Raw genomic sequence first — 52,142 nt, 5'->3', positions numbered from 1 at the left:
TCCCGCAGTGCGGGAGAGGGGAATACCCAGCGGCGGCCCATCGAGGGCTGGGTGCTGAGGGCCATGCTGGCGGCCGCGCTGATGGCGCTGATCGTCATCATCCTGCTGCCGCTGATCTCGCTGCTCGCGCAGAGCGTGCTCGACGGTCACGGCCGTTTCGTCGGCGCGGCGCATTTCGTCTCCTACTTCTCAGCCGGCCGCTGGAACGCGCTGTGGAACAGCGTCGCGCTGTCGGCCGTGTCCGCGGTGGTCTGCGTCGCGCTCGCCTACGGCTACGCCTGGGCGCTGACCCACACCGCGCTGCCGGCCAAGGGCCTGTGGCGGGCGCTGGCGCTGCTGCCGCTGCTGGCGCCGTCGCTGCTGGCCGCGATCGGACTGGTCTACGCCTTCGGCAACCAGGGCCTGCTCAAGGGCCCGATGCAGGCGCTGGGCATCGCCAGCATCTACGGTCCGGCCGGCATCGTGCTGGGGTCGGTGCTGTGGACCTTCCCGCACGCGATGCTGATCCTGGTCACCACGCTGTCCAGCAGCGACGCCCGGTTGATCGAGGCCGCGCGCTGCCTCGGCGCCGGCGGCGGCCGGGTGTTCCGCACGGTCACGCTGCCGGCCAGCCGCTACGGGCTGCTGATCTCGCTGGTGGTCGTGTTCGTGCTGGTGTTGACCGACTTCGGCGTGCCCAAGGTCGTCGGCGGACAGACCGCGATGCTGGCCACCGACATCTACAAGGAAGTCGTCGGCCAGCAGCGGCTGGACCGCGGCGCCGTCGTCGCGTTGCTGCTGCTCCTGCCGGCGCTGGGCGCCTTCGCGGTCGAGCAGCGGCTGCGCGCGCGCCAGCGCGCGGTGTTGAGCCTGCGCGCCGTGCCGCACGTGCCGACGCCGCATGCGCCGCGCGACCTGGCGGCGCTGCTGTACTGCGCGGTCGTCGCCGCGGCGCTGGTCGGCGTGTTCGGCATCGCCGTGTACGCGTCGTTCGCGCAGTACTGGCCGTACCAGCTGACGCCGACGCTGGCGCACTACCAGTTCGACATGAGCGACGGCGGCGGCTGGACCAGCTACTGGAACTCGCTGCGGATGGCGCTGTGGACGGCGGCGGCCGGCGCGGGCCTGAGCTTCCTGCTGGCCTGGCTGGTGGACAAGCCGCGCGGCTTCGTGGCCGCGCGCGGCCTGCTCAACGCGCTGGCGACGCTGCCGATGGCGGTGCCAGGACTGGCGCTGGGGCTGGGCTACATCCTGTTCTTCAACGCGCCGTGGAACCCGCTGCGCGGCTGGTACGGCGGGCTCGGCATCCTGGTGCTGTGCACGGTGGCGCACTACTACTCGGTCGCGCACCTGACGCAGCTCGGCGCGCTGCGCCAGCTCGATCCGGAGTACGAGCGCGTCGCCGAGTCGCTGGGCCTGCCGTTCTGGACCCACCTGCGCAAGGTGCACCTGCCCATCGCGATCCCGACGCTGGTGCAGGTGGCAGGCTACTTCTTCGTCAGCGCGCTGACGACGGTGTCGGCGGTGGTGTTCCTGTACTCGCCGGACACGACGCTGGCCGCGATCGCGGTGCTGGCGATGGACGACGCCGGCGACACGGCGCCGGCGGCGGCGATGGCGACGCTGCTGTTCGCGACGGCGGCGCTGGGACGCGGCGCGATCGGCCTCGTCGGCCATGCGCTGGTGCAGCGCACGCAGCGGTGGCGAGCGCGGTAGCGGAGGCGCGCTCGCTGCCTGCGGCGACCCTCACCCCAACCCCTCTCCCGCAGTGCGGGAGAGGGGCCAACCGAAACCGAGCCTGCAACGAACACTCCTGAGCGGTGACAACTCCCTTTCCCATGACCTATGACCTCCTCGTGGTCGGCGCCGGCATCGTCGGCCTGGCTCATGCCTGGGCCGGCGCGAAGCGCGGCTGGCGCGTCGTCGTCGTCGAGCGCGACGCGGCCTGCATCGGCGCATCGATCCGCAACTTCGGCTTCGTGACCGTGACCGGCCAGCAGCGCGGCGCGCACTGGCGCCGCGCGCGGCGCTCGCGCGACCTGTGGGCCGAGCTGGCGCCGCGAGCCGGCCTGCGCATCGAGCACGCCGGCCTGCTGATGGCCGCGCGCTGCGAGGAATCGGAGGCCGTGCTCGACGCCTTCCTGCGCACCGAGATGGGCGAGGGCTGCGAGCGCCTGGATGCCGCGCAGGCCGCGGCCCGCCAGCCGGGACTGCGCGCCGACGGCCTGCTCGGCGGCCTGTACAGCCCGCATGAACTGCGCGTCGAGTCGCGCGAGGTGATCCCGCGCATCGCCGCCTGGCTGGCCGAGGCGCACGGTGTCGAATTCCGTTTCGGCGAAGCGGTGCTCGAGGTCGAGGCGCCCCACGTGCGCACCGCCCGCGCGACCTACCGCGCCGAACGCGTCGCGGTGTGCTCGGGCGCGGAGCTGCATGGGCTGTTCGCCGGCCGCTGGACGCCGCATGCGCTGTCGCTGTGCCAGCTGCAAATGCTGCGCGTGCGGCCGCCAGCGGGGTTCCGGCTGAACGCCGCGCTGATGGCCGACCTGAGCCTGGTGCGCTACGAGGGCTACTCGGCGCTGCCAGAGGCGCAAGCGCTGCGGGCGCGGCTGTCGGCCGAGCGGCCCGACGAGCTCGCGCATGGCATCCACCTGATCGCGGTGCAGAGCGCCGACGGCACGCTGGTGGTCGGCGACTCGCACCACTACGGGCCGGTGCTGCCGCCGTTCGCGAGCGAGGCGGTGGACCGCCTGATCCTGGACGAGCTGCACCGGCAGCTGGACCTGCCGTCGCTGGAGGTCGTCGAGCGCTGGACCGGCGTCTATCCGGTCAGCGCCGACGCACCGTGCCTCATCGAGGCGCCGGACGAGCGCACGCGGCTCGTGATGGTCACCAGCGGCACCGGCGCCAGCACCGCCTTCGGATTGGCCGAGGAGGTGCTGGCGGGCTGGTGAGGGCCGTCGGCGCGACGCCGAAGAACCGGCGTCGCCTCGGTGCGAGCGACGCCGCGACGACGACCGCGCCGCGGAGGCGGGCGAGCGGCCGTCACCGCTCCCGCAGGCTCTCGTTCGCGCGCCGCTCCAGCGGGCTCAGCAGGAAGTCGATGACGCGCCGGTCGCCGGTGCGGATCTCCGCGCCGAGCGCCATGCCGGGCCGCAGCGGCCGGCGCTGGCCGTCGACCTCGATGTCGCGCGCGTCCAGCGTCAGCGTGACCGCGTACAGCGGCCCGCGCTGCTCGTCGTCGATCGCGTCGGCGCTCACCCGCGTCACCGTCGCCGGCAGCGTGCCGTGCCGCGTGAACGGGAAGGCCTCGAGCTTGATCGCCGCCGTGTCGCCCACCCGCACGAACCCGACGTCCTTGTTCTCCAGCATCACCTCGGCGGTGACCGGCGCGTCGTCCGGCACCACCACCATCAGCGCCTGGGCCTCGGTCACGACACCGCCGCCGGTGTGCACCGCCAGCTGCTGCACCGTGCCTGTCACCGGCGCCACCAGCCGCGTCAGCTGCTCGCGCCGGTCGGTCTTGCGCAGTTCGGCGTCGATCTGCGCCAGCCGCGCCTGGGCCTGCTCGCGCGCCTCGTGCCAGCGGCGCCGCGTCTCGGCCGCCAGCGCCGCGCGCGACGCGCGCGTCTCGGCCAGCGCCGCCAGCGCCTCGCGCAGGCGGGCGTGCTGCGTCCGGAGCTCGCCCTCGACGTCCAGCCGCTCGCGTCGCCGGTCCTGCCACGCGTGCGTGGCCGCGAAGCCCTCGCGTTGCAGGTCGCGCAGGTCCTCCTCGCGCCGCGTCGCCTGGGGCAGGGCGGTCTCCAGCCGGTCGACGGCGGCGCTGGCGGTGTCGTGTTCCGCCTGTCGCCGCGCGGCCTCGGCCTCGAGCCGCGCCGCCCGCGCCCGCCACTCGGACCATTCGGCGTCCAGCGCCTCGCGCGCCTGCCGTCGATCGGCGACGGTCCACGCGGCGGGCAGGGGACCCGGTGCCGGTTCGCGGCCGGTCTCGAGCGCCGCGATCAGCGTCGCGGTCCGCCAGTGCTGCGACAGCGCCTCGCGCCACTGGCCGTCCAGCGCGTCCCGGTCGGCGGACGGCGTCGTCGCGTCGAGCTCGATCAGCGTCGCGCCGGCCTCGACGCGGTCGCCGTCGCGCACCCGCACCTGCCGCACCACGGCGCGCTCCAGCGGCTGCACGAGCTTGGCGCGGTCGCTGACGACGAGCTTGCCGCCGGCGACCGCGACGATGTCCACCCGGCCGACGATGGCCCAGGCCAGCGCGATCCCCGCCAGCACGATCAGCGCCGCCGCGGTCCGGCGCGGTGCCGGATGCATCGGCGTGTCGCGCAGCGCGAGCGCGGCGGGCAGGAAGGCCGCCTCGTCGGCCAGGCGCGCCGGGCCGGCCAGTTCGCGCCGCGCCGCCCAGGCGGCCCGCAGCACCTCGCGATAACGCCCCAGCAGCTCGCGCGCCGCGCTGCCCACCGCATCCCGGCGCCTCATGCCTGGGCTCCCACGCCGTCCTGCATCGACCACAGGTGCCGGTACAGGCCGTCGGATCGCCGCAGCAGTTCGTCGTGCGTGCCTTGCTCGGCGACGCGGCCGCGCTCCATGACGACGATGCGGTCGGCGCCGCGCACCGCGCTGAGCCGGTGGGCAATGACGATCACCGTCCGCCCGCGGCAGATCCGCGCCATGTTCCGGTGCAGCACGGCCTCGCTTTCATAGTCCAGCGCGCTGGTGGCCTCGTCGAGGATCAGGATGCGCGGGTCGCTGAACAGCGCCCGCGCGATGGCGACCCGCTGGCGCTGCCCGCCGGACAGCGAGCTGCCCTGTTCGCCGACGATCGTGTCGTAGCCCTCGGGCAGTTCGCTGATGAAGTCGTGCGCGCCGGCCAGGCGCGCCGCGCGCGCGACCGCCTCGATCGGCGCGGCCGGGTCGCCGATCGCGATGTTCTCGCGCAGCGTGCGGTGGAACAGCACGTTGTCCTGCAGCACCACGCCGATCTGGCGCCGCAGCTGCGCCGCGTCGATCAGGCCGGTGTCGATGCCGTCGATCAGCACGCGGCCTTCCTGCGGCAGGTGCAGCCGTTGCACCAGCGTCGTCAGCGTGCTCTTGCCGCTGCCGGATCGGCCGACGATGCCGATCACCTCGCCGGCGCGCACCGCCAGGTCGACGCCGCGCAGCGCGGGCGCCGCCTCGGGCCGGTAGCGGAAGGTGACGTCGCGCAGCTCGACCGCGCCCCGCAGCGCCGGCAGTTGCGCGGCGCTCGAGGGCGGGGCCTCGGTGCGGGTGTTGAGGATGTCGCCCAGGCGCGCCATCGACAGGCCGGTCTGCTGGAAGTCGGTCCACAGGTTGGCCATGCGCATCACCGGCTGCGCGACGTGCTGCGCGAACATGTTGAAGGCGACGAACTCGCCGACCGTCAGCGATCCGGCCATCACCTCCTTCGCGCCCCACCACAGCGTCGCGGCCTGGGTCAGCTTGCCGACCAGGCCGATGCCCTCATGCCCCCAGGCGGCCAGATTCTGCGTGCGGAAGCTCGCCGACACGTAGGCGGCCAGCTGCCGGTCCCAGCGGCGCGAGAACGCCGGCTCCAGCGCGCCGGCCTTGACGGTCTGGATCGCGGTGACGGACTCGACCAGCATCGCCTGGTTCTCGGCGCCGCGCGCGAACTTCTCGTCCAGCCGGCGCCGCAGCACCGGCACGATCAGCACGCTCAGCAGCGCGTACACCGGCAGGCCGGCCAGCACCACCAGCGTCAACGGCACGCTGTAGGCGAACATCACCGCGATGAAGACGACCGAGAACAGCAGGTCCAGCACCACGGTGAGCGCCTGGCCGGTCAGGAAGGCGCGGATGTGCTCGAGTTCGCGCACGCGGGCCACCGAGTCGCCGACGCGCCGCGCCTGGAAATAGGCCAGCGGCAGCGCCGCCAGGTGACGGAACAGCCGCGCGCCGAGTTCCACGTCGATGCGGCTGGTGGTGTGGCAGAGGATGTAGTGGCGCAGGCCGGAGAGCAGGCTCTCGAACAGCATCACGACCACCAGGCCGGTGACCACGACGTGCAGCGTCGACAGGCCCTGGTGCACCAGCACCTTGTCCATCACGACCTGGAAGAACAGCGGGTGGGCGAGCGCGAACGCCTGCAGCACGAACGAGATCAGCAGCACCTCGGCCAGCAGGCGCCGGTGCTTGACCAGTGCGGGGATGAACCAGCTGAAGTCGAAGCGGGCGGCGGCGCCGATCAGGCTGGCGCGGCTGGCCAGCAGCATCACCTCGCCGATCCAGCGCGCGCGGAAGGCCTCGGGCGACAGCGTGCGGGGCCGCGCGGTGTCGACGGCGGGATCGGCGACGAGCAGGCCGTGATCGCCGGCGCGGCCGAGCACGACGGGGCGCGCCGGACCGTCGCTGGCGTCGTCGTCCGCCCTCAGCCAGACCAGTGCCGGCAACGGCAACCGCGCCAGGCGCTCGAAACGCACCGGCAGCCGCCGCGCGTGCAGCCCGAGCAGCCGGGCCGCGCGCAACTGCTCGTCGGGGCCGGCGGCGTCATGCGGGCCCAGGCCGAGTTGATGGGCGAGGGCGGCGGGTTCCGCGGCGATCTCGTGGAAGGCGGCGACGAGGCAGAGCGCGTCGAAGGGATGCGCGGCCGGAGGCGAATCCGGCGCCGGGGACGGGGAAGGGGTGGTCATCGGTCACTCGCGGACGGCACCGCGCGAGGCGGAAGGCCGGTGAGTGAGCGAACCCGGGTGCTGGCGCTGGCGCGCGATGCGAGGGATCAGCGTCGATCCGGAAGAGGCCTCGACGCGGCGTCCCCCGGACGTCCGCGTCGAGCGACGCTCAGCGGCTGTGTGCCGTCAGCTTGGCCAGCGGCGAGGCCAGGCTGATGCCGGGCGCGGCGCGGCGGGCGCTGGAGCGGCCGTCCTCGTCCTGTTCGTCGAGGTCGGGATGCGCCGCGCCCAGCACCGTGCCCGCCGGGCCGGCCGGATCGCGCCGCATCGCCACGCCCACCGCCAGCATGTCGATCACCAGCAGGTGCAGGATGCGGCTGATCATCGGCAGGTGCGTCGCCACGTCCTCGACGTGGTCGACGATCAGCGCCGCGTCCGCCTTCTTGGCCAGCGGCGACTGGCTCGCGGTGATCGCCACCACGTGCGCGCCGCGCTCGCGCGCCGCGTCGGCCACCGCGATCAGCTCGGGCAGCTTGCCGCTGCTGCTGATCAGCACCGCCACGTCGCCCGGCTTGAGCGTCTGCGCCGCCAGCAGCTGCAGCCGCGGCTCCACGTACGCGTTGCACGCGATGCCCAGCCGCAGGAACTTGAACTGCGCGTCCTGCGCCACCACCCCGTAATGGCCGATCGCGAAGAACTCGATCCGCGGCGCCTGCAGCAGCAGCTCGATGCTGCGGTCGATCATGTCGCGGTTGAGCTGGCTGCGCACCTGCAGGATCGCCGAGGCGGTGTTGCCCAGCACCTTCTCGCCCAACTCCACCATCGAGTCGTCCTGCGTCACCTGCGTGTGGCTCACCGGCACCGTGCCGGTCAGCCCCGAGGCCAGCCGCAGCTTGAAGTCGGACAGCCCCTCGCAGCCCAGCGAGCGGCAGAAGCGGATCACCGTGGGCTGGCTGACGTTGGCCGCCTTGGCGATCTCCGCGATCGGGTCGTTGAGCACCTTGCGCGAATGCGCCAGCACGTGGTCCGCCACCCGCTGCTCGGCCGGCGACAGGCTGTCGCGCGCGCGCCGGATCTGGCCCACGATGGCCGAGGCGCCGCCGCCGCTGTTGTGCAGGCTGCGCAACTGCGCCTCCAGGATCGCCGACGCGCCCTTGAACGTCGCATGCTCGGCCGTGATCACGTAGGTCGGGATCGCGGCGACGTAGTCGGAGAAGCGGCCCTTGTCCTCGAAGCGCTCGCGGAAGCGCGAGCGGTCGAAGTACTCGCCCAGCCGGGGCACGATGCCGCCGCCGATGTACAGGCCGCCCAGCGCCCCCAGCGTCACCGCCAGGTTGGCCGCCGCCGTGCCCAGCAGCGTGCAGAACAGGTCCAGCGTGGCCTCGCACACCGGATCGGCGGCCTCGAGCGCCCGCGCGGTGATCTCCGGCGCGCTCAGCGGCTCGGACGGCCGCTTCAGGTAGTCCGCCATCGCCCGGTGCATCAGCTCCAGGCCGGGGCCGGACAGCAGCCGCTCGAAGGACACGTGTTCGTACTCGTTCCAGGCGAACCGCAGCAGCGCGATCTCGCGCTCGTCGCGCGGCGCGAAGTTCGTGTGGCCGCCTTCGGAACCCAGCGAGATCCAGCCCTCGCCGGCGGGGATCAGCCCCGAGACGCCCAGGCCGGAACCCGAGCCCAGCAGGCCGATCACGCTGTTGGCGCGCGGCTCGCCGCCGCCGATCTGGCGGATCTCGCTGCCGCGCAGCCGCGGCAGCGCCATCGCCAGCGCCGTGAAGTCGTTGACCACCACCAGCGTGTCCAGGCCCAGGCGCTGTCGCGCTTCCTCGATCGAGAACTGCCAGTGGTAATTGGTCATCCGCACCTGGTCGCCCTCGACCGGGTTGGCGATCGCGATCGCCGCGTGCGAGATCCGCAGCTGGCGCGGCAGCCGGTCCATGAAGGCGCGCACGGCGGCGTGGAAGTCGGCGTGTTCGGCGCAGCGCAGCAGCGCGATGTGCTCGAACTCCCCCGGCGAGGTTTCCAGGGCGAAGCGGGCGAAGGTGCCGCCGATGTCGGCGATCAGCCGGGGACTGTCGAATTCACGCATGAAGCAGGGGTGATGACCGCGTCGGGCGCCCGGAAGCGGGTGTGTTCCGGGACGAGGCGGCAGGCAAGCGATGATTATGGCCCGTCGCCCCCTCTCATCCGAAAGGGTTCGCCCTAGCGGGAAAACAGGCGCCGAAGGCATGCCGATTGCCGCATTGTCGATTCTCTGGTTGTAGTGTGACTACAGCATCGAGGCGGCCTCTCCGATGCATCGCTCCGGGACAAAAGTTCATTGACGACAAGCGTTTGGAGAAGACTCGCGATCCCGCGTCGCATGCGCTGAAGCCGCTTCGCGACGACCGGGGGACTCTGCCCTTGTGCGATTGCTGTAGTTTTGCTACCTTGCGCCCATTCCGCCTTCGTGGCGGCCTTTGGCGCACCCGGATGGGGCGTCCCCAAGCCGATAAGCAGGACAAGAAACAGTGCAAGTAGAACAGGGTGTGGCCGTGGGCCGGAACGAGACGACCGGCCGGGCAACGAGCGCCGCGGGGTATCCGTGGCTGGTGGCGGACATCGGCGGCAGCAATGCCCGCTTCGCCTGGGTCGACGGTCCCGGCCAGCCGGTGCAGCACGTGCGCAAGCTGCCGGTGGCGCAATACGAATCGCTGCGCGCCGCGGCCGAGGCCTATCTGAAGGAACTCGCCGGCCTGGGGCTCTCGGCGCGTCCGCGCCGGGCCTCGCTGGCGCTGGCCACCGCGATCAACGAGGACCGGATCGAGCTCACCAACAGCCACTGGACCTTCTCGCGCAGCCAACTGCAGGCGGCGCTGGGCCTGGACGAGCTGCGCCTGCTCAACGACTTCGAGGCGCTGGCGCTGTCGCTGCCGCGCCTGCGGCCGGACCAGGTCGCGGCCGTGCCCGGCCCGGCGCAGTCGGCGACGCCGCGCGGCACGCTGGCGGTGATCGGCCCGGGCACCGGGCTGGGGGTCGGCGGCGTGATCGAGACCTCCGGCGGCTGGATCGCCTTGCCGGGCGAGGGCGGTCACATGACGCTGGCGCCGACCAACGACTATGAAAGCGAACTGCTCGCCGCCGCCCGCCACGAGTTCCCTCATGTGTCGGCCGAGCGTTTCCTGTCGGGCATCGGCCTGCCGACGCTGCATGCGGCGGTCGCGGCCGTGGCGGGGCAGCCGTCGACGCAGCGGCTGAGCGCGGAGCAGATCCTCGAGCGGGCCCAGGCCGGCGACGCGATCTGCGCCAAGACCGTGGAGCAGTTCTGCGCCTTCCTCGGCAGCTTCGCCGGCAGCGTCGCCCTGGCGCTGGGCGCGCGGGGCGGCGTCTACATCGGAGGCGGCATCGTGCCGCGCTTGGGCGAGGGTTTCTTCAGCTCGCCGTTCCGTGCCCGCTTCGAGGCCAAGGGGCGGTTCGCGCCTTATCTGGCGTCGGTCCCCTGCGTGCTGATCACCGACACCTTGACCGCGCTGGACGGCGCCGCCTTCGCGCTGGAGCAATCGGTGCGATGAGGTGGTGATGTAGTTGTAGTCCAGCTACATCACCAGATGCTAACGGCGGCCCGCGAGGCCGCCGTTTTGCATTTCTCACCCCTAATTTGCAGGTTTGTCCGTAGAAACCCGAGGTAACTTCGTCGTTTTTAGGCCATGAAGAGGCGATCAAACGGCTTCCAGGGTTTGCGAGGACTTGGTTCGTGATCTAGTTTTAGTACAGAATTCTTCCAGAACGTTGGGTTCCGCCGTTCATACAGGAGACAAACAAATGAAGACATCGCACGCCTCGCGCGAGTTGTTCCGTGTGCAGCCGGTGGCTGCCGGCTGCCTGGTGACGCTGGCCCTGCTGGCCGCGGGCGCCGCGCACGCGCAAGCCCAGACCGAAGCCGACAAGGACGCCGCGGCCAAGGCCGCCGCCGACAAGACGCTGGAGACGGTGACCGTCACCGGCATCCGCCGCGGCATCGAGGCCGCGATCTCGGTCAAGAAGAACTCCGACTCGATCGTCGAGGCGGTCTCCGCCGAGGACATCGGCAAGCTGCCCGACGTGTCGATCGCCGAATCGATCGCGCGCCTGCCGGGGCTGTCGGCCCAGCGCGTCGCGGGTCGCGCGCAGGTGATCTCGGTCCGCGGCCTGTCGCCGGACTTCGCCACCACGCTGCTCAATGGCCGCGAGCTGGTCTCCACCGGCGACAACCGCAGCGTCGAGTTCGACCAATACCCGTCCGAGTTGCTCAGCGGCGTCGTCATCTACAAGACGCCGGACGCCGGCCTGGTGGGCCAGGGCCTGTCGGGCACGATCGACATGCAGACGGTGCGTCCGCTGAACTTCAGCAGCCGCCTGGTCACGCTGAACGCGCGCGGCCAGCGCAACTCGCTGGGCTCGGCGGCCAACGCCACCGGCAACGGCAACCGGCTGAGCGCCAGCTACATCGACCAATTCGCCGACCGCACCATCGGCGTGTCGCTGGGCTACGCGCACCAGCAGACGCCGGTGCAGGAAGAGCAGGTCGGCCTGTACGAGCCCTGGGACCAGTCGGCCCGCACCGGGCTGCCGGCGGGCACCTACAACTCGGGCGGCATCAAGGCGCTGCGCCGCACCGGCAAGCTCGAGCGCGACGCGCTGATGGGCACGATCGAGTTCCGCCCGACCAAGAACTGGACCAGCGTCGTCGACGGCTTCTGGACCAAGGCCAAGCAGGAAGACACGGCCAACCAGTTCGAGATGAGCATGACCTGGAACGGCAACAACGCGCCGCTGGACTGGTCCAACCCGACGGTCAACAACAACGGCACGCAGACCGGCGGCACGCTGCTGAACGCCTATCCGCTGGTGCGCGGCATGTACAACAAGCGCGACGACAAGATCGTCGCCGCCGGCTGGAACAACAAGCTCAAGTTCGAGAGCGGCCTGACGGTCACGGCCGACGTGAACTACTCCAAGGCCACCCGCAAGGAGCTGAGCCTGGAGAACAACACGCAGCTGCTGGCCGTGCCGGGCGCGATCCCGCTGGACAACGTCAAGCTGGCGTTCAACTCGGGCGACTTCTCGCAGTTCACGACCGGGCTGAAGTATTCGGATCCGTCGCAGCTGTACCTGCAGAACACCATCTACGGTTCAGGCTACGGCAAGCTGCCCAGCGTCAAGGACGACCTGACCGGCTTCAAGCTGGTGGGCAACCTGCCGGCGCCGGCGGCCGTGTCGGCCTGGTTCTCCGACTTCGAGGCGGGCCTGAACTACGCCGACCGTTCCAAGAAGAAGCGCCAGCCCGAGGGCAACATCAATGTCGGCGCGCAGGGCAACACGGCGATCGGTTCCGAGTTCCAGTACAGCCCGGTCGACCTGAGCTTCGCCGGACTGGGCACGATCCCCGCGTGGAACGTGCCGGGCGCGGTCGGCCGCTACATGACCTTCGAGCCGACCGAGTCGCTCAACTACCTGATCCCCAAGGCCTGGCAGGTCAAGGAGAAGGCCACGACGGTGTTCCTGAAGGGCAACATCGATTCGACGACCTTCGGCATCCCGGTGCGCGGCAACCTCGGGCTGCAGGTGGTGCACACGGACCAGTCCTCGCAGTCCAACTATTGGGACGCCACGCTCAACAACGGCGCGGGCGGCGTCAAGCCGATCGACGGCGGCAAGACCTACACGGACTACCTGCCGTCGCTGAACCTGGTGTGGTCGCTGCCGGGCGAGCAGACGGTGCGCTTCGCGCTGGCCAAGCAGATGGCGCGTCCGCGCGTCGAGCAGATGAATGCGGGCCTGGAGTTCGGCGTGGACGGCAACACCGGCAAGCCGGGCGCGTCGGGCGGCAACCCGCAGCTCAATCCGTGGCGCGCCAACGCGGTCGACCTGTCGTGGGAGAAGTACTTCGGCAACAAGGCCTACGTGGCGGCGGCGGCCTATTACAAGGACCTGCGCAGCTACATCTACAAGCAGACCGTCGACAACTACGACTTCTCGCGCTTCGTCGCGGACTACGTGCCGCGTCCGGGCCAGCCGCCGGCGCTGCTGGTGGGCAACTTCACCGCCCCGTACAACGGCCAGGGCGGCCAGCTGAAGGGCCTGGAGCTGACGGCGTCGCTGCCGCTGAACCTGATCAGCTCGTCGCTGAACGGCTTCGGCCTCACGGCCAGCGCGACGTTCAACGACAGCAACATCTCGATCAAGGATCCGGACAGCGCGAGCAGCGTGGGCAGCGGCCCGATCTCGCTGCCGGGCCTGTCCAAGCGGGTCTACAACCTGACCGCGTACTACGAGGCCAACGGCTTCGAGTTCCGCGTCAGCCAACGCCGGCGGTCGGACTTCATCGGCGAGATCGGCAACTTCAACGGCGCGCGCACGCTGCGCTACGTGGTGGGCGAGAGCATCACCGACGCGCAGATCGGCTACACGTTCAACGACGGTCCGCTGAAGGGACTGGGCCTGCTGGCACAGGTCAACAACCTGACCAACGAGGCCTATCGCACCTACGCCGGCACGAAGGACCGCCCGCTCGAGTACATCAAGTGGGGCCGGACCTTCCTGGTCGGCGCGACCTACAAGTTCTGAACCCGGCTTCCGAGGACTGGCCCGGGCCGGTCTGACGAGCGACGCAGCCCCGTCCGGCGAAAGCCGGGCGGGGCTGTGTTCATCCGGGGCGGCGGTGGAGGAAGGCCGGGCTGGTCGGGCGAGCGGCCGGGGAGGTTTCCGGCTGATCCGCCATCGCCGATCAGCGCGTCACGCCGGGCGATCCCGCCGTCCTGCCGGCGCCGAGCTGATCGGTCCAGTACGCATGCAGCGCCGGCCAGCGCCGGTCGCCCACGAGGAACATCGCCAGGCTCTCGACGTGGGTCTCCTCCTTGGGATCGTTGTCGAGTCCCGGGAGCGACCGCAGGTAGTACTCGTCGTGTCCGGGGCGAAGGTGGCCTTGCGCCACGTCCCGCTCGCGGGCGGCGAGGAACCGCGCCTCCCGATGCGAGAGGGGACCGCCTGCGTGCACGTAGGCGTGTGCCGCCTCATGCAGCGGCGTGACGACGTCCTCGACGCGGACCGCGCCGGTCCGCGGATCTCGCACGGTGGGAATGACGAGCGAGCGGCCCGCGGGGTCGAAGAACGCCTCCGAGAGCTCGCCGACCGGACGTCCGTGCGTCCACGGCGCCGCTTCGGAAAGGCCACCGGGCGACGGCAGGATCTTGATGCCGTTCTGCGCCAGGCGCTCGGTCAGCGCGGCGGGCAATCGCATCATCGGACGCAGGACGGCGATGCCGTCGGCGACGTCCGCCGTGCCCGTGAAGCGCAGCATGCGGACCAGCGGGTCGACCAGGCCGGCCGGGTACTTGTCGAGCGCGCGCCGCACCTGCTCGTTCAGGAGCGCCGAGGTCTCGGGGCACCGGGCTTCCACCGCGGCGCCGACCCGGCGCGCCATCGCCATCGCTTCCCGCGGATCGCAGCCGGTCGCCGTCATGAGGCGCGCCGCGCGGAAGGCGCGTTGTTCCGCCCGCTGCCGCGAGACCGGGTCCAGGGCGCGGCGATCGATGTCCAGCGACCGCCAGCCGCCAGGAAAGGCGTCGAGCTTGGCGAGGTCGCCTTCCAGCCTGGCCAGCCACGTCTTGGCACCTTGGAGCATGAGGGCCGCCTGTGGCCAGTCGGCGCCGCGCTCGTGACCGACACGCTGGCTCTGGCCGAGTTGCGCGTGGATCGCGGCGCGCTCGCTCGAGGTGTAGCGCGCGTCGTCGCGGCGCTCGAGGGCGTCCAGGCGATGCCGGATGACGCCGATGTCCGCGAGCACCCGCGCCTGCGTCGCGGCACCGAGCTGACGGGGATCGCTCGAGGCGGCCGCCGGTGGGCGTTGGGCGATGGGCGCCTGGTGGGGCGCACGGAAGCGGGGGCGAGCCGGATCAGGCACCGGGGAAGCCGCGGATGGACGCGGCGCGACCACGGCGGCCAGCGCCTCGGCCTCGGCGCCGAGGACCATCAGCCGATGCGCGGTCCGCGGCCCGTCCGGCGATTTCGCAAGAAAGGCCATCTCGCGTTCGAGCCGGCCGTGCCGCTCCTCAAGGACAGGCAGTTCGGCGCGCGTCAGGTGAGCCGGCGGCGGCCAGCTCTGCAGCGCTGTCTTGATGTGGCGCAAGCGGTCGTGGAGGGCGGCTTGATGCTCGCCAACGATCGATGCGAGGGACGGCGGGGTCGGCGCGGCCGCGTGGCGGGGCCAGGACTTGATCGGCATGTCGGCAGGGGACGGTAAAGGGATGTCGAGCTAGTACCCGTTCCCCCACTTGGGTTCGCCATTCGTCCACCGGCCGCGCATGTCCGTGCGCGCCCGGGTCAGTCGCCGATCAACGCCCGCCCCGACAGCGGCGCGATCTCCACGATCAGCTTCCCGTTGTCCGCCGCCTTCATCGGCGCGCCGGGCGCCATCGCGTCGATGAAGGCTTCGCCGCGCAACGCGGCGGGCAGCGCGATCTCCACGCGCATCGGCTCGGTCGCGTTGTTCATCGCGACGATCGCATTGCGCTTCCCGTCCTGGCGCAGCAGCACGATCACGTGCTCGTCCAGCCACAGCGGCGCCGTCAGGCTGCCGTGCCGCAACACCGGCTGCGATCGCCGCAGCGCCACCAGCCGCTGCACCTGCCCGCGCAACGCCAGGTCCGGCTGGCCACCCTCGTCGGCCCAGGGATACGGCGCGCGGTTGTACGGGTCCTCGCCGCCACCCACGCCCACCTCGTCGCCGTAGTAGATCGTCGGCGCGCCGGGGTAGGTCATCTGGAAGAACATCGCCAGCAGCAGGCGCCGCTTGCCGTCCGCCACCTTTCCCGGCGGGCTGTCGTCGCGCACGCCGAAGTGGAACAGCGCGCGCGGCTGGTCGTGCGAGGACAGCAGCGTCATCGACGCGAACAGCGCCTGCGGCGGATACGACTCGCGCAGCAGCTCCAGGTTGGCGTACGCGCGCTGCGCATCGCCGCCGGCCGCGTAGTCCAGCACCGCGTTGCGGAAGATGTAGTTCATCGTCCCGTCAAAGGTGTCGCCGAGGAAGAACTTGCTCGCGTCGAACCAGGTCTCGGCGATGGTCAGCGCGTCGGGACGGTGCTTCTTGACCGCGACGCGCCAGGCGCGCCAGAAGTCGTCCGGCACCCAGGGTGCGACATCCATGCGCCAGCCCGCGGCGCCGCGGTCGAGCCAGTACTGCATCACGCCCTCCTTGCCGAAGGCGTAGTCGCGGAAGGCCTTGCTCGACTTGTCGAGCTCCGGCAGGTCCTTGATGCCGATCCACGCGGCGTACTGGTCGTCGGGCTTGGCCTTGGACAGGTCGAACTTGAACCAGCTCGCATACGGCGACGCCGGGTTGGGCTTGCCGTTGTCGAAGGCGCCGCCGGCGGGGAAGTTGCCGAAGCGGTTGAAGTAGGGCGAGTCCGCGCCGACATGGTTCAGCGAGGTGTCCGGGATCACGCGGATGCCGCGCCGGGCGGCCTCGCGCGTGAGGCGCTCGAAGTCGGCGTTGGTGCCGAAGGCCGGGTCGACGCGCCGGTAGTCGCCGGTGTCGTACTTGTGGTTGCTGGCGGCCTGGAACACCGGCGTCAGGTACAGCGCGTTGGCGCCGAGCTCGCGCAGGTCGTCGAGCTTGTCGATGAGGCCGGCGAGATCGCCGCCGAAGAAGTCGTTGTTGTAGACCGCGTCGGAGCCGTCGCCGCTGCCCGGCTTGTAAGGCCGGTCCAGCCAGCGCGGGTGGCGCTCGATGCCGTGGTCCTGGTACTTCGCCTGGCCGACCTGCGGGTCGTTCGACTTGTCGCCGTTGCGGAAGCGCTCGGGGAAGACGTAGTAGTAGACGAGGTCGCGGGCGTAGTCCGGCACGATGAAGTCCGACGCGAAGATCGTCTGCCGGAAGCGCCGGATCGCGAATGGGTCCTTGGCGTCGAGGCCGGCGGGCATCGCGGCGACGGTGGCCGGGCCCATCGAGCCCTTTTCCTTCGTCCAGTGGATGGGATCGGCGTTGTTCTGGACGAGGTACCGCTGGCCGCCGATCGTCGCGACGAAGTAGTAGCCGTAGACGCCGGGGCCGCCGAAGCGGTGCCGCGCCTTCCAGCGCTCGCGGCCCGCGGCGCCGGCGGTCTTGTGCAGCGGCACGCGGGCTTCCTCGGCATAGGCGACGACGTCCTCGTTGCCCTCGACGCGGCGGCGCTCGATGACGAGCTCCAGCTTGTCGACGCCGGGCAGGGCGCTGATCTGGAACTCGACCCAGGTCTTGGCCGGCTGCGCGCCGAAAGGCTGCTTGAACTCGGCCAGGCGCGAGTCGTAGCGCAGGCTGGCGGCGATGGGGGTGAGGGCTGGGGTGGCGTCCGATGCGGAAAGGGGCGGCACGGTGGCAGCGTTCACCGCTTGTGGGGCGCAGTACGCGTCGAGGCGCCAAGCAAGCAGGATCAAGCTCGCGGCGATGTTCATCATTTTGGACAAAATCGTTCTCCGATGTCTAGAATGGTGAACATGCCGAGCAAGCCGCCCATCGTGTTCCCCCAGGAGCAGAGGATGCTGACCCAACTGGGGGAGCGCATTCGCCTGGCGCGTCTGAGACGCAAGTTGAGCAGCGCGACAGTATCGAGTCGCGCCGGCATTTCTCGTACCACCCTCTACAAGGTGGAAGTCGGCGATGCCGGCGTCACCCTCGGCACCTACCTGCGTGTGCTGGCCGCGTTGGGGTTGGACAAGGACTTCAACGGCCTCGCCGCCGACGACCATGTCGGGCGGCGTTTGCAGGATCTGGCGATGGCGCCGGCGCCTGCAGCAAGGCGAACTCGAACCGCGGGAGTCAAGCCGGCTCACTCCGATCCTCCCGACGCGGAGGACACATGAAGGATCGACCTGGGAGGCTGGAGGTGTGGCTGGACTGCGATCTGGGTCCGGCGACGCTGGTGGGGACGCTGTCGCACGACCGCGGACAGGTCCGATTCAGGTACGAGCGGCAATGGCTCGAGGATCCCCGCGCGTTCGCGCTGGACCCCGAGTTGAACCTGGACGCGCAACCGTTCTTCCCGAAGCCGGACACCGGCAACTTCGGCATCTTCCTGGACTCGTCGCCGGACCGCTGGGGCCAGACGCTCATGAAGCGGCGGGAAGCGCTGCAGGCCAAGGCATCGCGTCGGGTCGCCCGAGCCTTGTATGCCTGGGACTTCCTCATCGGCGTGCAGGACCTCACCCGGCAAGGCGCGTTGCGCTTCCGCTTCGAAGGGGCCCCGGGGTTCCTGGACGACGACGGCCTGGCGGCGCCGCCGGTGACCACGCTGCGCGAGCTCGAGGCCGTCGCATACGAACTGACCAATCGCCGGATCGACGATCTGGCGGCATTGCGACGTTGGCTGGCGGTGCTGGTGGCTCCCGGCGCCTCGTTGGGCGGCGCGAGGCCCAAGGCCAACTTCACCGAAGCCGATGGCGCGCTGTGGATCGGCAAGTTCCCCGCGCGCGATGACGACCGGGATGTCGGCGCGTGGGAGCATGTCGCTCATGCCCTCGCGCAGCAGGCCGGCATCGCGGTGCCGCAAGCCAGGCTGCTGCGGCTCAACAACGAGTTCCACACCTTCTGCGTGCAGCGTTTCGATCGTTCCGGAGGGCGGCGGCGCTTCTACGCGTCGGCGATGACGCTCCTCGGCAAGGCTCAGAGCGAGGGCACGAGCTACCTGGAGCTGGCGCAGTTCATCCGGCGCAGCGGGGCGAACGCGCATGTGGATGAAGACCTGGAGCAGCTCTTCCGGCGCGTGGTCTTCAACGTCGCCATCGGCAATCGCGACGATCACCTGCGCAACCATGGCTTCGTGCTCGACAAGACAGGGTGGCGACTGGCGCCGGCCTTCGACGTCAATCCAAACGTCGACAAGGCCGAGCATGTGCTGAACCTCGACGACGTCGACAACCGCCCCAGTCTGGAGACCGTGCGGAGCACCCACGCGTTCTATGGATTGACCAAGGACGACAGCGATGGCGTCATCGAGGACGTCCTGTCGGCCGTCGATGGATGGCGGGCGCTGGCACGGCGTCACCGCATCCCGGCGGCGGACATCGAGGCCACCGCCGCCGCGTTCTCGGCCCATGCGGAGCATCGAGGCGGCGCCTGAGCGGCGCGCCGGGCACCACTTCCGTTCAGCCCTTCACCCCACCCGCCGTCAGCCCCGACACGATCCAGCGCTGCGCCAGCAGGAACACCGCCGTGATCGGCAGCCCCGACAGCACCGCCGCCGCCGCGAAGTCGCCCCACAGGAAACGCTGGTCGTGCAGGTAGTACTTCGACCCCACCGCCAGCGTCAGGTTGGACTCCTCGCGCAGCAGCACCGACGCCACCGGGTACTCGATGATGCAGCCGATGAAGGCCAGCACGAACACCACCATCAGGATCGGCACCGCCATCGGCAGCAGCACCAGCCGGAACGCCTGCCAGTGCGTCGCGCCGTCGACCTTGGCGTTCTCCTCGATCTCCACCGGGATCGTCTCGAAGTAGCCCTTGATGGTCCAGATGTGCGTCGCCACGCCGCCCAGGTAGGCCACGATCACCCCCGCGTGCGTCTCGATGCCGAGCCACGGCACGAAGGCCCCGATCGTCTCGAAGATCGCGTAGATCGCCACCAGCGCCAGCACCGGCGGGAACATCTGCAGCAGCAGCATGCTGTTCAGGATCCCGCCCTTGAACGGGAAACGCAGCCGCGCGAAGCCGTAGGCCGCCGTCGTCGAGATCGCCACGATCAGCACCGCCGAGATCGTCGCCACCTTGATCGAGTTCCACAGCCAGGTCAGCACCGGGAACGGCGGCTGCACCAGCGAGCCGTCCGCCGCCTGGTACGGAATGCCCAGCGCCAGCTGCCAGTGCTCCAGGCTGATCGTCGTCGGGATCAGGCTGCCGGTGGCGAAGTTGCCCGGCCGCAGCGAGATCGACACCACCGCCAGCAGCGGGAACAGCGTCACCGCCAGGAACACCCACAGCAGCGCATGCGCCGCCACGACGCGCCAGCGCGCCTGCTTGCCTCGAACGATGGCCATGGTCCCGGCGTCCTTATTGGTTGGCTTTGCGCATGAGCCGCAAGTTGAGGAGCGACATCGCCGCCACCAGGATGAAGATCAGCGTCGAGATCGCCGCCGCGAGCCCGAAGTCCGTGCCCGAGTCGCGGAACGCGATCCGGTAGGTGTAGCTGACCAGGATGTCGGTCTGCCCCGCCGGGATCTTGGTCGACAGGTAGTCCGGCCGGCCATCGGTCAGCAGCGCGATCAGCACGAAGTTGTTGAAGTTGAACGCGAAGGCCGACACCAGCAGCGGCGACAGCGGCTTGATGATCAGCGGCGCCGTGATCTTGAAGAAGTTGGTCAGCGGCCCCGCGCCGGCCAGCGCCGAGGCCTCGTACAGGTCCGAGGGGATCGCCTTCAGCAACCCCGTGCACAGGATCATGATGTACGGGTAGCCCAGCCACACGTTGACGATCAGCAGCATCGTCCGCGCCAGCGACGGGTCCGCGAACCACGCCGGCCGCACGCCGAAGAGCGCATCCAGGATCGCGTTGATCTCGCCGAAGTTCTGGTTGAACAGGCCCTTGAACACCAGGATCGAGATGAAGCCCGGCACCGCGTAGGGCAGGAACAGCAGCGTCCGGTAGGTGGTGCGGAACCGCAGGTCCTCCCAGTTCAGCAGCACCGCCAGCATCATCCCGATCGCCGTGGCGAAGACCACCGTCAGCAGCGAGAACACGACCGTCCAGCCGAAGATCGACAGGAAGGGGCCGCGGAACTCCGCGTCGAACAGCATGCGCTGGTAGTTGCGCGCGCCGACCTGCACCTTGTAGCCCGGCGCCAGGTGCGTGCCCGCGGCCGCGCCCTGGCCCTCGTAGTAGCCGGTGCCCGCGTCCGGCCGGAAGAGGGCGCCGTCGGCGACGCGCTTCATCGCGCCGTCGGACTGTTCCTCGAAGTGGGGCCGGATCGGGCCGAACTCGCGCAGGCCCAGGTAGCGCAGCGTCGACGTGTCCCCCACGCCGCCGGTGGCCCCGGTGCCGCCCGCCTGGCCCGGCAGGCGCAGCCGCAGCTGCGCGAGCGCCAACCGGTGATCGACCAGTTCCTTCAGCGTGAGCGCCGTGCCCAGCGTCGCGTCCGCCGGCCCCACGGCCTGCATCGCGACGTCCAGGGGCTTGTCCGTCTGCCGCAGCGCCAGCGGCGGGGAGACGAACTGCGCCGCGCCCGTGGCCGGATCGCGCAGCACCACCCGGAAGTCGCTGCCCGCGCCATGCACGCTGCTGTCGCGCACCTCGTCCAGCACCGTGTCGTGCTGCTCCAGCAGGAACTCGCGCACCCGCTCCTGGCTCAGCAGGTGGGCCGACGAGTAGTTGGTGAAGCCGATCTGCGTCGTGTACGCGAGCGGGAAGGCGATGAACAGCAGCATCCCGGCCACGCCGGGAAACAGGTAGCGGTAGGCGAAGCCCGCGCGCGACAGGTAGACCGCGAAGCCGGCGCCCGCCAGCAGCAGCACGCCCAGCGCCCAGGCGGTCAGCCCCGCCGCGTACAGCATGAACACGAGGTACAGCGCCGCCAATGCGACCACCGCGAGCGTGGGCCAGTACAGGCCCTTGGCGAGCCGGTCCAGCACGCCGGGCGGCTGGCGGGTGTAGGCCTCGGACAGCGGCGAGCCCGGCAGGCTGGCGGCGAGCGCCGAGGTGGAGGCGGTCGTGGCGTTCATTGCTTGAGCAGCATCCGGCCCGACGCGCCGTCCAGCGCGTCCTTGGGGCTTTGCAGGCCGTTGGTGATCGCCTCCAGCGCCGCGTCCATCGCGGTCCAGAAACGGCCCACCTCGGGGATGTTGGGAATGGCCTCGCCGGCGCGGGCGTTGTCCATGCTGGCGCGGATCAGCGGGTTCACCGACAGCGCCTGGTAGAAGGCCTTGTTGGCCGGCACGCCGATGGGCACGTCCGCGTCGAGCACCTTCAGCGACTCGGGCCGCATCAGGTGGCGTTCGATGAACTCGCGCGCCAGGTCCTTGTGCTTGGACGGCGCCGAGATCATGCAGCCCAGCACGCCGACGAAGGGCTTGGACGGCTTGCCCGGCACCACCGCCGGGATCGGCGCGACGCCGATGTCGATGCCGGCCTTGCGCGCGTTGTCCCAGGCCCAGGGGCCGGAGATCATCATCGCGACCTCGCCGCGCGCGAAGCTCGATTCCATCTCCGAGTAGCGCGCGCCGCGCGGCATCGCGCCGTCCTGGATCAGCCGCGCCAGCATCCGGCCCGCGGCCAGCGCGCCCTCGTTGTTCACGTTGACCTGGCGGGCGTCGAAGTCGCCCTGCGCGTCACGGCCGAAGATCACGCCGCCGGCGCCCGCGAACATCGGCCAGGTGAAGAAGCTCTTGTTGTAGTCCCACAGGATCGCGTGCTTGCCGCGCGGACGCAGCTGCTGGTCCAGCGCGATGACCTCGTCCCAGGTCGCCGGCGGCCTGGCCACCAGCGCCTTGTTGTAGATCAGGCCGGTGGTCTCGATCGCGATCGGATATCCCCAGTAGCGGCCCTGGTAGCGGAAGGCCTGCCACGCGGCGGGCTCGACCTCCTCATACAGCGCCTTGCGCGGCTGCACCGGCGTCAGCAGCCCGGCCTTGGCCCATTCGCCGACGCGGTCGTGCGGCCAGCAGAAGACGTCCGGCCCCTTGCCGGCGCCCGCGGCCTGCGTGTACTTCTCGGGCGCGTCGACCGGGTGCTCGACGACGACCTTCACGCCGGACTCGCGCTCGAACGCGTCACCGACCTTCTGCAGCCCGTTGTAGGCCTTGTCGCCGTTGATCCAGACCAGCAGCTTGGGCGCGGCCTGCGCCGCGACCTTCTCGCAGCCGCCGAGCAGCGCCAGCGCCGCCGCGGCCAGCATCGCGGCCTTCAGCCGCCTGGCGCGGCCGCCTTCCTCGCGGCGACCGCTCATGCCGCGGCTCCGAGGCGCTTGAACGCGAGGCCGTCGGCGTCGAAGAGGTAGCAGAGGTCCGGCGGCAGGTGCAGCTGCAGCGTGTCGCCGGAACGCACGCGGGTCCGGCCGTCGAATTCGCAGGTGAGGGCGTCCTCCACGCCCGGGTAGGCGCAGTACGCATGCGTCACGCCGCCGAGCGATTCCACGAAGGTGACGGTGCTGGCGATCAGGTTGGCGTCGCCGCCGACCTCGACATGTTCCGGCCGCACGCCCAGCGTGACCTTGTCGCCGGCCCGGGCCCGCGCGGCATCGACCCGCGCGCGGATCGTCGCGCCGTCGCCCAGGCGCAGCGTCGCGTGAGCGGCGGAGGCCTCGACGACCTCGGCCTCGATGAAGTTCATCCTCGGGCTGCCGATGAACCCGGCGACGAAGAGGTTGTCGGGGTGCTCGTACAGCTCCAGCGGCGTGCCCACCTGCTCGATGCGGCCGGCGCTGAGCACGACGATGCGGTCCGCCAGCGTCATCGCCTCGACCTGGTCGTGGGTGACGTAGACCATCGTGGTCTTCAGGTCCTCGTGCAGCTTCGCGAACTCGTAGCGCATGCGCACCCGCAGCGCGGCGTCCAGGTTGGACAGCGGCTCGTCGAACAGGAACACCTCGGGCTTGCGCACGATCGCGCGGCCGATGGCCACGCGCTGGCGCTGACCGCCCGAGAGGTCCTTGGGCTTGCGCTCGAGCAGGTGCTCGATGTGCAGGATGCGCGCGGCGTAGCGCACCGCGCGGTCGATCTCGTCCTTGGGCACCTTGGCCAGCTTCAACCCGAACGCCATGTTGTCGTACAGGTTCATGTGGGGGTAGAGCGCGTAGCTCTGGAACACCATCGCGATGCCGCGCTCGGCCGGCGGCACGTCGTTGACCAGGCGGCCGCCGATGCGCATCTCGCCGCCGGTGATGTCCTCCAGCCCGGCGATCGTGCGCAGCAGCGTCGACTTGCCGCAGCCCGACGGCCCGACGAAGACCATGAACTCGCCGTCGCGAATCTCCAGGTCGATGCCATGCAGGATCTTGGTCTCGCCATAGGCCTTGGCCACGGCTTGCAGCTTCACGTCCGCCACGGGTCGTCTCCTTGTTTGTAGAGAATATACATGTCGAACTGCGGGTTCACAACGCGGTCACACCCGGCATCGCCCGAACGAATCTCCTGGAATCAATGACTTGCCATCGATGTCGGGATAACCCGATGTAGTGAAACTACAGAACTTTTGGTCGCTTGAGGGATACTTCGCCGCATGACGACCGCCTCCCCCGACCTGACCACCGCGTTCGCGCAGGCGCTGCACCGCGAACTCCACCTGGCCGGCGCCGAACCCGGTCCGCAGGCGCTGATGCGCGCCGCGGCGACCGCCTGCCGCGAGCTGCTCGGCCAGCGCTGGGCCGACACGCAAGCCGCCGACGCCCTGCGCGGCGAGCGCGCCGAGGTGCGCCGCGTGCACTACCTGTCGATGGAGTTCCTGATGGGCCGCGCGCTGGGCAACGCGCTGGCCGCGCTGAGGCTGGACGATACGCTGCGCACCGCCTTCGCCGGGCAGGGGCAGTCCCTGCCGGACGTGCTCGAACGCGAGCAGGACGCGGCGCTGGGCAACGGCGGCCTGGGCCGGCTGGCGGCCTGTTTCCTGGACTCCTTCGCGGAACTGGGCCTGCCGTCCTTCGGCTACGGGCTGCGTTACCAGTACGGCATGTTCGCGCAGGGCATCGAGGACGGCCGCCAGGTCGAGGCGCCCGACGACTGGATGGCGCTGGGCAATGCCTGGGAGACGATGCGGCCCGAGCTGCGCTACCCGGTGGGCTTCGGCGGTCACGTGGCCGTCGCGGCGGACGGCAGTCGCCGCTGGCTGCCCGCCGAGCACCTGGTCGCGCAGGCCTACGACTTCATCGTGCCGGCGCATCACACCGAGCGCGTCTCGACGCTGCGCCAGTGGCAGGCGCAGGCCGCCGCGCCGATCGACTTCGCCGCCTTCTGCCGCGGCGAGCACCACGCCGCCGCCGCCCACCGCGTCGCGGCCGACGCGCTGAACTGGGTGCTCTATCCGGACGACAGCACCGAGGCCGGCCGCGTGCTGCGCCTGAAGCAGGAGGCCTTCCTGGTCAGCGCGTCGATGCAGGATCTGATCGCGCGCCACCTGCGCGAGTTCGGCGCGCTGGACGGGCTCGGCCGCCTGAACGCGATCCACCTGAACGACACGCACCCGGCGCTGGCGCCGGCCGAGCTGATGCGGCTGCTGGTGGACGAGCACGGCCTGGGCTGGGACGAGGCCTGGGCGATCACCCGCCAGGCGGTCAGCTACACCAACCACACGCTGATGCCGGAGGCGCTGGAGACCTGGCCGGTGCGGCTGTTCGAGCAGTTGCTGCCGCGCCACCTCGAGATCGTCTACGAGATCAACGCCCGCTTCCTGGACGAGGTGCGGGAGTACTTCCCCGGCGACGAGGACCTGGTGCGCCGCGTCTCGCTGATCGACGAAGGCAGCCATGGCGAGCGCCGCGTGCGCATGGCCGCGCTGAGCATCGTGGCCTCGCACCGGGTCAACGGCGTCGCGGCGCTGCATTCGGAGCTGATGGTCCAGACCATCTTCGCGGACTACGCGCGGCTGTTCCCGGAGCGCTTCCACAACGTCACCAACGGCGTGACGCCGCGCCGCTGGCTGCAGCAGGCCAACCCGGGGCTGTCGGCGCTGCTGGACACGCGCATCGGCACCGGCTGGCGCCAGCGCCTGGACGAGCTGGAGAAGCTCAAGCCGCGCGCCGCCGATCCGGCGCTGGGCGAGCAGCTGTTGTCCGTCAAGCGCGGCAACAAGCAGCGCCTGGCCGCGCGCATCGAGCGCGAGCTGGGCGTGACGGTGAACGTGGACAGCCTGTTCGACGTCCAGATCAAGCGCATCCACGAGTACAAGCGCCAGCTGCTCAACCTGCTGCACGTCGTCGCCCGCTACCAGGCGATCGTCGCGGACCCGGGCGCGGACTGGGTGCCGCGCACCGTGGTGATCGCGGGCAAGGCGGCGTCGGCCTACGTGGCGGCCAAGTCCATCATCCAGCTGGCGCATGACGTGGCCCGCGTGGTCAACGGCGACCCGCGCGTCGGCGACCGGCTCAAACTGGTGTTCCTGCCCAACTACGGCGTGTCGCTGGCCGAGGCCATCATTCCCGCGGCCGACCTGTCCGAGCAGATCTCCACCGCCGGCACCGAGGCCTCGGGCACCGGCAACATGAAGTTCGCGCTCAACGGCGCGCTGACGATCGGCACCTGGGACGGCGCCAACATCGAGATGGCGCAGGCCTTCGGCGAGCGCCACATGTTCACCTTCGGCCTGAAGGCCGAGCAGGTCGACGCGCTCAAGCGCGTCGGCTACGAGCCCCGCGCCGTCGTCGAGCAGAACGCGCAGTTGCGCGCCGTGATCGAGGCGATCGCCGGCGGCGAGTTCTCCGACGGCGACACCGGCCGCTACCGCGCGCTGGTCGACCGGCTGCTGGGCGAGGACGTCTACCTGCTGATGGCCGACTTCGCCGACTACCTGCGCGCGCAGGCCGAGGTCGACGCGCTGTTCCGCGATCGCCGCGCCTGGGCCGAGCGCGTGGCGCTGAACATCGCCGGCATGGGCATGTTCTCGTCGGACCGTACGATCGAGGAGTACGTCGACCGCGTCTGGTCGGCGAAGAGCCTGCGCTGACCTCCCGGCTTCCGAGGATCCCGCCCATGCCGCTGCTGCCCGACGCCGATCTCGCGCTGCTCGCGCGCGGCGATCACCCGCGCCCGTGGCGCTGGCTGGGCGCGCATCCGATGACTCTGGACGGCGTGCCCGGCGTGCCGGGCGTGCCTGGCGTCCCTGGCGTCCGTTTCGCGGTGTGGGCGCCGGCGGCGCTGCGGGTCGCCGTCGTCGGCGATTTCAACGGCTGGGACGGCGCCGCGCATCCGATGCGCCGGCGCGACGAGCACGACGCCGGGATCTGGGAAGTCTTCGTGCCCGACGCGGCGCGCGGCCAGTTCTACAAGTACGAGATCACCGCGGCCGACGGCACCGTGCTGCCGCTGAAGGCCGATCCCTACGCGTTCCGGGCGCAGCGGCGGCCGGACACCGCGAGCATCGTCGACCCGTTGCCCGCGCCGCATCCGCTGCCCGCCGACCGCGCCGCGCGCAACCGGCGCGACGCGCCGATCAGCGCGTACGAGGTGCACGCGACGTCGTGGCGCCGTGAGGGCGGCGAGGCGCGGACCCGCATCGTGGCCGGCGAGCAGGCTGGCGATCGGGGCGACACCCTCGAGCGAGAGAGCGAGTCTCCGGCGTTCCCGGATTGGGACTTCCTCGCGCGCGAGCTGCCGCCGTACGCGGCGGGCCTGGGCTTCACCCACGTGGAGCTGATGCCGATCACCGAGTACCCGTTCGACGGCTCCTGGGGTTACCAGACGCTGGGCCTGCACGCGCCGACCGCGCGGCTGGGACCGCCCGAGGGCCTGCGCCGCTTCGTCGACGCCTGCCACGCGGCCGGGCTGGGCGTGCTGCTGGACTTCGTCCCGGCGCATTTCCCCGAGGACCCGCATGGCCTCGCGCGTTTCGACGGCACGCCGCTGTACGAGCACGCCGATCCCCGCGAGGGCTGGCACCGCGACTGGCACACGCTGATCTACGACTTCGGCAAGCCGCAGGTGCGGCAGTTCCTGTGCGGCGCGGCGCTGTACTGGGCCGAGTGCTTCGGCATCGACGGCCTGCGCGTCGACGCGGTGGCCTCGATGCTGTACCGCGACTACTCGCGCCCCGATGGCGAATGGGTGCCCAACGTCCACGGCGGCAAGGAGAACCTGGAGGCGATCGCGCTGCTGCGCCAGCTCAACGCGCTGCTGGGCCGCGAGGCGCCCGGCGTGATCACGATCGCCGAGGAGTCGACCGCGTTCCCGCTGGTGTCCGCGCCGACCGATGTCGGCGGCCTGGGGTTCCACTTCAAATGGAACATGGGCTGGATGAACGACACGCTGCATTACCTGCGCGAGCAGCCGGTCCACCGCGCCTGGCACCACGAGAAGATGAGCTTCGGCCTGGTCTACGCGTTCAGCGAGAACTTCCAGCTGCCGCTGTCGCATGACGAGGTGGTGCACGGCAAGGGCTCGCTGCTGATGAAGGTGCCGGCCGAGGCGGGCGATCCGGCCGATTGGCAGCGCTTCGCCACGCTGCGCGCGTACTTCGGCTTCATGTGGGCGCATCCGGGCAAGAAGCTGCTGTTCATGGGGCAGGAATTCGCGCAGCGCGACGAATGGGACTTCGCGCGCGCGCTGCCCTGGGAGTTGCTCGACGACCCGCGGCACGCCGGCGTGCAGCGGCTGGTCGGCGACCTGAACCGGCTCTACCGCGACCAGCCGGCGTTGCACCGCCTGGACGGCGAGCGCGACGGCTTCGAGTGGCTGGTCGAGGACGACCGCGCGCGATCGGTCCTCGCCTGGGTGCGCCGCGGCGGCGCCGGCACCGAGGACGCCTGCGTGGTCGCCGTCTGCAATTTCACGCCGGTGCCGCGCGCCGCGTACCGGCTGCCGCTGCCGCGCGGCGGCGCCTGGCGCGAGGTGCTGAACACCGACGCGGCGGTCTACGGCGGCAGCGATGTCATGAGCGGCGCGCAGGATCCGGCGCATCCGCGCCTGGCGCCCGACGACGATCCCGCGATCACGTTGACGCTGCCGCCGCTGGCGACGATCTTCCTGATGCCGGCCCCGGCCGGCGACCCCCCTTCTTCGAGCCCCGCATGAGCGCAGCCGCCGTCACGCCCGTTCCTCCTGTTCCTCCCGTCGCGTCCGTCCTGCCCGACGCCGTCGAGCCCGGCCGTCACGAGCCGCTGGGCGCCACCGTGCGCGACGGCGGCGTCAACCTGGCGGTGTTCTCGGCGCATGCGCATCGCGTCGAGGTCTGCCTGTACGACGAGGACGGCAGGACCGAGCGACGCCGCTACGCGCTGCACGGTCCCGTCGACGGCGTGTGGAGCGGCTTCCTGCCCGGCGTGCGCGCGGGCCAGCTCTACGGGCTGCGTGCGCACGGGCCGCACGCGCCGCGCGAGGGCCATCGCTTCAATCCCCACAAGCTGGTGCTGGACCCGTACGCGCGCGAGATCGTCGGCGAGTTCCGCAACCTGCCCGAGGACCACGGCTATCCGTTCGGCCATCCGGACGGGCCGCTGGCGCTGGACGAGCGCGACAACGGCGCCACCGCGCTGAAGGCGCGGGTCGCCGCGCCGAGCGCCGGCCCGGGCCCGCGTGGCAACGCACCGCGCCACGCGCCGCGCGACGTCGTGCTCTACGAGGTCCATGTGAAGGGCTTCTCGATGCGCCACCCGGCGATCCCGGAGGCGCTGCGCGGCAGCTACGCCGCGCTCGCGCATCCGGCCGCGATCGCGCATTTCAAGCGCCTGGGCGTGACGACGCTGTCGCTGCTGCCGGTGCAGTTCGCCGTCGACGAGCCCCATCTGTTCGGCACCGGGCTGCGCAACTACTGGGGCTACAACACGCTGGGTTTCTTCGCGCCCGATCCGCGGCTGGCGTCCGCCGCCGCGCGCCACGATCCCACCGCGGTCGCGGCGGAGTTCCGCGCGATGGTCCATGCGCTGCACGAGGCCGGCCTCGAGGTGGTGCTCGACGTCGTCTACAACCACACGCCCGAGGGCAACGAATGGGGCCCGACGCTGTCGCTGCGCGGGCTGGACCAGAAGAGCTACTACCGCCTGCAGGCCGACGATCCGTCGCGGATGGAGAACCTCACCGCCTGCGGCAACACCGTCAACGTCGAGCATCCGCGGGTGGCGCAGCTGGTGCTGGACTCGCTGCGCTTCTGGGTCGGCGAGATGGGCGTCGACGGCTTCCGCTTCGACCTCGCGCCGGTGCTGGGACGCACGGCCGCCGGCCACGATCCGCGGTCGGCGTTCTACACCGCGCTGCGCCAGGACCCGCTGCTGGCGCAGGTCCACCTGATCGCCGAGCCCTGGGACGCGGGGCCCGACGGCTACCAGCTCGGGCGTTTCCCCGGCCGCTTCATGGAGTGGAACGACAAGTTCCGCGACGCCGCGCGCGGCTTCTGGCTCGGCCACGGGCCGGACGGCACGACGATCGGCCGCGGCGAGTTCGCGCGGCGCTTCAGCGCGTCCAGCGACGTGTTCGATCCCGAGCCGCCCGCCAACGGCACCGGTCAGCGCGCGCCGCTGGCCTCGATCAACTTCCTGGTCGTGCACGACGGCTACACGCTGAACGACCTGGTCAGCTTCAGCCGCAAGCACAACGAGGCCAACGGCGAGGACAACCGCGACGGCCGCGACGGCGAGCTGTGCGGCAACTTCGGCGTCGAGGGGCCGACCGACGATCCCGCCATCCACCAGGCCCGCGAGCGCGCGCGCCGCGCGATGCTCGCGACGCTGCTGCTGTCGCAGGGCACGCCGATGCTGTATTCGGGCGACGAGTTCGGCAACGGCCAGGGCGGCAACAACAACGCCTACTGCCAGGACAACGCGATCGGCTGGCTCGACTGGCCGTCCGCCGACGAGTCGCTGATCGCCTTCACCGCCGAGCTGGCGCGGCTGCGCCGGGCGCATCCGTTGCTTCGCCACCCGCGATGGTTCGTGGCGCCCGGTTGCGATGGCGCGACGCTGCGCTGGTTCCATCCCGACGGGCACGAGATGCGCGACCACGACTGGCACGAGGGCGGCCGCCACGCGCTGACCGCGCTGCTGGGCGATGGCCGCGAGCGCCTGCTGATGACGGTCAATCCCGGCCCGGAGGCGACGCGCTTCGCGCTGCCGCCGGCGGGCGAGGGCGCCCGCGAACCGGCGCGCTGGACCTTGCTGCTCGACAGCAGCGGTGAACTCGTCCCCGGACCGCTGGACGGCGCCGTGCTGACCGCGCCCGCGCGCAGCCTGCTGCTCTGCCTCGAGAATTCCCCCGATCACCCCTGAGCGACACCATGACGATCGACCTTCACAAGCGCCAATCCGGCGTCCTGCTGCACATCACCTCGCTGCCCGGCCCGCACGGCATCGGGGACTTCGGGCCCGAGGCCTTCCACTTCGTCGACTGGCTGCAGTCGGCCGGCCAGTCGATCTGGCAATGGCTGCCCAGCACGCCGATCGGCCCGGGCGAGAGTCCCTACCAGGGCGTGTCGGCCTTCGCCGGCAGCCCGTGGATGGTGGCGCTGGAGCCGCTGGTGGAGAAGGGCTGGCTGGCCACGCCGGTGCCGCCCGAAGGCGGCTTCGACGCCAGCCGCGTCGAGTACGGCCGCGTGCTGCCGTGGCGCGAGCAGCAGCTGCGCGCCGCCGCGGCCGGCTTCTTCGCGAAGGCGCAGCCGCACGAGCGCGAGGCCTACGAGGGCTGGTGCGTGTCGCAGCGCCATTGGCTGCAGGACTACGCGCTGTTCATGGCCATCCGCTCGCCCAACGCCGGCGCCGGGCCGTCCCAAGCCGGCTTGACCCCCTCGGGGGGAGCGGGGCGTACCCGCCCCGCCGGGGGCGCAAGTTTCAATGGGCAGCCGTGGTGGGAGTGGCCGCGTGACCTCGCCGCCCGTGAGCCGCGCGCGCTCGAGACCGCGCGCGAGCAGTTCGCCGACGAGGTGTCGTTCTGGCAGTTCGTGCAGTGGTGCTTCGACGTGCAGGTCGGCGCGCTCAAGGCCTACGCCAACCAGCGCGGCGTGAACATCATGGGCGACCTGCCGATCTTCGTCGCGCACGACAGCGCCGACTGCTGGGCCCGCCCCGACCTGTACGAGCTCGACGAGCACTTCCAGACCACGGTCGTGGCCGGCGTGCCGCCGGACGCGATGTCGGCCGCCGGCCAGCGCTGGGGCAACCCGATGTACCGCTGGGAGAAGATGTCCCACGAGCACTTCGCCTGGTGGACCGCGCGGGTGCAGCGCATGCTGAGCTCGGCGGACGTGTTCCGCATCGACCACTTCCGCGGCTTCGCGGCCTACTACGAGATCCCCGGCGACAGTCCCGACGCCACCCGCGGCGTCTGGAAGACCGGTCCGGGCAAGGCGCTGTTCGACGCGATCGCCAAGTCGCTGGGCGAGCTGCCGATCGTGGCCGAGGACCTGGGCTTCATCACCCCCGACGTGCACGAGCTGCGCGACGCGCTGAACTACCCGGGCATGAAGATCCTGCAGTTCGGCTTCGGCGGCGACGGCGGCCACGAGTTCCTGCCGCACAACTGGCCGCGCGCGTCGGTCTGCTACACCGGCACGCACGACAACGACACGGTGCGCGGCTGGTGGAACCAGGCCAGCGCCCATGAGCGCGCCTATGCCGCGTCCTACCTGGCCTGCGGCGACGCCGACATCCACTGGGCCATGATCCGCGCCTGCGCGAACTCGGTGGCCAACGTCGCCGTGTATCCGCTGCAGGACGTGCTGGGCCTCGGGTCCGAGCACCGGATGAACATCCCCGGCATCCTCGGCGGCAACTGGGAATGGCGCTTCACCTGGGACATGGTCGGCGCCGAGCCCGGCCGCGTGCTGGGCCTGATCGCCGCGACCAGCGGGAGAGCCCCTATTGCCCTGGCCGGGCTGCCGGAGTGAAATGGCTTGAAACCGCTTTCATAGGGTAAGCGAGAGCGGCATTCCGGGCGCGTCGCGCCCAGAATCCAATCAGAGTGAGACAACGTTGTCATCGCCGGTCGGCGGGACGACGCACCTGGGGCCGCCAATGAGCACGACCGAGATCTTCCTGATCGCGATGGCGATCATCTTCACCGTCCCCTACCTGGTGTGGCGGCTGGGCGGCACGGACTACGTCGCGCCGCTGGTCGTGGTGCAGATCATCACCGGCATCCTGCTGGGGCCCGGCGTGCTCGGCCGGGCTTTCCCCGACTACTACGACTTCGTCTTCAACCCGGCCGTCGTGCAGTCGCTCAACGGCGTGGCCTGGTGGGCGGTGATGCTGTTCGTGTGGATCGCGGGCATCGAGCTCGACCTGAAGAAGGCCTGGGCCCACCGGGTCGAGAGCGGCATCACGGCGGGCCTGGCGCTGGGCGTGCCGATGGTGCTGGGCTCGGGCGCGGCGCTGCTCATGCTGGGCATGGGCACGCAGTGGATGGGGGCGCGGGCGCACACCTGGCAGTTCGTCGTCGGCGTGGGCATGTCCTGCGCCGTGACCGCGCTGCCGATCCTGATCCTGCTGATGGAGAAGCTGGAGATCCTGCGCCAGCCGATCGGGCAGCGCATCCTGCGCTACGCCAGCCTGGACGACATCGCGATCTGGGGCGTGCTGGCGGTGATCCTGATGGACTGGTCCCGGGTCGGGAAACAGGTGCTGTTCCTGGTCGCGTTCGCGGCGGCGACGGTGCTGTTCCGGCGCCTGATGCGCGCGATCCCGGCGCGCGACCGCTGGTACGTCGGCCTGATCTGGCTGGCGGTCTGCGCGTTCGGCGCGGACTGGTCCGGGCTGCACTACATGGTCGGCGCCTTCCTGGCCGGCGTCGTGATGGACGCCGAGTGGTTCGACCAGGCGCAGATGGACGCGCTGCGGCATCACGTGCTGCTGGTGGTGATGCCGGTCTTCTTCCTGAGCACGGGCCTGCGCACGCAGTGGGGCCTGGAGGGGGGCGCGGTGTTCGCCGCGGCGGGGCTGCTGCTGGCGGCGTCGATCGGCGGCAAGCTGCTGGGCACGCACGTCGCCGGCAGGGTGCTGGGCTGGGCGCCGGGCGAGGCCGGCATCATCGGCTGGCTGCTGCAGACCAAGGCGCTGATCATGATCATCTTCGCCAACGTGCTGCTGGACAAACAGATCATCACCAGCGAGACCTTCACCGCGCTGCTGCTGATGGCGGTGGGCTCGACGATGCTGACGGTGCCGGTGGTGGCGCCGCGGCTGGCGCGGATCCGGGCGCTGGTGTTCCGGGCCAGTTGAGCGGCGCGGCCTGCGCGCCGCTTCGAGGAAATCGACATCCGGCGATCGGCCGGGGAGGGACTAGGGCGCGGTCGTCGTTTGACGGCATTCCGAGAAGCGCTCTTCCATGCCCAAGTTCCGCATCACCGGCCACCCGGCCGGTGCCCCCGCCGATGTCGACGCGTCGGACGACGACGACACCCGTCCCCTGTGCCCGTCGGGCCGCCACCGGCCGGTCGAGGAGAGGCCTGCGGCGGACCGGACCTTCGCGCCGGCGCATGAGCAGGCGCTCCGGGCCCTGCGCAACGCCGTCCGGCCGTCCGGCGACCGGCGCGGCCAGGTCGCTCCGGCAGGGCCGTTGCCAGCCGCGCTCGCGGCCAATGGCGCCGTGTCGTTGGTCTTGCCGGCCGTGCTGGCCCACTTCGGCGACCTGCTCGACATCCGGCACGACGATGTCCGGGGGCTGGCGGGCCTGGACCTGGGCCGGTGCAGTCGCGAGGTCGCGGCGGAGTTCGTCCGCCTGCTGGCGGCGATGGTGGACGACGAGGAGCTTCCGCCCGTGGCGACGCTGCTGGCCCTGGGGACGCCGGGCCCCGACGGCCGCCCGCCGTTCCTGCTCCGGCTGGCCGACGAGGCCGTCCATGACCGCGCCGTCGCCGCTCCGATGTGCGACCTGCTGTTGGCCTTGGGCCGTCGCACCCACGAGCGCGAGGTGCCCCGGGCCTTGCTGGCGATGGACAGCCGCGCCGGCGCCCGGACCGGCGATGCCCTGCCGCAAGGGATGCCCGCGAAGTACACCGACTTCATCGGCCGCTTGATCGGCGACGGCCTGGGCGAGTGGCGCAACGAAGGCGCGGTCCATGCCATCGGCCGGCTGGGGCAGGCGGGATTGCTGCCCGGCAAGGAGGAGGTCGTCGATCGGCACTCGGGGAGTCGATGGCGCAAGCAGCAGGCCTTCGTCCAGATCTGCGACGACCTCCGGCAGCGGCGGGCCTGGCGCGACGATGAGCACCTGCCGGCGACCGCCGCGGCGACGAGGGACCGCCTGGCCAGCCTGCTGGACGAGTTGTCCGAGCGCAGGGCGCTCGCGGCGCACCAGCGCGATGCGGGCGACGGGGACCGGGCCGCGCGTGACTGCGTCGACGAGACGCTGGCGCGGCAGTGGCCGCTCCTGCGCAACCGACTCGAGCACGCGCTGTACACCCACGTCATGCTGCCGCAGGCGTTCCCGAGCAGCGCCACGATCGAGCCGCCCTCCGAGCGCGTCGCCCATGGCATGCGCGGCCAGATGCGGATGCCGAAGGCGCCTCCGCCGCGCGTGACGAGACAGGTCCTCGCCGAGGTCCTGCGCGAGCTGGGCCACGACCCGGCCAGGGATCGCGGCGCCAACCAACGCGTGCGCCTCGACCCGGGGCCCTGTCTTCAGGATGTCGTGCGGCGGCGGGTCGAGGCGGCCCTGGACCCCGCGCCGCTGCTGGAGGCGCTGTTTCCGGACAAGGACAAGGACAAGGAGGAGGCGCCGGTGCTGCGCCACGCGACTGGGGCCGTGAGCAGGTCACCCGGCCGCGTCCGGCCGGACGCGTCGTTCTTCGAGTGAGGCAGACACGCGCATGGCGATCATCGACAACGGCCTGAACTTCCGCGACGCGCCGCCGGCCTACGACGAGGCGATGGCGGGGCTGCGCAAGGAGACGGCGGACGGGGCGCCCTCGTACTGGGGCAGCGTCGTCGACAAGATCCTGGGGCAGTTCGAACCGGAGGGCCCCGACCCCGCCCGGCAGGCCGGGCGGCGGCGGTCGATGCTGGCGTTGCTGACGGCGATGGAGCGGCTCGCGGAGGCGGAACCGGGCTCCGCCGCGCTGCGGCTGCGGGCGCCGGTGCTGCTGTCGGACCGGATGGTCGAGGCGATGACCGCGCTGGTTCCGGAGGGCGTCGACGAGGACCCCGGGGCGCCAAGGAGGAAGGGGGCCGTCCGGCGCGAAACCGCGTGCTACGTGACCCTGGTCACCGGGCTGCTGCGGACGGGCCTGCTGTCGCGCGAGCGGGCGGTGACGACCTTGTGCCGCTCGCCGCGGCGGGACCGGCCGCCGTTCCTGCTGAAGCTGGCGAGCGGCGCCCGGGGCTGTGCCGCGACGGGCGATCTGCTCGGGCAACTGGTCATCGAGATCGCGCCGCCGAGGCGTCGGGCGCGCCTGCAGTTCCGGCAATGGCTGCTCTGGACCAAGCATCCGGGCGGCCTGTCCATCGGCAGCCGCGGCACCGATTTCTTCAGCCGCCTCATCCAGGACGGGCGGTTGTTGCCCGCGCTGCCGGGCGATCCGGTGCAGGCGGGGGTGCTCGCCTGCCTGACCCGGCTCGCCGAGGATGAACTGGTGCCTTCGTTCTGGGAGGTCGTCGGCGCGCATTCGTTGCGGCGCGCGATGAAGTTCCGGCGCGCCGGCCAGGATCTGAAGCTTGTGCGGTCGTGCCCGCCGGGCGAGGCCGTCAGCGCGCGAACGCCGCCGCGTGTGCCATCACCGGAGCCTGCGCGATCAATGCCGCCGGCGCCACCAGCGCCGCCTGCGCCGCGGCGCTGACCATCACCGCCGCCGTGGCCGACCACGGCAGCCCGACGCGCGCCTCGGACAGCAGCCGCGCCGGCACCGGCTCCTCGTGGGCGTGCGGGACGATGCTCAGGAACTCGTCGGCGCGGGCCAGCTCGATCTCCTGCTCCGACATGCCGACGAAGACATGCGCGAAGCCGCGCTCGATGGCGTCCAGCGCCGCTTCGGTGGCGCGGCGCCAGCGCTTGACGGCGGCCACGTCGGCGCGGGTCGCGGACTCGGGGACCGGCCAGCGCGGGTCGCCGCCAGTGACGGCCTGGGCCGCGTTGAACGCGTCCACCACGCCGGCCGGCCCGCCCAGCCGCGCATCCAGCACCTGCGACGCGATCACGCGCGCCAGTTCGTGCTGGTGGTAGGGGACCATGACCCTCTCGAGAATGACTTCATAACGTCGCATGACGGCTTCCTTCCACATCGGTTCGCTGCTCTTGGAGGAAAGAGAATACTGGATGTGCATACAGTATTTCAACCGCGAAGTTGGGGAAGCTGCCACTGCGTGGCAGCAGCCTGGGTAGGCTCTGGAAGCTCTCTTTATCGTTGAGCTCCCACCCCATCCCCGCCCTCCAAGCGGGCAGGGCAGGCGTCACCCCACCCCGGCCCGCCCCCAAGGGGCGGGTGAGCGGCGGCGACCGGCGGCGACCGGCGGAGATCGGCGTGAAAAAGCCCCCGGGCGGCGGGCCGCGCGGGGGCTTTGGGCGGCGTCAGCCGCGTCGTTGACCGTCGTTGACCGTCGCTTACTTCAGGCCGGTGCCCATGGCCTTGGACAGCGAGGCGGTGGGGTCGTCGCCGGAGAACTCCCAGAAGAACGCGCCGCCGAAGCCCTTGGACTTCACGTAGGCCATCTTGGTCGCGATCGTCGTCGGGGTGTCGAAGCTCCAGAAGGTCGAGCCGTTGTAGATCCACTGGGCCTGCGCCACCGGATCGATCCGGCTCGTGTAACCCTGCAGGTTCTTCAGGACCTTGTAGTCCTCGTTGCCCGCCTCGTACGTGCCCGGCGCCGGCGTGCCCGTCTGGTACAGACCATTGTTGACGTTCGGCACGTTGGTCCAACCCCGGCCGTAGAAGCCGATGCCCACGTTCAGCTTCTTCGCCGGCACGCCCTTGTCCAGGAACGCCTGCATCGCGTCGTTGGTGTTGTACTTCTTCACATCACCCGTCGACGGATCGTTGGCCGGCGCGTACAGCGCCGAATGGAACCCGGTGATCGTGTCCCAACCACCGTGGAAGTCGTACGTCATCACGTTGATGAAGTCCAGGTACGGATGCACCTTGTCCGGGTCGTACTGACGAACCTTGTCCACGCCCGCGCCCGAGGCGATCGACAGCAGCAGGCCCGGCCGCACCGCGTCGAGCTGCTTGCGGAACTCGGCCAGCAACGCCGTGAAGTTCTCGCGATCCTCCGGCTGGCCGCAAGCCAGGCCGCATGCGTTCGGGTACTCCCAGTCGAGGTCGATGCCGTCGAACACGCCCGCCGCCGCGCCCGGACCGCCCGCGCCGTCGGTCACCGGCACGTTGCCCTTGATGTAGGCGTCCACGCAGCTCTTGACGAAGTTGACCCGGTTCTCCGGACGCGCCGCGCTCGAGAAACCACGCGACCAGGTCCAGCCGCCCAGCGAGATCAGCACCTTGATCTTGGGGTACTTCGCCTTGAGCTTCTTGAGCTGGTTCCAGCTGCCGCGCAGCGGCTGGTCCCAGGTGTCGGCCACGCCGTCCACGCTCAGGTCCGCGCCGTAGGACTTGCCGTAGTCCGCGAACGCGTCGCCGCCTTCGCCGGTGGACTCGTTGCTCGGGATGATCTTGCCGACCTCGCAGACGTTGTTGCGCACGTTGCCGAACGCATAGTTGATGTGCGTGAGGTTGGCCGCCGAGCCGCTGGTGTCGATGTTCTTGACGTGGTAGTTGCGGCCGTAGATGCCCCACTGCGCGAAGTAACCCAGCAGCACCTTGGCGCCGGCGCTCTGCGTGTCCGTCTTGACCGTGATCGGCGCCGAGGGCTGCGACGACCCCGCCTGGTTGAACGCGCTCACCGTGAAGGTGTAGCTGGTGTCAGGCGTCAGGTTGGTCACGCTGGCGCTGGTGGCCGCGCCCTGCGAAACCTGCGTGCCGCCTTGCGCGACGCGGTACTGCACCGTGCAGTTCGGACCCGCCGCGACGGCGTTCCAGGCCAGGTTGACGCTGGTGGCCGACTTGGACGGCGAGCTCAGCCCCGACGGCGTGGCCGGCGGCGACGCGCAGGTGCCGTTGCTGGCGGTGCTGGTCAGCAGCGCGGCGCTCAGCGCCGAGACGTTGCCGGCCTTGTCCTTGGCGCGCACCTGGTAGCTGTACGCGGTGCCCGCGCTCAGCCCGGTGTCGACGTGGGACGTGCCTGTGGGCGAGGCGATCAGCGAGCCGCCACGCAGCAGCTCGTAGTTGTTGACGCCGCTGCCGCTGTCGGTCGAGGCGCCCCAGCTCAGCGTGATGCTGCTGCTGGTGATGTTGCTGGAGGCCAGCCCGGCAGGCACCGTCGGCGGCGTGACGTCGTTGCCGCCGCCGTCGCAGGCGCCCAGCGACTTCCACACGTCCCATTGGCCCGAGTGGGTGGACGGCGCTTCGTTCTGCGTCCACCACTTGGCCTGGTAGGCGACGTTGTTCTGCTTGGCGAAGCTGTTGGAGGTGCCGGTGTAGATGCCGGCGGCCGTCCATTCGGGCACGTTGGTGCAGTCGTACGCGTGCGCGCTGCCGGCGGCCATGGCCGCGGCCAGCGCGATCCCGCCGAGGCGGGCGATGTCTCTGTTCATGTGTGAGCTCCTGTGGGTCGAGGGGGGTGGTGGGAGGTCCCGAGCTGCGGCGCCGCTCGCGCGGCGCCGCTGGCGCGCGTTACTTGGTCGCGGCCGATGTCTTGAGGTTGGTCTTCGCCGTGGCCGGCGCGACGGCCGGCACCGCGCCGCGCCGCGCTTCCTGCGCCAGCGCGTAGCTCTGGCCGTTGAAGCTCACGGTCCAGTTGCTGGGCATGGGCATCGGCAGGTAGTAGTTGATCGTCACGGTGACGCTGGCGCCGGGCGCCAGGCTCTGCCACGACGGCAGCTTGAAGCTGGCGCGGTGGAAGTCGTTCTTCAGCCCGCCGACGTTGTTGCCCGCGGCGTTGGAGCCGTTGGCGATCACCGTCAGGCCGAAGCCGCTCTGGTCCGTCACCGTCGCCGGGATCGCCGTCGGGACGTCGAACTGGAACTCGGCGCCGCCCGGCAGCGTGGTCGTGCTGTTGTTGGTCAGCGTGAGCTTGGGCGTGATCGGGTAGTTGCTGTCGCCCAGCGCGAAGCCGGCCAGCGCGAAGCCGATGTCCAGCGTCTGCGCCGGCAGGCTCGCCGGCGTGAGCCGGTTGCCGTAGGCGCTCGCCGTCTTGAGCTTGTTGTAGAGCGTGCTCGTCAGCGTGTTGCCGATGAAGTACTCGTTGCGCGCGGCGTCGAAGGCGTAGTCGCCGGCGAACTCCCAGAACATCACGCCGCCGATGCCGCGGTCGGCGATGTACTGCGCCTTCACGCCCAGCGACTGGTCGTCCTCGGTGCTGATGAAGACCTGCTTCTGCGCGTTCCACAGCCACGGCGCCACCAGCGTCGCGTCGTAGTTGCGCACGTAGGTGCCGGTGAGCCGGTCGGCCGGGTTGGCCGCCGGATTCAGGCCGTAGGCGGCGAGGTAGCTGCCCTGGCGGCCCGAGGCGAGGTTCATCGCGTGCCACATCGGGTTGGAGCCGGCCGGCACTTCCTTGCTGGAGACGTCCAGGTCATGCCAGAGGTTGTCGATGCCGATCGCGCCGTTGCCGCACTTCTGCACGGTGCCGCCGCCGGTGCCCGCGGGGCACTTGCTCTGGTCGGGCAGCGACGCCTGGCCCCACAGGCCGTTGGTGCCGCCCGTCACGCCTTGCCAGCCGCGGGTGTAGTACGGCACGCCGATGTTGATGCGGCCCGCCGGCATCGCGCCGCGGAAGTAGTGGTACGCCCAGTCGGTGTTGAGGTAGCCGATGCGCGCGTACTGGCTGCTCGAGTAGTAGTTCCAGGCCGTCAGCTCCGCGTCGCGGCCGTCGTCGTACAGCGCCGCGTTGGGCCCGACGAACTGGTTCCACGCGCCGTGCAGGTCGTAGCTCATGATGTTCACGTAGTCCAGGTACTGGGTGACCTGGAAGGCCTCCATCCCGCGCAGCAGGTAGCCGGAGGAGGGCGCCGCGATCGTGAGCAGGTAATGGCGCTGGTCGGCCTGGCTGGCCGCGTCCAGCTTCGCGCGCAGCGTGCGCATCAGCACGACGTAGTTCTTCATCAGCGCGGCGCGGCGCGCGTTGCTGATCGCGAAGTCCACCGGGTTGCCGGCGTCCTTCATGCTGGTGGGGTACTCGTAGTCGATGTCCACGCCGTCGAAGCCGTACTGGCGCAGGAAGGCCACGGCGGAATCGGCGAACGCGTTGATGCCGGCGGTGTTGGCCGAGCCGTCGCCGTTGGTGGTCATCGTGTAGAAGCCGGTCGTCTCGGCCCACCCGCCGACCGAGATCAGCGTCTTGACGTTGGGGTACTGCTTCTTGAACTTGTTGAGCAGGTTGAAGTGGCCCTTGTACGCATAGGCCGGGTCCATCTCCGCGCCCGCGGTGCCCGGCCAGGTCAGGCCGGTGGCGGGGTTGGCGGCGTCGGCGGTGTTGCCCACCGAGAGCTTGTTGGCCGCGTCGACGTGCGCGAACGCGTAGTTGATGTGCGTGACCTGGCCCCACGGGATCTGGTGGGCGAGGAACGCGGGCTGGCCGGTCTTGCCGGTGCGCCAGCTGGTGAAGTAGCCGATGATCCGGCGCGGCTTGTCGGCGCCCATCTTCTCGCGGCCCTGGTCGTCGTAGACCTTGCAGTAGGCGGGCGCGGTGCCGGCGGTGGTGACCAGGCCCTCGGGGCGGCAGCGTTCGTCGCCGGTGACCTGGCCCTGCACGGTGATGCGCACCGCGGTGCTGTCGGTCGTGGCGCCCTTGTCGTCGGTGGCGCGGGCGGTGATGTCGGCCACGCCGGCACGCGCGGTCCAGGTCACGCTGTACGGCGCGGTGGTGTCCTCCGCGACCAGCGCGCCGTTGACGTAGAAGCCGACCTTGGCGACGCTGCCGTCGCTGTCGGCGGCATTGGCCGCGAGCGTCACCACGTCGCCGGCCGTCGGCGAGCTGCCGGCGCCGGGCGCGCTCAGCGACACCGTCGGCGGCTTGTTCGTGCCGCCGCCGCCGCCCTCGCAGGCGCCGAGCACCTTCCACACGTCCCATTGCCCGGAGTTGGTCGCCGGCGAGTTGTTCTGCGTCCACCACTTGGCCTGGTAGGCGGTGCCGGCGAGCTTGACGATCGCGTTGCCGTTGTACGCGGTGGCCGCGTTCCAGTCGGCGACGCCGGTGCAGTCGTAGGCCGAGGCCGACGAGCCGGCGACGGCCAGCAGCGCGGGCAGCAGCCACGGCAGCATCGGATGGGGCAGGGCGCAGGGGCGAAGTCTCATCGGGGTTCTCCTGAACGTGTTGTCGTTGTGGGCTTGACCGGCGCGGGGCCCGATCGGGAACTGCGGGGATGAGCGCGGCCACGCCGTGCGACTGCGAGCGCAGCGCGGCGGGGAGGTCGTGCTCGGAGGGAAAAGGCGCCGGTCAGGTCAGGCGACGCGACCAGCGAAGCGGGCGGCCGGTCGGGCCCGGCCGCCGCGGACCGGCGTCAGGCCGGCCACTCGGGGGCAGCGGGGGCGGGGATCGGCGCGGCCGGATCGCGGGGGCGATCGGCGGCGCGGTCAGCGGTGCGGGCAAAGGCGCGTGCAGGCATGGAAGTCACTCCTCGCGTTCGGCGTGCAATCCGCGGCGATGCGGGCCGCGGCGTCCAGGAGATCGGTACCGCTGCTGATCTCATAGTGGTATGCAATGTAGATACCACTCGCACACTCATCATTCAGGTTAACCCTCGGGGTGCGGGTAACTTGTCGTAATGATGTCGTCAAACGCGTGTAATGGCGTCAATTGACGTCACGGATGGGGAAAACCGGTACGAGCGATGCCCGGTGCAGGAAAAACCAGTGTGGGACCAATTCTTGCCCGAGCCGGCTTCCCAGCCGGCCGGACGCCTCAGCGCTCGACGCGCCGCCACTCGCCGCCGTCGAGCAGCTCGTGCGGGAGGAAACGGGCCTTGTAGGCCATCTTGTCGCTCTGCGCGATCCAGTAGCCCAGGTACAGGTGCGGCAGCCCGAGGTCGCGGGTCTGGCGCAGCTGCCACAGCACGTTGTAGGTGCCGTAGCTGACGCCCTCCTCGGGCTCATAGAAGGTGTAGACCGCCGACAGCCCGTCGCCCAGGATGTCCAGGATCGACACCATCTTCAGCGCGCCGCCGGGCTCGCGGAACTCCACCAGGCGCGAGTTCACCCGGCTCTGCAGCAGGAACTGCGTGTACTGGTCGATGCTGTCGTGGTCCATGCCGCCGCCGCTGTGGCGGCCGGCCTGGTAGCGCAGGTAGAGCTGGTAGTGCTCGTCGCTGTAACCCAGCCGCATGACGCGCGCCTGCAGTGCCTGGTGCTGCGACCAGGCGCGGCGCTGGCTGCGGTTGGGGTGGAAATCCGCCACCGGGATGCGCATCGGCACGCAGGCCTTGCAGCCGTCGCAGTAGGGGCGGTAAGTGAACATGCCGCTGCGGCGGAAACCGGCGGCGACCAGGCTGGAGTACGCGTCCGCGTGGATCAGGTGACTCGGCGTGGCGACCTGCGAGCGGGCCTGGCGGTCGCTCAGGTAGCTGCAGGGATAGGGCGCGGTCGCATAGAACTGCAGCTCGGCCAGCGGGAGTTCCTTGGGATGCGTCACGGGGGCTCAGGGCGTGTCGTTGAGGCCCAGCCGGGCCCACAGCCGCGGATGATAGGTCCAATCCCCCGGCGCCTGCTGGCCCACATGCCCCGCCAGATGGGCCTCGAAGGCCTCGCGCGTGACGGGTGCCGCGCCCAGCGACGCCAGGTGCGCCGTCTGCTGCTGGCAGTCGATCCAGGGGATGTCGAACTCGCGGCACAGGCAGACCAGCGCCGCCAATGCGATCTTGGACGCGTCGGTCCGGCGCATGAACATCGACTCGCCGAAGAACATGCGGCCGAGGTTGACGCCGTACAGCCCGCCGGCGAGCTCGCCGTCGATCCAGGTCTCCACCGAATGCACCGTGCCCTCGCGCGCCAGGCGCAGGTAGGCCTGCTGCATCTCCGGCAGGATCCAGGTGCCGTCCTGGCCGTCGCGCGGCGTGCTGGCGCAGGACTTGAGCACCGTCTCGGTCGCGGCGTCGACGCGGATCTCGCAGCCCGGCGTGCGGATGAAGCGCGCGACCGTCTTGCGCAGCGATCGCGACAGCTTGAAGTCGTCCGTCTTCAGCACCATGCGCGGATCGGTGGTCCACCACAGGATGGGCTGGCCTTCCCCATACCAGGGGAAGATCCCCCGCGCGTAGGCCGCCCGCAGCCGGGCGGGCCTCAGGTCGCCGCCGGCGGCCAGCAGCCCCGGCGCGTCGCTGCGCGGCCCGAGGGCGCGGCGGGTCGGGGGGAAGTCCAGAGAGTCATCGTCGAGCCAGGGGATCATCCGCTTCATGGTAGCGTGCCGCCTTCCCCCAACGGCGCCCCTGAAGCCCCCCGCGTTCCCCATGATCACCCTCTACGGCATCCCCAACTGCGACACCGTGAAGCGCGCCCGCGCCTGGCTCGACGAGCAGGGCCTGGCCTACCAGTTCCACGACTACAAGAAGCAGGGCGTGCCCGCGGCGAAGCTGCCGGCATGGATGGCCGAACTGGGCTGGGACAAGGTGCTCAACCGCGCCGGGACGACCTGGCGCAAGCTCGACGACGCGACCAAGGCCGGCGCCTCGGACGCGGCCGGCGCCGCCGCGCTGATGGTCGAGCAGCCCAGCGTCATCAAGCGCCCGATCGTCGAGTGGGCCGACGGCCGCCTGAGCCTGGGCTTCACGCCCGAGCTGTTCGCTTCCCACGCGTCCGCGCGCTGATCGCAGGAGTCCCGCATGTTCACCGGCATCGTCCAAGGCATCGCGCAGGTCGCCGAGATCACCGACAAGGAGGGGCTGCGCAGCTTCACCCTCGATTTCCCGCCGGGCTTCTGCCAGGACCTGGAGATCGGCGCCAGCGTCGCCTGCGACGGCGTCTGCCTGACGGTCACCGCCCTGAAGGGCGACACGCAGGCGGACTTCGACGTGATGCTGCAGAGCCTGAACCTGACGACGCTCGGCCGGCTCGAGCGCGGCGGCCGGCTCAACGTCGAGCGCGCGGCGCGCGACGGCGCGGAGATCGGCGGCCATCCGCTGTCGGGGCACGTCGACTTCATGGCGACGGTCGAGTCGATCCGCCGCCCGGCCAACAACCACGTGATCCGCATCGCCGTGCCGGCGCCGTGGATGCGCTACATCTTCGCCAAGGGCTACATCGCGGTGAACGGCGCCAGCCTGACGGTGGCCGAGGCCGGCCGCCATGCCGACGGCTCGGGCTGGTTCGAGGTCTGGCTGATCCCCGAGACGCTGCGCATGACGACCTTCGCCGACAAGGGCGAGGGCGCGCCGCTGCACATCGAGATCGAGCGCCAGACGCAGGTGATGGTCGACACGGTCCGCGACGCGGTGGCGGAGAAGATCGGCGCGCTGATGCCGGCGCTGCGGGTCTTCGCGAAGGAGCGCGGCCTGGACCTGGGCCTGGACTGAGCCTCGGACCCGGGGGACGCGGACCGGGAGGTCGACGTCTCGCGGGATAACCCGCATAGGTCACCGGCGGGCATTTGCCATCCCTACAACACCGGGTGACCTAAGTCACCGCGTTGGCGCTGTGCGCCCCGCCGGGCGGCGGCCGCGCCGTCCGCGCCACGCCCGCGGGGCCTGGCGACAGGCCCTCGCGACCCCCACGCCAGCGGCGTTCCCCGATGCCATCGGCCCGAGCGCCGCGCCCGGCCAGCCCGCGCCGATCCTCGCGCTGGCGGGGACAGGTCTTGCGGCGGACCCTGCCGGCGCGGCCGGTCGTGCGGCCTGCGGAGCGGCGATGTCGCTGAAGCCGGTTTTCGCCATCCCTCCATCTAGGGCCCCGTGGAATCCACCACGATGGGGGCCTCGCATTTTTAAGTCAGGCGCCTAACAATCCGCGACGTTTCATCGCAATCATTGCGTTTCGAGATCACCTGGGGGAGATGACGAATGATGGCCAGAGGCCTGATGGCTGCCGGATTGCTTGCCGCTTCGATCGCCGCGATCGCGCAGGTGCCTTATGTGTTCAGCTACAACCCCGGCCCGACCCGGGGCACGAAATGGATGGCCAAGGCGTCCGACGGCTCGACCGAAGGCTCGGCCTCGGTGGTGGCGTCCGCGCCGCGTCCGGTGTGGGCGCGCGTCTGCTACACGATCGGCCCGTCCGACAGCAGCGTGTCCATCTATGCGCAGACCCGCAACGAGGAGCCGCGCGCGTTCGAGGTCGCCTGGGGCGGCTGCAGCGACGTGTTCGGCACCAGCATCTGGGTCGGCAACCCGCACGGCCAGCCGGTCGGCGGTTATTACGGCGTCGCGCCCGCCACCCCGATCGATTGATCGCCGCTTTTGTCGTCCCGGCCGGCCGGGCCCGTCCGGGTCGTGACCGCCGTCGTTGTTGTGTTCGCTCGTCCTGAGATGTCGTTAGAAAAACTGGAGGATTCCATGCTTGCCACCCCCCGCCTGACCCGTGTTTCCGCCGCCGGCCTCGCGCTGAAGTCCGCCCTGCTGCTGTCGCCGCTGCTGCTGGCCGGCTGCCTGGCCACCGCGCCGACGATGGGCGAGAACAAGGGCACCGTGTCCGGCGCCGCGGGCGGCGCGACGGCCGAGAACAAGAACAGCCAGCTCGAGCATTGCGACGAGACGCTGGGCACGCTGACGATCTTCGAGGACAACAACGCGCCGTGGTGGTCGCAGCTGCGCGAGCGCCAGCTGGGCTCCACCGTGCCGGTCCTGCGCCTGATGGTCCAGCAGTCCAACTGCTTCGTGATCGTCGAGCGCGGCAAGGCCTTCGCCAACATGGAGCGCGAGCGCGCGCTGATGCAGTCCGGTGAAGTGCGTGCCGGCAGCAACTTCGGCCAGGGCCAGATGGTCGCCGCCGACTACACGATGAGCCCCGAGATCCAGTTCGCCGGCAAGACCGGCGGCGGTGGCGGCGGCATCGGCACCGGCGCGATCGGCCTGCTGACCGCGGTGGCGGCCAACATCAGCCAGAACGAGGCGTCCACGACGCTGCTGCTGGTCGACAACCGTTCCGGCGTGCAGATCTCGGCCGCGGAAGGCACGGCCAAGAACTTCGACTTCGGCATCGGCGGCGCGAGCTTCTTCAGCAACACCGCCGTCGCGGGCGGCGCCTACGGCAAGACGCCGGCCGGCAAGGTCATCGTGACCGCGTTCGCGGACTCGTACAACCAGATGGTCAAGGCGCTGCGCAACTACAAGGCGCAGCAGGTCAAGGGCGGCCTGGGCGCCGGCGGCCGACTGGGCGTGCAGGGCGGCTCCACCGCCGCGTCCAAGGAACTGGACCAGGCCGCGCCGGCCGCCACGCCGAAGGCCGCACCGAAGCCGGCCGCCAAGTCCGCGCCGAAGAAGCAGGCCACCACGACGCCGCCGCCGGCATCGAAGTGATCGACGGCCAGCTCCGGCTGGCATGAACAAGAAGGGCTGCCGCTGGCAGCCCTTTTTTTTTTTCGCCTGCGGACAGGCGATTCGGGAGGCGAGGGGCCTCAGGCGGCCAGCAGCTGCCGCAGCACGTAGGGCAGGATGCCGCCGTGGCGGTAGTACTCGACCTCGATCGGCGTGTCGATGCGCAGGATCAGCGGCACGCGGCGCTCGGCGGCGCCGGCCGCGCGGATCACCAGCGTCGCCGCCGATTGCGGCTTGATCTCGTCGCCGAGCTCGATGTCGATCACCTCGCTGCCGGTCAGGCCCAGCGACTCCCACGAGTCGCCCGGACGGAACTGCAGCGGCAGCACGCCCATGCCGACCAGGTTGGAGCGGTGGATGCGCTCGAAGCTCTTGGCCACCACCGCCTTGATCCCCAGCAGCTGCGTGCCCTTGGCCGCCCAGTCGCGGCTGGAGCCGGTGCCGTACTCCTCGCCGGCGAAGATCACCGTCGGCGTGCCCGCGGCGATGTAGCGCATCGCGGCGTCGTAGATGAACATCTTGTCGCCGCCCGGCTGGAACAGCGTCAGGCCGCCTTCCTCGCGCGCGCCGTCCGGCTTGGCCGGGATCATGAGGTTTTTGATCCGGACGTTGGCGAAGGTGCCGCGCATCATGACTTCATGGTTGCCGCGGCGAGAGCCGTAGCTGTTGAAGTCGGCCTTGAGGACGCCTTGCTCCTTCAGGTAGGACCCGGCGGGCGAGGCCTCCTTGATCGAGCCGGCCGGCGAGATGTGGTCGGTGGTGATCGAGTCGCCGAACAGCGCCATGATCCGCGCGCCCTTGACGCCGGCCTCCTGGGCCTGCGGCACCTGGCTGAAGCCACCGAAGAACGGCGGTTCCGCGATGTAGGTGCTCTTGGGCCAGCCGTAGACCTGGCCGGTGCCGCCCTTGATCTTCTCCCACAGCTTGCCCGGCTCCTGCTTGACCTTGCCGTAGTTGACGCGGAAGGCGTCGGGATTGAGCGCCAGCTTCAGCAGCGCGTGGATCTCGTCGCTGGTCGGCCAGATGTCGCCCAGGTAGACCGGCTTGCCGCCGGTGCCCAGGCCGACCGGCTCGGTCATCAGGTCGCGGGTGACGTTGCCGGCGATCGCGTAGGCCACGACCAGCGGCGGGCTGGCCAGGAAGTTGGCCTTGATGTTGGGGTGGATGCGGGCCTCGAAGTTGCGGTTGCCCGAGAGCACCGCGGCGCAGACCAGGTCGTTGGCGGTGATCGCCTCGTTGATCTCGGGCGTCAGGTCGCCGGCGTTGCCGATGCAGGTGGTGCAGCCGTAGGCGGCGACGGCGAAGCCCAGCTTCTCCAGGTAGGGCAGCAGGCCGGCCTTCTGCAGGTACTCGGTGACGATGCGCGAGCCCGGCGCCAGCGAGGTCTTGATGTGCGGCTGGACCTTCAGTCCGGCCTCGACCGCCTTCTTGGCCAGCAGGCCGGCGGCCAGCAGCACGCTCGGGTTGGAGGTGTTGGTGCAGGAGGTGATGGCGGCGATCAGCACGTCGCCGTTGAAGATCTCCAGGCCCTTCTGCGCGCCGCCGAGCGCGAAGGCCTTGGGCAGCTTGTCCACGGGCTGGTTGAAGCCGTTCTCGGCGACCGGCTTGGTGAACAGCGACGCGAAGGTCTTGGCCAGATCGGTGATGACGATGCGGTCCTGCGGGCGCTTGGGGCCGGCCAGCGACGGGGCGACGGTGCCCAGGTCCAGCGAGACCACCTGGCTGAAGCGGATGTCGCCGGCCTTGGGCACGCCGAACAGGCCCTGCGCGCGGAAGTAGCTCTCGAAGGCCTCGATCTCGTCCTGGGTGCGGCCGGTGCCCTGGAAGTAGTCGATGGTGCGTTCGTCGACGGGGAAGAAGCCCATCGTCGCGCCGTACTCGGGTGCCATGTTGCCGATGGTGGCGCGGTCCGGCACGGACAGCGAGGCGGTGCCCTCGCCGAAGAACTCGACGAACTTGCCCACCACCTTGGCCTTGCGCAGGATCTCGGTGACGGTCAGCACCAGGTCGGTGGCGGTGACGCCCTCGCGCAGGCGGCCGGTCAGCTCGAAGCCGACGACGTCCGGGGTCAGGAAGTAGACCGGCTGGCCCAGCATGCCGGCCTCGGCCTCGATGCCGCCGACGCCCCAGCCGACCACGCCGATGCCGTTGATCATCGTCGTGTGGCTGTCGGTGCCGACCAGCGTGTCGGGGTAGTACACGGTGCCGGCGCCGCTGCCGGACTTGTGCACGCCGCGGGCGAGGTACTCCAGGTTGACCTGGTGGACGATGCCGAAGCCGGGCGGGACGACGCCGAAGGTGTCGAACGCCTGCATGCCCCACTTCATGAACTCGTAGCGCTCGCGGTTGCGCTCGAACTCGAGCTTCATGTTCAGGTCCAGCGCCTTGGGGCTGCCGAAGTGGTCGATCATGACCGAGTGGTCGACGACCAGGTCGACCGGCACCAGCGGCTCGATCGTCTTGGGGTCCTTGCCCTGGGACCGGGCGACGTTGCGCATCGCGGCCAGGTCGGCCAGCAGCGGCACGCCGGTGAAGTCCTGCAGCACCACGCGGGCGACGACGAACGGGATCTCCTCATTGCGCGGCGCGTTGGGCTGCCAGTTCGCGAGCTGCTCGACGTGCTCGGCGGTGACGCGCTTGCCGTCGCAGTTGCGCAGCACCGACTCGAGCACCAGCCGGATCGACACCGGCAGCTGGTTCACGTTGGGGAAGCGCTTGGCCAGCTCCGGCAGCGAGTAGTACTTGCCGCTCTTGCCGGAGGCGGTCTTGAAGCTGGCGACGGTGTTGGCGAATGCATGCGGCATGGCTCACTCCTTGGCTTTTGGTCTTGGCGTTCTGGGGCCAGACGGGGTTCTCGCGGGCGATGGGGGCTGATTGTGGCCTTGGGCGGCGTGCTTGTGATGACTCCTTTGGCGGAGGGTGTGCGAGGGCGCAACGGCCCTCGCCGGAGGGAGGCCGGGAACGTGGATTGCAGCAATGTCCCCAATCGGGGCGGGGCGAGGACCGCTGGCTAACATGCCCCGATGGATTCCAGGCCGCCAGCGTTCCGGTCGAGCAAGGACTGACCCCGGGGACGCTTCCGACCCAGATGCTTCCAGGGCATTTCGGACGAGGACTCGCATGGATCAGGAACTGTTGTCCCCCACCTCGAGCGCCGCTCCCCCCGCGGCCGAGGCCGTCGCCGGCGCCGCGGGCACGCCGCCGCTGCCTCCCGCCGGGCTGACGCTGCTGCAGCGGCTGTTCTCCGCCTATCCCGGCAGCATGGGACTGCGGCTGGGGCACTGGACGACGCGGCTCGGCCGCCAGGCGCAGCAGGCGCCGTCGTTCACGCTGGTGCTGAACGATCCGGCCGCGTTGCGGCGGCTGCTGCTGGGGCGCGACCCGCTGCGCTTCGCGGAGGCCTATTTCACCCAGCAGATCGACGTCGAGGGCGACTTCTTCGCCGCGCTGCAGCTCAAGGACCACCTGCCGGAGCTGACCTTGTCGTGGAGCGACCGGCTGCGGCTGGCGGTGCGGCTGCTGGCGCCGCCGCCGGGCGCGGCGGACGGGGAACTGCGCTCCAGCCAGGTGCGGCGCCACACGCGGGCCGAGAACAAGGCGGCGATCGCCTTCCATTACGACCTGTCCAACGACTTCTACGCGCTGTGGCTGGACCCGGCGATGGTCTATTCCTGCGCGTACTACGAGACCGACGACACCCCGCTGGCCCAGGCGCAGTGGTCCAAGCTGGACCACATCTGCCGCAAGTTGCGGCTGCAGCCGGGCGAGGAACTGCTCGACATCGGCTGCGGCTGGGGCGCGCTGGTCATGCACGCGGCGCGTCATTACGGCGTGAAGGCGGTGGGCATCACCCTGTCGCGGCGGCAGCTGGCGCTGGGCCAGGAGCGGATCGCCGCGGCGGGGCTCCAGGGGCAGGTCGAGGTCCGGATCTGCGACTACCGGGACATGACGGGGCAGTTCGACAAGGTCTCCAGCGTGGGCATGTTCGAGCACGTCGGCCTGAAGAACCTGCCGACCTATTTCGAGAGCGTGCACCGGCTGCTCAAGCCGGGCGGCCTGTTCCTGAACCATGGCATCACCCATGAGGAGGACGGGTGGGGGCAGGCGCTGTCCTCGAAGTTCATCAACCGGTATGTCTTTCCGGATGGGGAGCTGGACCGGGCGAGCAACGTGATGCGGGTGATGGAGCAGCGCAAGTTCGAGTTGCATGACGTCGAGGGGCTGCGCATGCATTACGCGCGGACCTTGCGGGCCTGGGTGGCCCGACTGGAAGAGAACCACGAGCAGGCGCTCCAGTATGTCGACGAGGCGCATTACCGGATCTGGCGGCTGTACATGGCGGCCTCGGCGCTGGAGTTCGAGACCGGCGAGCTGGGCCTGTACCAGATCCTGGCCAGCAAGCGCGACGGCGGTCCCGCCCCGGTCCCGCTGACGCGTCGCTACATGTACGACCCTCGTTGACCCCCGTGGAGAGCCCGCGCCAGGCCTCCCGAAGTTTTTTTCAACCGACGATTTAAGTCCTCCCAACGGAGGGTCGTCCTGTGAGTGGGAGGGCAGTTGAGCCCCTCGATCAACGAAGCGCGAAGGCGCTTGACCACTCTCTAGGAGCGAACACCATGTTGAGCCTGCACACCAATGCCGCGGCCCTGTCGACCCAGAACTCGCTGAGCTCGACGCAGAAGAGCCTGGCGACCTCGATGACCCGCCTGGGCACTGGCTACCGCGTCAATTCGGCGATGGACGATGCCGCCGGCCTGCAGATCGCCACCCGTCTGGACGCCCAGACCCGCGGCATGGCCGTGGCCCAGCGCAACACGCAGAACGGCATCTCGATGCTGCAGACCGGCGAAGGCGCGCTGAACGAAGTCAGCAACATCCTGCTGCGCATGAAGGACCTGGCCACGGAAGCCTTCTCGGCCTCGTCGACCGCGACCGACAAGACCGCGATGCAGGGCGAATATGACGCGCTGGCGACCGAGCTGGGCAACATCGTCAAGAACACGAGCTTCGGCGGCACGCAGCTGTTCTCCAACGGCACGACCGTGGACGGCTCGGGCGGCAAGATGTCCGCGCCGATGAGCTTCCAGATCGGCGCCTCCGCCGGCGAAACGATGACCGTGGACGTCAAGCCGCAGCTGGACGCGCTGACGGTGGCCCTGGGCAACGTCTCGACCAACTACACGACCCCCGGCACCGCCGGCAGCGAACTGTCGGCCACGGCCAACACGATGCTGTCGACGATCGGCACCGCGATCGACAAGGTCGGCGAACTGCGCGCCACCTTCGGCGCCGCGGCCAACCGCCTGGACCATGTCTTCAACAACCTGCAGAACATGAGCACCAACACGGCCGCCGCCAAGGGCCGGATCATGGACACGGACTTCGCCGCCGAGTCCTCGACGATGACGACCAAGCAGATGCTGATGCAGTCGGGCACGGCGATGCTCAAGCAGAGCAACAGCATG

Annotated in this window: 34 protein-coding genes; 19 read left to right on the top strand and 15 right to left on the bottom strand. The window is 70.5% G+C overall.

Features of this window, described 5'->3' with window-relative positions; translation table 11 throughout:
* Window positions 1-39: 39 nt before the first annotated feature.
* Together N5D62_RS22590 and N5D62_RS22585 are read left to right on the top strand one after the other, a co-directional pair.
* Window positions 40-1,695, top strand: a complete 1,656-nt coding sequence (locus N5D62_RS22590) for a putative 2-aminoethylphosphonate ABC transporter permease subunit (protein ID WP_279760152.1) — start codon at window positions 40-42, stop codon at window positions 1,693-1,695.
* A gap of 122 nt (window positions 1,696-1,817) precedes the next feature.
* The gene (locus N5D62_RS22585) at window positions 1,818-2,930 is read left to right on the top strand and encodes a TIGR03364 family FAD-dependent oxidoreductase (protein WP_279760150.1); all 1,113 of its coding nucleotides are present in this window, start codon (window positions 1,818-1,820) and stop codon (window positions 2,928-2,930) included.
* A 91-nt stretch (window positions 2,931-3,021) separates the two neighbouring features.
* On the opposite strand, the gene N5D62_RS22580 is transcribed toward N5D62_RS22585, so the two are convergent.
* From N5D62_RS22580 to N5D62_RS22570, 3 genes are all read right to left on the bottom strand, one after another.
* Entirely contained in the window at window positions 3,022-4,455 is a 1,434-nt protein-coding gene (locus N5D62_RS22580) for an HlyD family type I secretion periplasmic adaptor subunit (protein WP_279760149.1), read from the bottom strand.
* The gene (locus N5D62_RS22575; protein WP_279760148.1) at window positions 4,452-6,644 is read right to left on the bottom strand and encodes a type I secretion system permease/ATPase; all 2,193 of its coding nucleotides are present in this window, start codon (window positions 6,642-6,644) and stop codon (window positions 4,452-4,454) included. The genes N5D62_RS22580 and N5D62_RS22575 overlap by 4 nt, the downstream gene beginning before the upstream one ends.
* A 148-nt stretch (window positions 6,645-6,792) precedes the next feature.
* Complete coding sequence (locus tag N5D62_RS22570) at window positions 6,793-8,709, bottom strand: glucokinase (protein WP_279760147.1); 1,917 nt, start codon at window positions 8,707-8,709, stop codon at window positions 6,793-6,795.
* A 421-nt stretch (window positions 8,710-9,130) separates the two neighbouring features.
* Between N5D62_RS22570 and glk the strand changes: the two genes are divergently transcribed.
* Both glk and N5D62_RS22560 read left to right on the top strand, forming a co-directional pair.
* Complete coding sequence (gene glk / locus N5D62_RS22565) at window positions 9,131-10,171, top strand: glucokinase (protein WP_279760146.1); 1,041 nt, start codon at window positions 9,131-9,133, stop codon at window positions 10,169-10,171.
* Window positions 10,172-10,421: 250 nt separating this feature from the next.
* Window positions 10,422-13,205 (top strand): TonB-dependent receptor, encoded by a 2,784-nt coding sequence (locus N5D62_RS22560; protein WP_279760144.1) that lies wholly within the window; start codon window positions 10,422-10,424, stop codon window positions 13,203-13,205.
* Between the two features lie 160 nt (window positions 13,206-13,365).
* Here N5D62_RS22560 and N5D62_RS22555 read toward each other — a convergent pair whose 3' ends face one another.
* Both N5D62_RS22555 and N5D62_RS22550 read right to left on the bottom strand, forming a co-directional pair.
* Window positions 13,366-14,862 (bottom strand): hypothetical protein, encoded by a 1,497-nt coding sequence (locus tag N5D62_RS22555; RefSeq protein WP_279760143.1) that lies wholly within the window; start codon window positions 14,860-14,862, stop codon window positions 13,366-13,368.
* Between the two features lie 98 nt (window positions 14,863-14,960).
* Window positions 14,961-16,991: a glycoside hydrolase family 13 protein gene (locus N5D62_RS22550; RefSeq protein WP_279760142.1), complete on the bottom strand. Its 2,031-nt coding sequence runs from the start codon at window positions 16,989-16,991 to the stop codon at window positions 14,961-14,963.
* A 165-nt stretch (window positions 16,992-17,156) separates the two neighbouring features.
* Between N5D62_RS22550 and N5D62_RS22545 the strand changes: the two genes are divergently transcribed.
* Together N5D62_RS22545 and N5D62_RS22540 are read left to right on the top strand one after the other, a co-directional pair.
* Window positions 17,157-17,480, top strand: coding sequence for a helix-turn-helix transcriptional regulator (locus N5D62_RS22545; RefSeq protein ID WP_279760141.1), 324 nt, complete (start codon window positions 17,157-17,159; stop codon window positions 17,478-17,480).
* A complete protein-coding gene (locus N5D62_RS22540; RefSeq protein ID WP_279760139.1) occupies window positions 17,477-18,736 on the top strand; it encodes a type II toxin-antitoxin system HipA family toxin in 1,260 nt (419 codons plus the stop codon). Before N5D62_RS22545 ends, N5D62_RS22540 begins: the two co-directional genes overlap by 4 nt.
* A 25-nt stretch (window positions 18,737-18,761) precedes the next feature.
* Here N5D62_RS22540 and malG read toward each other — a convergent pair whose 3' ends face one another.
* Genes malG through ugpC form a run of 4 tightly spaced genes read right to left on the bottom strand, consistent with a single transcriptional unit; the run spans window position 18,762 to window position 23,650 of the window.
* Window positions 18,762-19,652: a maltose ABC transporter permease MalG gene (gene malG / locus N5D62_RS22535; RefSeq protein ID WP_279760138.1), complete on the bottom strand. Its 891-nt coding sequence runs from the start codon at window positions 19,650-19,652 to the stop codon at window positions 18,762-18,764.
* 13 nt (window positions 19,653-19,665) lie between these two features.
* On the bottom strand, window positions 19,666-21,330 hold the full coding sequence (gene malF, locus N5D62_RS22530; protein WP_279760136.1) for a maltose ABC transporter permease MalF: 1,665 nt from the start codon (window positions 21,328-21,330) through the stop codon (window positions 19,666-19,668).
* Complete coding sequence (gene malE / locus N5D62_RS22525; RefSeq protein ID WP_279760134.1) at window positions 21,327-22,553, bottom strand: maltose/maltodextrin ABC transporter substrate-binding protein MalE; 1,227 nt, start codon at window positions 22,551-22,553, stop codon at window positions 21,327-21,329. Before malE ends, malF begins: the two co-directional genes overlap by 4 nt.
* The gene (ugpC, locus tag N5D62_RS22520) at window positions 22,550-23,650 is read right to left on the bottom strand and encodes a sn-glycerol-3-phosphate ABC transporter ATP-binding protein UgpC (RefSeq protein ID WP_279760133.1); all 1,101 of its coding nucleotides are present in this window, start codon (window positions 23,648-23,650) and stop codon (window positions 22,550-22,552) included. Before ugpC ends, malE begins: the two co-directional genes overlap by 4 nt.
* A gap of 174 nt (window positions 23,651-23,824) precedes the next feature.
* Here ugpC and N5D62_RS22515 point away from each other — a divergent pair, with 174 nt between their 5' ends.
* From N5D62_RS22515 to N5D62_RS22485, 7 genes are all read left to right on the top strand, one after another.
* Entirely contained in the window at window positions 23,825-26,260 is a 2,436-nt protein-coding gene (locus N5D62_RS22515; protein WP_279760132.1) for a glycogen/starch/alpha-glucan phosphorylase, read from the top strand.
* A 26-nt stretch (window positions 26,261-26,286) separates the two neighbouring features.
* A complete protein-coding gene (glgB, locus tag N5D62_RS22510) occupies window positions 26,287-28,323 on the top strand; it encodes a 1,4-alpha-glucan branching protein GlgB (protein ID WP_279760131.1) in 2,037 nt (678 codons plus the stop codon).
* Window positions 28,320-30,509: a glycogen debranching protein GlgX gene (gene glgX, locus N5D62_RS22505; protein ID WP_279760130.1), complete on the top strand. Its 2,190-nt coding sequence runs from the start codon at window positions 28,320-28,322 to the stop codon at window positions 30,507-30,509. Before glgB ends, glgX begins: the two co-directional genes overlap by 4 nt.
* 8 nt (window positions 30,510-30,517) lie before the next feature.
* Window positions 30,518-32,122 (top strand): 4-alpha-glucanotransferase, encoded by a 1,605-nt coding sequence (gene malQ / locus N5D62_RS22500; protein WP_279760129.1) that lies wholly within the window; start codon window positions 30,518-30,520, stop codon window positions 32,120-32,122.
* A 127-nt stretch (window positions 32,123-32,249) separates the two neighbouring features.
* Window positions 32,250-33,452: a cation:proton antiporter gene (locus tag N5D62_RS22495; RefSeq protein ID WP_279760128.1), complete on the top strand. Its 1,203-nt coding sequence runs from the start codon at window positions 32,250-32,252 to the stop codon at window positions 33,450-33,452.
* Between the two features lie 106 nt (window positions 33,453-33,558).
* Complete coding sequence (locus N5D62_RS22490) at window positions 33,559-35,028, top strand: hypothetical protein (RefSeq protein ID WP_279760127.1); 1,470 nt, start codon at window positions 33,559-33,561, stop codon at window positions 35,026-35,028.
* A gap of 13 nt (window positions 35,029-35,041) precedes the next feature.
* Window positions 35,042-36,007: a hypothetical protein gene (locus N5D62_RS22485; protein WP_279760126.1), complete on the top strand. Its 966-nt coding sequence runs from the start codon at window positions 35,042-35,044 to the stop codon at window positions 36,005-36,007.
* Here N5D62_RS22485 and N5D62_RS22480 read toward each other — a convergent pair.
* The 5 genes from N5D62_RS22480 to aat form a co-directional block, all read right to left on the bottom strand.
* Window positions 35,916-36,398: a hypothetical protein gene (locus N5D62_RS22480; protein WP_279760124.1), complete on the bottom strand. Its 483-nt coding sequence runs from the start codon at window positions 36,396-36,398 to the stop codon at window positions 35,916-35,918. The two genes, N5D62_RS22485 and N5D62_RS22480, sit on opposite strands and share 92 nt — an antisense overlap.
* 370 nt (window positions 36,399-36,768) lie before the next feature.
* The gene (locus N5D62_RS22475; RefSeq protein ID WP_279760123.1) at window positions 36,769-38,811 is read right to left on the bottom strand and encodes a glycosyl hydrolase family 18 protein; all 2,043 of its coding nucleotides are present in this window, start codon (window positions 38,809-38,811) and stop codon (window positions 36,769-36,771) included.
* 79 nt (window positions 38,812-38,890) lie between these two features.
* Window positions 38,891-41,512 carry a glycosyl hydrolase family 18 protein gene (locus N5D62_RS22470; protein ID WP_279760122.1) on the bottom strand — a complete coding sequence of 874 codons (2,622 nt, stop codon included), beginning with the start codon at window positions 41,510-41,512 and terminating at the stop codon, window positions 38,891-38,893.
* Between the two features lie 607 nt (window positions 41,513-42,119).
* On the bottom strand, window positions 42,120-42,845 hold the full coding sequence (locus tag N5D62_RS22465) for an arginyltransferase (protein ID WP_279760121.1): 726 nt from the start codon (window positions 42,843-42,845) through the stop codon (window positions 42,120-42,122).
* 6 nt (window positions 42,846-42,851) lie between these two features.
* Window positions 42,852-43,598, bottom strand: a complete 747-nt coding sequence (gene aat / locus N5D62_RS22460) for a leucyl/phenylalanyl-tRNA--protein transferase (protein WP_279760151.1) — start codon at window positions 43,596-43,598, stop codon at window positions 42,852-42,854.
* A 61-nt stretch (window positions 43,599-43,659) separates the two neighbouring features.
* Here aat and N5D62_RS22455 point away from each other — a divergent pair, with 61 nt between their 5' ends.
* From N5D62_RS22455 to N5D62_RS22440, 4 genes are all read left to right on the top strand, one after another.
* On the top strand, window positions 43,660-44,016 hold the full coding sequence (locus tag N5D62_RS22455; RefSeq protein ID WP_279760120.1) for an ArsC family reductase: 357 nt from the start codon (window positions 43,660-43,662) through the stop codon (window positions 44,014-44,016).
* Between the two features lie 15 nt (window positions 44,017-44,031).
* A complete protein-coding gene (locus tag N5D62_RS22450; protein ID WP_279760118.1) occupies window positions 44,032-44,721 on the top strand; it encodes a riboflavin synthase subunit alpha in 690 nt (229 codons plus the stop codon).
* A gap of 483 nt (window positions 44,722-45,204) precedes the next feature.
* Complete coding sequence (locus tag N5D62_RS22445) at window positions 45,205-45,591, top strand: hypothetical protein (RefSeq protein WP_279760116.1); 387 nt, start codon at window positions 45,205-45,207, stop codon at window positions 45,589-45,591.
* 105 nt (window positions 45,592-45,696) lie between these two features.
* Window positions 45,697-46,659, top strand: coding sequence for a CsgG/HfaB family protein (locus tag N5D62_RS22440; RefSeq protein ID WP_279760115.1), 963 nt, complete (start codon window positions 45,697-45,699; stop codon window positions 46,657-46,659).
* 98 nt (window positions 46,660-46,757) lie between these two features.
* Here the strand turns inward: N5D62_RS22440 and acnA are convergent, their stop codons facing one another.
* Complete coding sequence (gene acnA / locus N5D62_RS22435; protein WP_279760114.1) at window positions 46,758-49,481, bottom strand: aconitate hydratase AcnA; 2,724 nt, start codon at window positions 49,479-49,481, stop codon at window positions 46,758-46,760.
* 316 nt (window positions 49,482-49,797) lie between these two features.
* On the opposite strand from acnA, the gene N5D62_RS22430 reads away from it, so the two are divergent.
* Together N5D62_RS22430 and N5D62_RS22425 are read left to right on the top strand one after the other, a co-directional pair.
* Window positions 49,798-51,138, top strand: coding sequence for a class I SAM-dependent methyltransferase (locus N5D62_RS22430; RefSeq protein WP_279760112.1), 1,341 nt, complete (start codon window positions 49,798-49,800; stop codon window positions 51,136-51,138).
* A gap of 155 nt (window positions 51,139-51,293) precedes the next feature.
* Window positions 51,294-52,142: flagellin (locus tag N5D62_RS22425; RefSeq protein ID WP_279760110.1), on the top strand; the 849-nt coding region annotated here is incomplete at its 3' end.

It is taken from the genome of Mitsuaria sp. GD03876 (assembly GCF_029840635.1).
Classification (GTDB): Bacteria; Pseudomonadota; Gammaproteobacteria; order Burkholderiales; family Burkholderiaceae_C; genus Roseateles.
Note: the sequence above shows the minus strand (reverse complement) of the source record. Positions and strands in the feature narration are given on the sequence as shown.

Excerpts from the sequence above, each read along its gene's own strand:
- N5D62_RS22515 (WP_279760132.1), top strand. The coding sequence starts at position 23,825 with ATGACGACCGCCTCCCCCGACCTGACCACCGCGTTCGCGCAGGCGCTG.
- N5D62_RS22560 (WP_279760144.1), top strand. The coding sequence starts at position 10,422 with ATGAAGACATCGCACGCCTCGCGCGAGTTGTTCCGTGTGCAGCCGGTG.
- N5D62_RS22555 (WP_279760143.1), bottom strand. The coding sequence starts at position 14,862 with ATGCCGATCAAGTCCTGGCCCCGCCACGCGGCCGCGCCGACCCCGCCG.
- N5D62_RS22585 (WP_279760150.1), top strand. The coding sequence starts at position 1,818 with ATGACCTATGACCTCCTCGTGGTCGGCGCCGGCATCGTCGGCCTGGCT.
- N5D62_RS22470 (WP_279760122.1), bottom strand. The coding sequence starts at position 41,512 with ATGAGACTTCGCCCCTGCGCCCTGCCCCATCCGATGCTGCCGTGGCTG.
- malQ (WP_279760129.1), top strand. The coding sequence starts at position 30,518 with ATGACGATCGACCTTCACAAGCGCCAATCCGGCGTCCTGCTGCACATC.
- N5D62_RS22480 (WP_279760124.1), bottom strand. The coding sequence starts at position 36,398 with ATGGTCCCCTACCACCAGCACGAACTGGCGCGCGTGATCGCGTCGCAG.
- N5D62_RS22580 (WP_279760149.1), bottom strand. The coding sequence starts at position 4,455 with ATGAGGCGCCGGGATGCGGTGGGCAGCGCGGCGCGCGAGCTGCTGGGG.
- N5D62_RS22445 (WP_279760116.1), top strand. The coding sequence starts at position 45,205 with ATGATGGCCAGAGGCCTGATGGCTGCCGGATTGCTTGCCGCTTCGATC.
- N5D62_RS22430 (WP_279760112.1), top strand. The coding sequence starts at position 49,798 with ATGGATCAGGAACTGTTGTCCCCCACCTCGAGCGCCGCTCCCCCCGCG.
- aat (WP_279760151.1), bottom strand. The coding sequence starts at position 43,598 with ATGATCCCCTGGCTCGACGATGACTCTCTGGACTTCCCCCCGACCCGC.
- N5D62_RS22440 (WP_279760115.1), top strand. The coding sequence starts at position 45,697 with ATGCTTGCCACCCCCCGCCTGACCCGTGTTTCCGCCGCCGGCCTCGCG.
- N5D62_RS22485 (WP_279760126.1), top strand. The coding sequence starts at position 35,042 with ATGGCGATCATCGACAACGGCCTGAACTTCCGCGACGCGCCGCCGGCC.
- N5D62_RS22575 (WP_279760148.1), bottom strand. The coding sequence starts at position 6,644 with ATGACCACCCCTTCCCCGTCCCCGGCGCCGGATTCGCCTCCGGCCGCG.
- malF (WP_279760136.1), bottom strand. The coding sequence starts at position 21,330 with ATGAACGCCACGACCGCCTCCACCTCGGCGCTCGCCGCCAGCCTGCCG.
- malG (WP_279760138.1), bottom strand. The coding sequence starts at position 19,652 with ATGGCCATCGTTCGAGGCAAGCAGGCGCGCTGGCGCGTCGTGGCGGCG.
- N5D62_RS22540 (WP_279760139.1), top strand. The coding sequence starts at position 17,477 with ATGAAGGATCGACCTGGGAGGCTGGAGGTGTGGCTGGACTGCGATCTG.
- glgX (WP_279760130.1), top strand. The coding sequence starts at position 28,320 with ATGAGCGCAGCCGCCGTCACGCCCGTTCCTCCTGTTCCTCCCGTCGCG.
- N5D62_RS22475 (WP_279760123.1), bottom strand. The coding sequence starts at position 38,811 with ATGAACAGAGACATCGCCCGCCTCGGCGGGATCGCGCTGGCCGCGGCC.
- malE (WP_279760134.1), bottom strand. The coding sequence starts at position 22,553 with ATGAGCGGTCGCCGCGAGGAAGGCGGCCGCGCCAGGCGGCTGAAGGCC.
- N5D62_RS22455 (WP_279760120.1), top strand. The coding sequence starts at position 43,660 with ATGATCACCCTCTACGGCATCCCCAACTGCGACACCGTGAAGCGCGCC.
- N5D62_RS22545 (WP_279760141.1), top strand. The coding sequence starts at position 17,157 with ATGCTGACCCAACTGGGGGAGCGCATTCGCCTGGCGCGTCTGAGACGC.
- N5D62_RS22570 (WP_279760147.1), bottom strand. The coding sequence starts at position 8,709 with ATGCGTGAATTCGACAGTCCCCGGCTGATCGCCGACATCGGCGGCACC.
- N5D62_RS22495 (WP_279760128.1), top strand. The coding sequence starts at position 32,250 with ATGAGCACGACCGAGATCTTCCTGATCGCGATGGCGATCATCTTCACC.
- acnA (WP_279760114.1), bottom strand. The coding sequence starts at position 49,481 with ATGCCGCATGCATTCGCCAACACCGTCGCCAGCTTCAAGACCGCCTCC.
- N5D62_RS22490 (WP_279760127.1), top strand. The coding sequence starts at position 33,559 with ATGCCCAAGTTCCGCATCACCGGCCACCCGGCCGGTGCCCCCGCCGAT.
- glgB (WP_279760131.1), top strand. The coding sequence starts at position 26,287 with ATGCCGCTGCTGCCCGACGCCGATCTCGCGCTGCTCGCGCGCGGCGAT.
- N5D62_RS22450 (WP_279760118.1), top strand. The coding sequence starts at position 44,032 with ATGTTCACCGGCATCGTCCAAGGCATCGCGCAGGTCGCCGAGATCACC.